This window comes from bacterium (genome assembly GCA_030685015.1).
Lineage (GTDB): Bacteria > CAIWAD01 > CAIWAD01 > CAIWAD01 > CAIWAD01 > CAIWAD01.
The window spans coordinates 1-57671 of record JAUXWS010000100.1 but is presented as its reverse complement, the minus strand read 5'-3'; the positions used below and the strand labels follow the sequence as shown (position 1 = coordinate 57671).

Sequence of the window (57671 nt, the reverse complement as noted above, 5' to 3'; positions counted from 1 at the left end):
CAAGACGCGGGACTTCATCGAGGTCTTTGGCGAGCTGAAGGACAAACTGGGCACGATGACGGAAGAGAAGAAAAACGTGGCGATCACCGATCTCTTCGGCGCCGAAGGGGTCAAGGTCTTCAACATCCTCTTGTCCAGTTCGCGCGAAGAGCTGATGGGCATGCGAAGCGACATCGCGGGCGCGGAGGGGTCGATGGCGGCCTTCGAGAAGCGCATCCTCGACACGCCCGTCGGGCACTGGAATCTCATGAAGAGCGCCGTGGACGGCGTCAGCATGACCATCGGCGGGCACTTGATGCCGCTGGTGATGCGGATGGTGGACGGCATCAAGGGCATTGCGGACGCCATGTTCGAGTGGATGCGCGCCCATCCGCTGCTGACCAAGTTCGTCACCGGCTTTGCACTGGTGGCGGCCGTGGGGCTCATCCTGGGCGGAGCCCTGCTCCTGGTGGGGGGGGGCCTCATGCATATCGGCGCCCTGGCCCTGCAGCTCCCGGCCAAGCTGGGGCAGATCGCCTTCTCGATGGGCGTGACGAATTCGGCGGCCGTCCCGCTGACGGCCAGCCTGAAAGCGCTGGGCCTGGGGGCGCTGAAGATGATTGCCCCATTCGCCCTGGTGGGCCTGGCCCTCTACGCCATCGTGAAGGCCTGGGACACGAATTTCATGGGATTCCGCACTACGGTGGAGGCTGTGTGGACGGCCATCAAGCCCACGGTGATGGGGATCTGGGATATGATGAAGGCCTTTGGCGACGGTGTGGCCACGGTCTTCGACAAGACCATTGGCGCCGCATGGCGCTGGGCAGATGGCTGGCGTCGGGTCTTCATGAGTGGCACCGCCCCAATCCTTCGCTTGGCGGGCGTGGTCGCCTACTGCATGGGGTTCATGGTGGGCACGATCATCAGGGCCTGGGGCTGGATCAAGGATCACCCCATCATCACTGGGCAGGTGTTTGCGGCGCTGGCGGCGCTCTCATGGCCTTTCATCTGGAGTGCGGTGACGGCCGTGTGGGTCTTCGCCACGCAGACCGTGATCGCCGGGGGCGTGGCGGCCTGGGGCTTCCTCGTGGCGCGCGTGGCGGCCATCCGGGCGGGCATCGCCTATGCGTGGACGGCGGGCATGGCCCTGCTCATGGCGGCCGCTACCGGCATCTGGACTGTGGCGCAGTGGGCGCTCAACGTCGCCCTGACGGCAAACCCCATTGGCTTGGTCATCGCCGGGATCGCGGCATTCGGAGCGATCATTGGGATCATCGCCAACAAGGTGGGCGGATTCAGGAACCTGCTGAACATCGTGTGGAGCGGGTTTCTGTGGGGCATCAAGACAGTGGCTAAACTCATCTTCTGGCCCATTACGCTGATCAAGGTCTTGTACGAGAAGTTCCAGCCCGTCCGCGACTTCCTGGACGGAATGTGGGATGGATTCAAGTCCGGGATTAATGGCGTCATTGGCCTGATCAACGCCTTCATCAAGGGCATCAACTTGATCCCGGGCGTCGAGATCCCCCTAATCCCCAAACTCAAGACCGGGACCAGTCTCGGCGCGGATGCCTCTGGGCTGGCGGCGGCCGTGGGCAAGCACATCCCCAAGACGCTGGTCAAGCCAAACGAGAAGCCAGTTATGGTGGCCCAGAAGCCGCCCGCCTTCGCCGCGACGAGTGGCAGCCTGGGGGAATGGAGCGGCTTCGCGGGCGGCATGGAGATAGGGATCATCCCCGCGGCCGCGGTGAAGCCCAAACGCGTAGCCGCAATGCCGGGCAGCCTGGCGGGCATGGATATGCTCATGGCGGCAGCCCAGCCGGCGGATCTGAAGCCTGCCCGCGCCGGCGTGGGTGCCCGGCCTGGAGCATCCATCTCAAATCGAACCTCTACGACCCACGTGGACCGGCGGATTTCCGTGGCCAAGATCGAGGTGACCAGCGGCCCGAACGTGCCGGCCACGGACATGAAGAAGCAGTTGGAGGAAGCCTTCCGGGCGATTGCGGGCCAGGAGGATGGGTTGGAGGGCGTGCGCTATGCCAACTGACCCGAACACCGTGGGACCGCCCACGGCCGAGCAGCAGCTGCTGGACGAGGCGACGGCGGCGGGCTCCCAGCTGCGCAACCTTGCCGAGATTCCCTTCATGCTGGGCGGCCTGACCTTCATCGTGCCGCCCAAGGCCATGACCGTCAAGCAGGCCATCAAGGTCGACGAGATTTCCATCCCCAAGAAGAGCGGCAAGATCCGGCAGGTCACGGGCTACGAGGCCGCCGAGATCACGGTGGAGCTGGAGGTCTGCGATGAGGAAGGCCTCGACGGCGTCCTGGTCCAGCCGGCCATCGAGCGCTTGCGCGTTCTGCAGCGCCTCTTCCGCGATGGGCGCGCCAGCCTGCCCAAGGCCGTCGAGATCGTCTCTCCTCTGACCGACCTGATGGGCATCCGCCAGGTCTACATCCAGGAGCTCACGGCCGACGAGGACGGGACCTTCGACTGGATCCCCGTCCACCTGGTGCTGACCGAATACGAATCCATCAAGACCCAGCTGGAGCATGCCGCCGCGGCAAGCGCGGCTTCCAATGACGCCGCGGCCGAAGGCGCGGAGGCCATCGAGGGCAATGAGGAGCTGAACCGCGAGCTCGGCTATGTCCAGGATCAGTTCAACGCCGGGATGGCGGACGGGGCGGGGACGGAGACGCCTGGCGAGGACCTGGACGATGTGGGCGACGACGAGTGAGGGACGGCATGACGCCATTGTTTGAAATCGACTGGAAGCGCCAGCGCATCGATGTTGCGGTGGCGTCCTTCCAACTCTTCAGCCAGGCGTCGAATGCGGCGGACTCCGGGCATCTCATCCTGCACGACCCGGACGGCGACCTGGCGCTGGCCAAGGGCGACGCCATCAGTATCCGCTGGGGCTACCCGGATGACGCAGCCCTGACGCGCATCTTCCACGGCGCCGTGCGGGAGATCCAGGCCAGCGGCCTGCAGACGATCGTCCACCTGATCGACTGGCAGACCATCCTGCAGGCGCGGGGCCGGGCCATCACGCGGACCTGGGAGCACTCGACGCCGGCGGAGATCGCGGGGGACCTCATCGCCGGCACGGGCCTCACCCTGGCGGCCCAAGCGCCGGCCATCACCATTGACCGCTTCCCCATCCACGGCTTGACGCCCAAGGAAGCCCTGCTGCAGCTGGTGCAGTGGGTGAAGCGCGAAACGGGCGACGAGCTGCGCTTCCATGTCCGGGACGGTGCGCTGGTGCTGGCCAAGGCCGACCACGGCCAGGCAGCCGTCCATGCCATCGAGACCGGCGTCAACCTGATCGACCGGCGTCCAGGCAAGCTGGGCATGAGCGAGGTGGAGACCCTGGTGGCGCCCGTCCTGCACAGCCAGGTGGTGACGCTTGACGGCGCGCGCTGCTTCGTGGAAGAGGCCGAGTACCGCTGGCAGTCCGGCGGGCGTCTCGTGCTGCAGGTGGTGCCATGCGCGCAGAGCTGAAGACCATCGTCGAGCAGGCCAGGCCGGACCTGTCCGCCTACATGCGCTTTCCCGTGCGCGGTGTGGTGACCGAGGTGGACGCCGCGGCCTACACGGTCAGCGTGCAGCCGGATGATCCCGCCCTGGCCATCCTGCCCCGCTGCGAGATCCTGGCCGTCTGGGCGACGAGCGCGGCGCGCCTGGTGGCGCTGCCCACGGCCGGCGATCAGGTCATGGTGTCCTTCGAAGGCGGCCAGCCGGACAAGCCCTTCGTCTCGGGCTTTCTCACAGCATCTGGGCCAGCAGGCAAGCACCTGGTGCTGGAGCAGGGCCAGGCGCGCGTGGTGATCAGCGCGGATGGACTGGTGGAGATCGAATCGGCTGTGAAGGTCCATGTGAAAGCCCCAGCGGTGGAGCTGGGCTCGGCCGCGGCCGAGCAGCTGATCAAGGGGAACACGTTCCAGTCGCTCTTCAACACCCACCAGCACATCGGCAACAAGGGTGCACCGACCTCCACACCCATTTCGCCTTTGACCGGTGCGGAACTTTCAAACACCTCTCGGACGGAGTAGTGTAGAAGCATGGCACTGAATCCTCAAGCATTGGCCGAGCTCATCCTCTTGCGGACGGACCAGCGTCTGTCCGCGATCAATGCAGCCAGCCCTGGCACAGCCGACCAGGTCAAGGTGGCCAGCGCCCTGGCACTAGCAGAGGCCATCGTCGAGCATATCCAGGCGGCGGCCATGGTGATGCCCGGCATCCCGGTGGCGACCGCCGGCAGCCAAAGTGCGCAGACGGGGGCCACGACGGGCCCGGGGATGATCCAATGAGCACGTTCCTGGCCCGCGACATCGCCTTTGCGGCTGACGGAGACCTGCTGGTTGGACCGACCGGCGACTTGCAGATCGCCCACGATGAGGACGTCCTGCGCCAGGACATTCTCGACCGTCTGTCCTGCCTGCCGGGCGAGCTGCCCGCCCACCCCGCGTGGGGCTGCCGGATCCGGAGCCTGCTGGGTGCGCCGGACACGCCCCGGACGCGCATGCTGGCCTTGCGCTACCTGCGCGAGGCGCTGGAGGACGAGCCGCGCGTCGAGGACGCCAGTATCCTCGTGCAGCAGGTGGGCTTCACCTCCGAAGAGAAGGTGTTCCGGGTCCGCTTCAGCCTCGCAGGCAGTGACCGGCTGCAGGAGCTGGTCTGGGGCCTGGGCCTGAACGGGCCCTTCACGATCAGCCAGGGGGAGGTCCAGGCATGAAGTCTTTTGACGAGGTCCTGGCCGACCTGCTGGCCTCTGTCCTGACCAAGACACCCTTCACCAACGTCAACGTGGGCGCGGCCCTGCGTGGCCTGCTGGAGTCCATCGCCAGTGGTGTGGCGGGCTTGTATCAGCTGGTGCGCACCGTCAGCGGCGCCCTCTTCATCCAGACCGCCACGGGCACGTGGCTGGACTTGAAGGCCCGCGAGGTGGGCGTGCGCCGGCTGGTGGCCAAGCAAGCGCAGATCCGCCTGACCTTCGGGCGGGCGACGCCGGCCACGCAGGACACGCTGATTCCCGCCGGCACCATCGTGCGAAGCAAGAAGGACTCCACAGGCAGCAGCACGCGCTTCCTGACGGACAATGACGTCACGCTGCAGACGGGCCAGTCCGCCACGTATGTGACCGCCACGGCCGAGACTGCGGGCGTCGCCGGCAACGTCGGCCCAGCGACGGTCACACTCATCGTCACGCCCATTTCAGGCATCGAGACCGTCACCAACGTGGACCGTGAGGGCATTCCCTATCTGGCCCAAGAGGGCGCGGACGCCGAGAGCGACCGCGCCTTCCGCGAGCGGGCGATTGGCAAGTGGGACACGCTGGGCGTGGGCGGCACGCGCGGGGCCTATCACGCCTGGGCCCTCTCCGTAGCTGGCGTGCAGGCGGCCATGGTGCTGGACGACGCGCCCTACGGGCCCGGCACGGTGGGCGTGGTGGTGCTGGGCACGAATGGCGCGCCCACGCCCGCGCTGCTGGCCGCCGTCAAGGACTTCATCCGGCCGCGCCAGCCCCTGACCGCCCATCTGGTGGTATCCGGCGCCATCATCACGCCGGTTGCCCTTTCGCTGACCGTCTGGCGCTACGCCACGGCCGACCAGGCCACGGTGGACGCGGACGTGCGCCTGGCCCTGCAAGACTACTCGGATGGCTTGCAGCTGGGCGAAGGGCTGATTCGCGCGCGCCTGGTGGCGGCGGTCATGGGCGTGGACGGCGTCTACAACGTGACCGTGGATTCGCCCACGGCGGACGTGCCGGCCACGCCGGCCGAGTACCTGGACGTGGATGCCGCAGTGGCCACGCTGGTGCATCGCGTGAAGGGCCGGGGCTACCAGGACCGGGACCAGGTCCCCGCCGGTGAGCCCGTCACGATCATCGATCCGATCGACAAGAGCGAGTGGGACCTGTAATGGAAAGCCGCCTCGGCTCCTATCTGCTGGCCTTGCTGCCCAACGTGCGCCGGCGCGTGGACAACAGCGTCCTCTCGCGCCTGCTGGACGCGGTTGGCCTGTCCCTGGACGCGGCCAAGGACGCCATCTACGAGCTGCGCCGGCGCGGCTTCCTGTGGACCCTGGGGAATGGGACGCATCCCTACTACGCAGATCCGCAGCGCACCACGGATCTGGAACGGCATGCCCTGGATCGTGGAACGAGACGGCTCTTGGGTGAAACGAATGCCCAGTTGGAGGCACGCCTGGCCATCATGCCCAGCACGCGGCAAGTCGCCGGGAGCGCCATGGGGATGAAGTACCTGGTCGAGGACGTGCTGGGCCACACCCTGTCTGCATTGACCGTCTACGCCGACGACCCCGAGACGCGCATCGTGCGGACAGCGGCGGACCAGGCGGCGCAGGTGGAGGCCGAGCGCAGCCATCTATTCAACGCAGCGGACCAGGCGGCCGCGGTGGGCCTGCGGCAGAACCGGCTTTTCAGCGAATTCGACCTGGACATCCGCTTCACCTTCTGGCTGTCCATCCTGCCGGCCAGCCCCCTGGACGCCGAGGAGCGGACCCGCGTGACCGAGCTGGTGATGGCTGAGAAACCTGCGCACACGGCGTGCGTGCTGACCTTCGTGGAGGCGTGACCCGTGGATAAGTACCTGTTCTTTTCCGGCGACAAGCCCACCCTGGAGGACGAGACCTTCAGCCGGGACGCCCTGATCCAGGCCATCCTGGACCGAGCGAACGACCTGTTCACGGACGGCATCGTCCAGGGCTTTGCGGTCAGCCAGGACGGCAGCGATCTGGTGCTGGCGCCGGGCGTGGCTTACTTAGGCGGTGAGCGCATCGTCAGCTCGGCGGAGGTGCGCCAGGCATGGCCGGCGGGGCAGCAGTACGTCTTTGTCGGCTACACCCTGACGGAAGGCGCGCCCAAGACCCACTACGTGACGGGGCTGACCCATCAAACTCGCCAGGCCCACGGCTTTGCCCTTCGCCTCGCCTCAAGTGCCACGCCGGGTGCGCGGGACCTGCTCGTGGCGCGTGTCCAAGCAAACGGCACCGTGGAGGACTTGCGCTCCTTCGCCCAGGTCGTCAGCGACCCACGCATGCACCCACCGGGCACGGACACGCACACCACGGCCCAGGCTTTTCGGGTGGGCTACCAGGACGCAATGAATCCCGGCAGCGCGGTCTTGACCGTCCTGAACGCCCTGGAGCAGCATCCGGAGCTGGCCCTGCTCTTTCGCAGCGGCATCATCAACCTGCAGGACGGGCATGGCGACCGCGTCATCGAGACGCGCAAGGTCCCGTCCAAGCCCGGCACGCCCGTGCTCGTGGAAGCGAACCTGGCCCTGCAGATCCACGCCGACTCGCCGGACCACATGGCGGCCCTGACGAGCGCCCTGGACGTGTACACGGCCGCGCGCGTCAGCGTCGAGGCCCTATCCACGCAGGTGAGCGAGCTGGACGGCTACCGGGCCCTCATCAACGCCAAGCGCCTCTTGGGCTACACGCTGGGGCAGATTCGCGGCACTGAAAACGTGGGCGGCAGCGCCGACCTGGACGTGTGGCACGCCAAGCAGCAGGCCATTGTCACGGGCACGGCGGGCGTGAGCCGCGAGCCGGGGACCCTTGCCATCACCAGCGGATCCGCGAACGTGACGGGCGCCGGCACGGACTTCAGCTCCAGCCTGGAAGGGGAGGCCCTGCTCCTGCACTCGGACGGGCTCCTGCTGGAGGCGGTCGTCTTGAGCGTGAACGTCGGCCTGCAGACCCTGGTGCTGACAGAGGCGGTGGGCGTCTCCGAGGGCGCGGCCTACTTCTACCTGGCCAAGCCGGTCTCGCTTGGCTATGGCGCGGACGTCGCCACGGCCTCCGAGATGCTGGCGGCCGTCGATGCCGTCAAGGCCTCGCGCGCGGCCACGCGAACGGAGGTCCTGCAGACCAAGGCCGTCCATGCGAACACGGTCCTGGAGCTCTTCACCGAGGAGCATGGCGGGGCCGAGGACTCCTATGCCCTGCGCTTGTCCTGGGACAAGCCGGCCCTGGTGGACCAAGAGGAGATCCGCGGCTACCGCGTGCGCGTCTACGAGCTCAAACACACGCGCACGCGCCTGCCCGTGGGCGTGGCCAAGGACGTGCTCGAAAGCATCCACGTCGATCTGATCCACCGGTCCCACGAGTCCGCCACCATCCCGCGCCAGAAGCGTGAGGCCGTTCAGGCCAGCGACCTCACGGCGTCCGGATCCACCACCACGCTGGTGAAGGTGGCCGGCACGGCCGTGTTCCAGCCGGGCACGCGCGTGGAGGTGGGCGGCGTCTCGCGCATCGTCAAGGCGTACAACAGCAGCAGCCGCACGATCGAGCTCCTGACGGCCCTGGTTTCCGCGCCAGGCGCGGGCGTGGCCCTGACCGGCTACCAGCTCTCCTGGGAGGGCGACGTCTGGACCGAGCGGCTGCAGTGGCCCATTCGCGGCGGCCAGCATCTCGTGCTCTTTGCGCAGGCCGTCACCGAGTACGACGTGGGCGGGGACTGGTCGGCTGGGCTGGAAGTGCTGACGGGCGAGCTTCAGAGCGCGGACGGCCAGACCCTGGCCGAGATCCTGGCCCGTCGGCGCAGCCAGGAGCGGACCCGCTTCGAGGTCGAGCGCGACCGCCTGGCCACGGATCTGGAGGAGCAGGTGTTCACCCTGCAGCGCGCCCTGGCCGAGGCGCCCACGCAGGAGCAGTTCTCCACGGTGGTGAAGACCATCGAAGAGCTGCAGGCGGGTGTCTGATGGCCGTGATGACGCAAAGCGGGCTGCCGGCCGGCGCCGTTTATGTCCTCCAGGACAACCTCTTCGAGGTGGACCGGGGCGGACTGCGGCACGGGCTTCTGGTGCGGACCGGCGTCATCCCCAAGACGGGCGTGCTCAGTCTGACGGGCTTGCGCGATTCGAACTACGCCCTCTTGTTCCGGCCGCTTAAGCTGGTGGCGCAGTCCCGGCTCTCCCTTGACGTGGGGGACCGGGCGGCCTTTCGCCGGCGGCTGGAGCACGTGGTGCCGCCTCCGGTGGTGCTGATGAGCGCCACGGCATCAGGGGTGGTCGTGGACCTGGTGTGGGTGCATCCGGCGGATGGCTTTGCCGGAGAGCGCCTGGTGGCGCAGGCCCGCGCAGAGGCAAGTTCGGTCTGGACGGACGTGGCGGAGACGCGCGATCGACGCGCCCTCTGGCTTACGGTTGCGGATCTCTTGCCCGCGACCCCCTACGCCTTCCGCGTGCGGCAGGAAACGATTGAAGGGCGCTTCAGCGGTTACAGCCGCCCGCGAAGCGCCACGACGGGGGAGGTTGCGGGTGTCGGCGCGACCAACCTGCAGCGCGGTGGGTCTTTTGAGGAAATAGCCTGGTAGGAGGATCAAATGTCGACCCCTGTCACACGGTCTTCGGATTGCTCGGTCTTTGGCGGCTACTCGATGAAGATCACGGCCGAGGGAGGCCCGTGCTCCACGAGCCTGGCCAGCGTCAACTTCATCGACCTGCGCGGCCTGTCGAAGGTCTGCATCTCGACTTACATCCGCATGCACCTGCGGAATGCCGGCACCTTTTACGCCCGGGTGACGCCCTACTACGCCGACGGCATCGCCATGCTCCCCATTGACTGGACCGTCCTGACCCAGTCGGGCGAGACGCAGTTCACGCGCTACTGGCGCAGCTTCGACATGGCTCTGCTGGGCAACGCCGGCGAGCTGCCCCTGGGCACGGTCTTCATCAAGCTGTCCTTTGGCTGGGATGGCGCGACGGCCAGCGGCACGGCCTACGTGGACGCCGTCAAGGCCGAGCAGGGCTCCTACCCCACCCACTGGACGCCCTACGGCCTGAAGGAGCAGGACTCGCTGGACCTGGTCTCCGACGGCACGATCTTCAAGCGCGTCAAGGAAGTAAGCCTGGACGGCACGATCACGCCCGGGTCCATTCAGGACGGGGCCGTGCAGCAGCCCAAGCTGGCTGATGGCGCGGTCGGGACGACGAAGATCGCCGACGGAGCCGTCAACCTGGGCACGAAGGTGACGGGCGAGCTGCCCAACACCAACCTGGCCCGCATCGACCTGGCGTCCCTGATTGGCGACGGCATCCTGCCCGAGACCAAGCTGGACGCGGCCTCCCAGGGCAAGCTGGCGGCGCTGCGATCCGATGGCAAGGTGAAGGGCGACGTCGTCCAGGAGGACGCGGGGGCGCCGGGCGGCATTCGCACGTTGATCAGTGCGGCAAGCGGCCAGGTCACGGCCGAGCTGAGGACCTCGGATGGGGCGGTGCTGGACACGAACGTGCGCAACGCCGCGGCCTTGCACGCCCGGGCCATCGCCGAGCCCTACGAGGACAGCAATGTGCCGGTGGGCAGCATCTATAGCGCCGGCGGCGGCGTCTATACCTACCGTCTGGCCTACCAGGCGGCCGGCGCGGCCGTCAACATCGGCGAGACGGGCGATTCGCTACTCGGCCTGTTCGACCTGCTCAACGCGGCGGGCGGCGACCTGCTGGACACGGGCGGCAACCCGGTCACGGTCACGGCCATGTGCCTCAACCAAAACGGCACATCCATCATCACCCCAGGGGATGCGCAGACCGGGTCGGGCTTGGGCGCGGGCTGGTGGCTGAACGACGGCGGCGCCGTGCCTCTCTCCACGGTCTTCGTCACCCTCTCGGCCCTGCCCGTGGGGACGGTCACCCACTTTGACCTGCTCTACAGCAAGCGCAACACCATCGGTACGCTGGGGCGCAATGCCCTGGTGAAGAAGGCCGTCGTCTCGGGCGAGGCGGATCCGAACATCACGGGCACGATCAAGGATCTGAAGGGCACGGACGACTGGAACACGCCCATCGTGGCAGGCCGCAAGCTCATCGAGCTGACGGACTCGTCTGGCAAGATCGCGCCGTCCAAGGTGGTCCAGGCGTCGATCACGGACGGGGCGGTGTCTTCGTCCAAGATTGCCGCAGCGGCGGTGGGCACGACGCAGATTGCCACGGGCGCCGTGGGCACCACCCAGTTGGGAACGGCCTCGGTCACCGATGCGAAACTGGTGGCCGGCGCGGTGACGGAGACCAAGCTGGACAACGCGGCGGTCACCAACGCCAAGATTGCCAACAGCGCCGTGTCCACGCCCAAGATCGCCGACGCGGCCGTCTCCACGGCCAAGGTCGCCACCAATGCCGTGACCAACACGCTCCTCGCGGCTGACACGGCGTCCCTGGGCAAGATGACGTCCAACGCCCTGCAGCGCCAGGCGGATGGGTCCATTGCCCTGGGCAGCGGCACACCCCTGATCCACTTGGCGGACGGATCCACCGTCGTGACGGCTGGGGGCCTCATCGGCGCCGTCAAGGTGAGCGAGGGTGCCCTGCAGGATGCGGCGGTGACCGGCAACAAGCTGGCCGACGGCGCGGTGACCAGCACCAAGATCGCCGATGGCTCGGTGTACTCGGCCAAGATCGTCGACGGCGCCGTGGGCTCCAGCAAGATCGCCACGGGCGCGGTCACCAGTGGCAAGATCGCCGCCGGGGTCGTGGGCTCCACCGAGCTGGGCGCCAGCGCTGTCACGAACGCCAAGCTGGGGGATGGGGCGGTGACCTCGTCCAAGCTGGGCGCCCTGGCGGTGGGATCGAGCGCCCTGGCCGACGCGTCGGTGGGCACGACCAAGCTGGCGGATGCGGCGGTCACCCAGACCAAGATCGGCAGCGCGGCGGTGGGGCAGTCCCAGCTCATTGATGGCGCGGTGGCGACAGCCAAGATTGCGGCCGGGGCTGTGTCCACCGACAGGCTGGCGGACAGCGCGGTGTCGGGCACGAAGCTCGCCGCCAGCGCGGTCGGCGCCAGCCACGTGGCGGCCAGCGCCATTGGGACCACTCAACTGGCGACAGGAGCGGTGACCGCGGCCAAGCTGGCCACTGGGTCTGTCACGCGCGATAAGGTGGACGCCGGCGTCTTCTCGGAGCTCAGCACGGTCAACCTGGTCGTCAATGGCTCCTTCGAGACGGGGGTCTGGGTCTAATGCCAGTGGGAACCGTCACGCGCACGACTGAGCGCTTCTATCTGGGCACCTACTGCATGCGCATCGAAGCTGTGGGCGCCGACATGTGGAGCGGGGCCTCCAACGCCATCGACGTGGACGGCTTCGTGGGCGGCGTCATGCTGTCGTGTTGGCTCTCTGCCAGCGGCCTGGTGGGTGCCTCCAGCGTGAAGGCCGAGGTGCATTTCCTGGACGCAGCGAAGGTGGATCTGGGTGGGCCCGTGGTCTGGGGGACGCTTGCCCAGGACGAAGCAGGCTTCATCCAGTTCATTCACCAGGTGAAACGCGTGGATATGCCGGTTGGCACGCGCTTCCTGACACTGCGGTTTGGCGTGGTGAATGATATCGAGACTGGAGAGGGCATCGGCTACGTCGACGCCGTGCAGGCGGCCCCAGGGGATGCGCTTCCGGCTTGGACGCCCAGCTCCCTGACCGAGCACAGCACCTTGGACGATGTCCCGAACGGGACCATTTACGGCCGCGTCCTCAACATTGCTCTGTCCGCAGGATACGTTGATCTGTCCAGCGCGGGGATCAAGAACCGGGGCGCCCTGGCCCTGCTGGACATAATTACCAGTGTTCAGCTTGCCAAGAATTGCGTCGTCAGCAATAACATCGCAGCTGGTGCTGTAACCCTCGGAAAGATCAATGCCGGCGCCGTGGACACTGCTGCAATTGCCGACCTGACCATTACGGGCGGCAAGCTGGCGGTGGGGGCTGTTGGCTCCACCCAGCTTGCAGCCTCGGCCGTGGGGGCGACCCAACTGGCCAACAGTGTCAGCAGTCTGACCCGGGTCACGGGCGGCATCCTGACCGCCTCCGGTTCCACGGCCACGCTTCCCACTGGCAAGATCCTCAACGCCTCCGCCGGCAAGGTCAAGCTCAGAACCTTCACGTCCATGCCGACCATGAGCGTCGTGGATGACGGGGAGTGGTTTGCCGTCACGGCGGGGCTTCAGATGGGCATCTATGTCCGAGTGGGCACGACGGCGATGAATGGGTCTGGAGTTACAAGCAACATGAGCTCGTGACAGGAGGGTGGGACACATGGGCGAGAGCGGACTGGCGACCTGGGGCGGCTGGCTGTTCGGTGGCATCACACTCATCGTGACCATCGTCCTGGCCTACATCATCAAGCCGATCAACGACCGGGGCCTGCGCACCGAGCGCCAGTTGACTGCGTTTCGTGAAGACCATGTCAACCGTCTGAGCGAGCTGCGCAAGGAGCAGGAGGGCCGGTTGGAAGTCCTGCGCGACGACCAGCAGCAGCGCCTGGACGATCTGCGCATGAAGCAGGTGGAAACCGAGACAACCCTTCGGATCTACGTCGAGACCCAGACCAAGATTCAACAGAGCCTGGGCCGGATCGAGGGGCATCTCTCCCAGGTCATGGGCTGCCAGGCCTCCCAGGCGGGGTCCCTGTCCCGGCTGGAGAGCGAGGTCGGCGAGATCCGGCGCCTGCACATGAAAGGCGCGTGCGCGTGAACCGGGCCTGGCTGGCGATCTGCCTGGCGCTGGTGGCCCTTCTGGGTTGGCAGGAGCTCCGTGTCCGCCAGGCGGGAAAGGAGGCGTCGGCCGCGCGCCGCGCCGCCATCCAGGAAGCGCGGCCCGTCCAGGTGGACGACTCGACGACGATCGTGCGCGGCCTGGAGGACGTGCTGCTTGTGCGGGATGCCTCCATCCAGCGCCTGAAGCGGGACCTGAAGGCCGCCACGCGGGCGCAACTGGACCTGGCGCTGCGCCTGGACCTGGCGGGCGCGGACTTGGCCGGGATCCGGCTACGGCTGGACCAGGTGCGCAGCGCGCCGGCGGATTCGGGCCTGACGCACTACGAGGTCCCTTTCACCCTGGACGAGGGGGACAGCCTGGACGGCATCCGCCTGGCCGGGCGCGTGGGCCTGAACCAACCCGGGCCGGAGTGGCTGCCCAGCCTGTCCGTTCGGCTGGACCAGCTGCAGGTTCGCGCCGGCCTGGCCATTGACCTGGTGGAGGGCCCGGACGGCTGGCGGGCGATTACCAGGACATCCAGCCCAGCCCTGTCCGCCGGCGTCACCCTGGCCGTCCAGCCGCGCACGCTGACTTGGCGCGATCGCTTTCATCCGCTGGCCGGCTTGGGCGTGCGGGACGGCCATCCGGAGGTGCTGGCGGGCGCCAGGCTCGACCCTTGGGGGGCTGCTGTATCTGCCGGCGCCGGGGCGGTCGGCGTGTTCGTCTTCAAGGCTTTCTAAGGAGGGCACATGGTCCGGCAACCTCGTCACATCACCACCCTCTTTCGGTTTGGCCGCGTGGCCTTTCGCTTCAACGCCAAGGCCGTGCTGGATAAGCACGCCATCACCCACTTCGTGGGCAGCATGGCCCTGTGCGTGGCCTTGACCTATGGGGCTGCCCGACTTGGCATGAACCGGCCCGAGCTGTGGGGCGCGGGAGTGGCCCTGGCCCTCGGCATCCTGTGGGAGATCGGTGACGGTTTCAAGCCCCTCTGGACTGAGAGCCCCTTCGGTGACTGGCGCGACCAGATGCTCCGTGCGGACGGCTTCTCGTGGTCGGACGTGGCGATCGACATCTGGGGCGTGGTCCTGGGCCTCGTCCTGCTGCAGACGTGTTTCGGCTTCTGACAACAACCGTGGAGGATTCCATGTTGGATCAACTGGTACGCGCGGCCTTGGTCAACCTGGTCTACACAGGCATGACCGTCGCCTTGGCCGTCGGGCTCTGGGTGGCCGCCGACCGCTGGCTCTTCCCGGGCATCGACTTCATCCCCGAGATCAAGAAGGGCAACGTGGCCGCGGCCATCCTGGCCGGCGTGCTGCTGCTCTTCTGCGCCCAACTGGTATCAGCGGGCCTGAACTGATGAGATCGGGGCACACGGGCCGCCTGTGGCCCACACGTTGGAGCCTGGTAGCCTTGGTCGCCTGGCTGATGCTGGCCGGGACGGCTGGCGCCTGGACCAATCGCTACGACCCGCACTTTGAGAAGTACAGCAAGCGCTACTTCGGGGCGGACTTTGACTGGCGCTGGTGGAAGGCGCAGGCCATCGCCGAAAGCGCCCTGGACTCGATGGCCAAGAGCTGGTGCGGGGCCCAGGGCGTCATGCAGGTCATGCCGGGGACGTGGAAGGATATCGCGCCCAAGCTGGGGCTGACGAATCCCTGGGAGGTCCGGCAGTCCATCCAGGCCGGCATCTACTACGACGCCCGAATGTGGGCGATCTGGAAAGCGCCCAGGCCCATGGAGGAGCGGATCGCCTTCACCCTGGCTAGCTACAATGCCGGTGCCGGCAACATCATCAAGGCCCAGCGCCTGGTGGTGCTCGGCCAAAGCTCCAACGAATGGCTCCCGGTGGCAGCGAGGCTGCACCTTGTGACGGGCAAGCACGCCGATGAGACGCGCGGCTACGTTGCGCGGATCCAGCGGCTGGTCAAGACGCTGAGTCGTCATCCGCCGTAACGCGCACGATGGCAAAGCAATGAAACAGGCCCGGCGGCGAGATGCTTCCGGGCCTGTTTTCGTTTCCGGGTGCAACCGGGGTGCAACCGGGCTGAAAAGCGGTGGTTGAAATCCCCGCTATCCCTTTGACTGTCAATAGGCCCAGAGGGACTTGAACCCCCGACCATGAGATTATGAGTCTCGTGCTCTAACCAACTGAGCTATGGGCCCTTGGTCCGCCTGGGCGGTCCACGCCAGGAAGGTATGGAATATCCGCATGGACGGGGGGCGGTCGGAAGAAAAGAGAAAGGCGGGCTCCCCAAAAGACCCGCCTTCCTTGCATCAGAATCATATCCAGCCACTATCGGACTCCCCTGATGCGGCCGAAAGAAGCGGTTCGCCCTCCTTGCCCCTGGTGTGCCAAGGCATGGCCCGGGTGTGATCGCGGTCAAGTCCTGGGTCTTCGCATGGGTCTGTTGACAATCCAAGGCGCCATGCCCGCCATTGATGTCGGATTGGCGCGGGCCCGCCCTGCCGCCCGCGGCCGCAGCTTTGCGACACTTGAAAACACATTGAGAGGCAATTGGTTGACCATGCCACGTGACCCGCCGAGGGAATTGCCGCGAAGTTGTCGGTTGCTGAGAAAATGCTTGCATTTGCGGCGGCCATCTGCTACTCTTGCGGCTCATTTTTCAAGCCAAGTCTCACCAACCAGCGAGGTGATGAATGACCTGCAAGTCCTGCGGAAGGGAGATCAAGGATAGCGATGTGAAGTACCGTTCGACGCAGCTTGGTTTGGAAGGCGATTATCACTGGTCATGTTTCATCAAGGTATGCCGCGAAGTCAACCGGATTGGAAGTCAGATCCTGGAAAACAACATCCAGTCGACCGGCAACCTTCACGTCAACACACCAACCGAGATGTTTTAACAAAGGGGGCCACGGCCCCCCTTTTCTTATTCTGATCCATGGACGTATCCTTTCCCCAACCGCTCCATCTGGCCGAGCTGGAGCCTGGTTGCTCATCCCCGGCCATGGCCCGGGCAGAAGTGCGCCGCATCTGCGCGCACTATGAGAACTTCAGCATGGCCTCCATCCTGCTGCCGCCCCGATTGAAGCCTCCCATGCGCAGCATCTACGCCTTCGCCCGCTTTTCCGACGATCTGGCCGACGAGGAGGACGGCCTGGCCGCCCACGTGGCCAGGACCGGACTGAGCCTGGCGGAGCTGAGACGCCAACGTTTGAGACACTGGTCCACTTTGCTGGACGGTCTGCCCGCCACGGCCGGACGCCATCCAATCCTTATGGCGCTGGCCGAGGATGCCGCCCGCCACGCCTTGCCGATTGACGAGTGTCGACAGCTGCTGGACGCTTTTCTGCTGGACCAGGAGCCGCCTGATTTCCCCGACGACGACGCTGTCTTGGCCTACTGCCGGCGCAGCGCGGCTCCCGTCGGGCGCCTCTTGCTGGCGCTCAACGGCCTGAATGAGCAAAGGCCAGACTGGTCGCAGATCGCGGATCTCTCGGACCGGGTTTGCGCCGGGCTGCAGCTGGCCAATTTCTGGCAGGACCTGTCGCGGGATCTTCCCTCCGGCCGACTCTACGTACCACGGCGGCGGCTGGCCGCCCATGGCCTGCCGACAGATCCCCTGGCCTTGCAACAGGCGGGCGTCAAGGCAGCGCCCTTGCTGCAAGACTTGGCGGCCTGGGCCCGCGAGCAGCTGTCCGCCGTGGATCAGCTTGCCCCAAGGCTGCCCTGGCGCTTCTCCCTGGACGTGCGTCTGTACGCCGGCGGCGGGCTCGCCATCGTGGCGCGCACAGAGGCCCTTGGCCCCGCGGTGCTGACCCGCCGGCCCGTGCTGGGGGCGCTGATCAAGTTTCGCGTCGCTCTTGTTGCCCTGCGTCCGTACTGAAGCGCCATCTTGTGGCCGGCCGGGCGGCGGCGATGGCCCAGACCCTGCCCGAAGCAGGAGAGACGCGCCCATGACCAGTGCCCCTGCATCCGAGCTGCCGCCCGCCCGCCTGCGCCAAGCCCATGCCTTCTGCACTCTGTTCGCGAAGGTCAATGCCCGGCACTTCTACTACGCATTCCGGTTCATGCGCAAGGAACAGCGGCGGGCCATCCATGCCGTCTACGCATTCTGTCAGAAGGCGGACCAGTTGATGGACCTCGAGCCGGATGCGGCCGAGAAGCGGCTCCGGCTGGCGGAAAGGCGGGCTGAGCTGGACTGGCTGGAGGGCTTGCTCGCCGGCTCTCGCCGGGATCTCCCCACCGATCCCATTCTCCTCGCCCTGCTGGACAGCCTGCAACGTCGGCCCCTCCCGCTGGACTTGTTCCGATCCTTGCTCGATGGGTTGGAAATGGACCTGGAACGGCGCTCCTATGCCAACATGGACGAGCTGGAGAACTACTGCTGGCATGTCGCCTCCACTGTCGGGCGGATGGTCATCGGCATCCTGGGCAGCCGGGAGCCTCAGGCCAGGCTGTTTGCCGATCGTCTGGGACTGGCCATGCAGTTGACGAACATCGCGCGGGATGTGCGCGAGGACGCCCGCGACGGCCGGGTCTACTTGCCGGAGGATCTTCTCTCCCGCCACGGACTGCGGCGGGAGGATATCCTGGCGGAGCGGGACGGGCAGGCGGTGCGGGACCTCCTGCGCGAATTGTGCGTGGCGGCGGAGGCCCGCTATGAGGAGGCCATGTCTCATCTGCCCCGGAACGAACGGAACTTGCTGAAGCCGGCCCTGGTCATGGCCGGACTCTACCGCCCGATCCTGGGGGAGCTGGCCCGGCGCGCCTACAATCCCTTTCTGGGCAAGGTGGGCTATCCCATCTGGCGAAAGATGGTGATAGCCATCAAGATCATCCTCTCATGACAAGCATTCGGACAGATGTGGCCATTGCCGGCGGCGGGTTGGCCGGCATGAGTCTGGCGCTTGACCTGGCGCGGGCTGGCCGGCGCGTCGCCCTGATGGAGCGGCGGGCCGGGCTGGGTGGGGCCGTCCACACGATGCCCGGAGGTGTTGACAACAGTGTCCACCTCATGTTGGCGGCCTGTTCACGCTGCTTGGCCCGGCTGGAAGAACTTGGCTCCCGCCATCTGCTGGTGGAGTTGGATCCCTGGGCCGTGGTCCAGGATGGACACAGGCGTTTGCGCTTGCCCATGGGGGCTCCCCTGCGCGTCATGCCGGCGGCGGCCCGTTCGCTGGGGATTGGTCGGACACTGGGCCTGCTCGGCAACCTGGCCCTGCTGATGGGACATCAGGCCCGACCTGGCGAGAGAGCGGCACAAGTCCTTGCCCGCAGTGGGGTCCGGGCGGGGGGCGGCGCCGAGCGCTTCTGGCGCGAGTGGGCGCTCAGCATTTTCAATGCGCCGACGGAGCTGGTGGATGGGGCGCTCTTCCTGCGCACGATGCGCCTGCTCTTCGCCAACCCACGCCTTCAACGCCCCTTTGCCGCCGCCCATACGCTGGAGGAGCTTTGGATTGGACCATTCCGCCGTCGGCTGGACGAGCAGGGCGTACGCCTGCTGACGGGCTGTCCGCTGCGTGCCGTGGTGCGGGATGCACATCGCGTCCTCGCCTTTGTTGGACCCGGACACCGGGTGGAGGCTGACCACTTCGTGTGGGCGGGACCGCCCGACGGACTTCGCACAGTGGATGGTCTGGCCGACGTGGCCCCGGCCATGCCTCCGCGCAGCGAAGGGCGCCACATCGTCAACTTCAGGCTGGCGGCGCGGGGACGCTTTGCCTCGGGCGGCCTGATGGGTTGGTTCGGCCGGCCCTTTCAGTGGATCTTCCCTGGTCCCGGAGGAGAGGTGGTGCTGGTGGGCAGTGGTTGGACGGACGAGGATCTCGCCCATCGGGCGAGGATGGAGCAACTCGTGCCGGAGCTTCTAGCCAGTCATGGCTTTGATTCCCTGGGAGGGGGGCGCTGGGTGGTGCAGCGACATGCCACGCCCATGCCCACGCCGGCCTTCGAGGCTGCTCGCCCGGGTCCTCGCAGCTCGTTGGTCAACGTGTGGTGGAGCGGTGCCTGGCTGGACACCGGCCTCCCACAATCCATGGAGTCGGCGCTGGCCGGGGCGGAATTGACTTTCCGAATCCTGCAGGACAAGTGAAACGCCCATCGCCCCATCGTGTCTGTGTCAGGTTTTCGGAGGAAGAATCATGAAACACCTCACCTTCCTGCTGGTTGTCGTTCTTCTCTCCTGCACCAGCCGGGCCGCGGAGCATGCTTTCCTGGGGATCGTCCCTGAGAAGTCCGTGCCAGTCAATGCCCAGGGCTTCAGTGGAGCCGGCCTTCTGATCAAGCAAGTGGTGGCCAAAGGCCCCGCCGCTGAAGTAGGGATCAAAGGCGGCGACATTCTGACGCACTTCAATGGCAAGCCCATCGAGGACGGCGATGACCTTTCCTTCTTCCTGCGCCGTTCGAAGCCGGGGGACAAGGTGAGCCTGGATTGGATCAGGGGTGACAGTCGTCAGAAGGGCGATGTCCGGCTGGGCGCCCGCGACGAACCCGAATTGCGGGCCAAGGCGGTGGCCCAGTTGGGCAAGGCCATGGGCAACACGGCGTATCTCGGCATCGGGAGTCTATCCATCAACAACAACCTCTTGACCTACTTCGGAGTGAAGGAGAACCACGGCATCCTCATCGATGCTGTGGTCAAAGGTTCGCCGGCGGACAAGGCAGGGCTGAAAGTGGGGGACGTCCTGGTCTCGCTGGATGGCCGCGCCGTGGACAGCCCGGGACGACTGCGCCGATTGCTGCAGGATTACCGGCCAGGCGCCAAGGCCCGCCTGGAACTGGTGCGCAACCGCCAGGTCCTGCAGGTTGATCTCGTCATCGGCAGCCGTGAGCAATCCAGTCTCGACCCGTTGGAAAGCCCCCGATTGCCGAAATTGCGCGGCATGCCGGAGATGCCGGACTGGCCGGAACTGCCTTCTGTTGATGTCCTGGGCGACCTGCCCGGCCGGGTGGCGGTCGACTCTACCCTGAACCTGTTGCGGCGCCTGATCGGACCGCCCCTGGCTTTGCTGGAGAGATGACGCTTCATGAACAAGGGCCTATTGACTATCGCGCTGGCCACGGCGATCCTGCTGATCCACCATCCCTTGCCAGCCTCCCCGCCCCTTACGCTGGATCCTGGGCACGCCTACACCTTTGACGAACTGCTGGCCCTGGGCCAGGCCCACAACACCGGTCTGCGCGAGAGCGCCCTGGCGGTGGAAGGGCTGCAGTGGGAGCGGCTGGAGGCCTGGGGCCGCCTCATGCCGACCCTGACGGCAGGGTCTTCCTATGGTCGCTCCGAGCGCAATGTCATCACCTACGAGGACGCCAACGGGGAAGTGAAGGAATTGCCCGACGCCCAGACCTACCGCGCCACGAGCAGTCATCTCAGTTTGAACCTGCGGCAGACCCTCTTCGCCGGATTCGCCAACACGGCCGCCGTGCGCCGCGCACTGTTGGCCCGGCAGGACGTGTTGGGGGAAGATTCGCGCCAGCAGCAGCAGTTCCGCCATGACTTGAGCAAGACCGCCCATGCCGTCTTGGCCTCCCAGTCGCGCCAGGCCACGGAGCAGACCTTGCTCGAGGACCGGCTGCGCCAGCTGGAGCTGGCCCGCATGCGCCTGCAGGTGGGCAAGGGAACAGAGCTGGAAGTCCTTCAGATGGAAATCGACGTGGGCCGCCAGCAAGTGAACGTGGCTGCCGCCGATCAGGATCTGCGCAGCAGTTGGGATGCCTTGTCACTGCTCCTGGGCGCCGAGCCCGGCCCCCCGGGACGGCTGGAGATGGACTTCGAGGTGTTTCAGCCCGCCTGGCGCCAGGAGGCGCTGATCAACGAGGCCCTCGACTCCCGCGAAGAGGTCCAGCGTGGCCGGCGATCCCTGGAGCAGGCCCGCCTCCAGACGGTGGAAGCCCGCGCCGGCTTCATGCCCAGCCTCAACCTGCAGCTGGGCCACTCCCGCAGCGAGCAGCGCTCGGAACCGGAGGCCTGGAAGCCTTTTCCCCGCAATTACGACAACAGCGCCGCTCTTTCACTTCAGCTCCCTCTCTTCCAAGGGTTCGCGACGGTCAACGCCTGGCAGAGCAGCCGCATCAACGAGCGGCGCCTTGCCCTGGCGCACGACCAGCTCGAACGCGAAGTGCGTGCCCAGATCCGCGAGGCCGTGCTGCGCCTGGAGGCCGCCTGGTCGCAGAGTCGGATGACGGAATCGAACCTGGAACTGGCACGCCGCAGCCTGGCCCTGGAACGGGAACGCTACCGGCTGGGCCTCGCCTCGCTGTTGCAGGTGCAGAGCGCCGAGGCCACCTGGCACCAGGCGGAGAACGATCATCTGGCCCAGCGACTGGCTTTCCGCGACCGTCTCGCCGAGTTGGAACTGGCCGTCGGCCGAGACCTGACGCGCTGATTCAGTCCGACTGCCTGCCCGCCACAGAGGCAGATGCGCGATCATTACCTTCGGCGCGAAAGCAGCTGAAAGCGGAAAGCGGTCCCGCCATGCCGGTCTGCCTGGCCATCGACACCTCCACCCGCCAAACCGGACTGGCCCTAGCCGTGGACGGCCTGCTGGAGCTGCGCCGCTTCGCTCCACCGCGCAACGCCGGCCAATGGCTCCTGCCGGCGGTGGCCGACATGCTGGAAGCCTACGGACTGAAGGCGGAGCAACTGGATCTCATCGTGTTGGCCAATGGCCCGGGATCCTTCACCGGGCTGCGCATCGGATTGGCCAGCGCCAAGGGACTGGCCCTCGGCGGCGGCGCGGCCCTGGTCCCCGTCTCCACCCTTGAAGTGCTGGCCTGGCAGGCGCCCACCCGCCAGGGCCATGTTCTTCCCCTGGTGGAGGCACGTCGCGGGGAGGTGTTCACGGCCGCCTGGCGTCGCCGGGGCGAAACACTCGCCCAGACGACGGCGCCCTGCCGCAAGGAGATCGCCACGCTGCTGGCGGAAGCCCCCGACGACACCTTGTTCATCGGTCCGGCCTTGCTGGTCCAACGGGAGGCCTTTCTGGCCACCGGCCGACATCTGGAGCTGGCCCCCGACCCGGACTGCCTCCTCTCGCTTCCCTGGCTGGTGGAACTGGGCTTGCGCCGGTGGGAGCGCCTGGGCGGCGAGGATCCAGTCAGCCTGGAACCGGACTATCTCTTCGAGTTCCAACCCACACCCGGAAAGGCCCGCGCGTGACAGAAGTCTGGAGGATCATCCTGCCCGGCTGGCGGGATCTGCTCGACATCGCCATCGTGGGCGTGCTGTTCTACCAAGTCTGGCGCCTGATGCGCGGCACGCGCGCCGTGCCCATGTTCCTGGGCCTGCTCCTCATCCTTTTCACCTATGTGGTCGTGCAGCTGATGGAGCTGGACCTCATCTCGCTCATCTTCAAGGAGTTCGCCACCGTCTGGGCCATTGCCATTGTCATCCTCTTCCAGCCGGAGCTGCGCCGCTTCCTCATCCATTTCGGCAACTCACCGCTCTTGGCGCGCCTCTTTCCCATTCGCGCCACCGGCTTGGTGGAGGAGATCGCCAAGGCCGCCGCCGACCTGAGTCGCCGGCAGTACGGCGGACTCTTCGTCATCACGCGGGAAGTGGGCCTGCGCGCCGTGCAGGAGACCGGCGTCCGCCTGCAGGCGGAGCTCAGCCGCGAGCTGCTCGTCTCGATCTTCTTCCCTCGCACGCCTCTTCACGATGGTGCCGTCATCATCACAGGCACGCTCATCCAGGCCGCCAAGTGCATCCTGCCCCTCTCCACCAGCCCCACGATCGATGGCCTGGGCACCCGCCACCGGGCCGCGGTGGGCATCAGCGAGGAATCCGACGCCGTGGTGGTGGTGGTCTCGGAGGAGACGGGGCACATCCGGGTGGCGGTGGGTGGGCGCCTGTGGTCCATCCGCGACGAGGCCCATCTTGCCATCACGCTCAAACGGCTCTTCAGCAAGGGGCACCGTCGCGAGAAGTTGGCGGGCGAGTCGTCGCCCGCGCTAGCCGAGGACTGAGCGCGGCCGTGGCTCCAGCATGGTGCCACGGCAGTCAGGGGCGCCGCAGCGGCAGGAGTAGCGGGTCTCGACCTTGCGCGATCGCCGCCCCGGAAGCTGCAGGCGATAGTCGTAGGTCAGCTCCTCGCCTTCCCCGATGGTGCGCAGGGCGCGGATGAAGATGCGCCCCTCATCCTCCACCGCCTCGCAGTTTGGCGCGCAGGAGTGGTTGACGAAGCGCGCATCGCTGCCGCCGGAACCTCCGTCGATCACCGTTTCATCGTCCACGGCGAAGAGCACGACATGGGCCCGGGGGCGCGCGTCGTCATCGTAGCGCCGGACGGCCTCCTCCTGGCTGATGCGCTCCCCCGTGTACTCCAGCACCTTCGTGCCGCGACGGATGGTGCGCAGGGCGAAGACGCCCCGTCCCTGGATGCGGGAGCGACGGACCTGGCAATGGGGCGGGCGGGAAGAGGCGGGGACGGACACGGCTGCTCCTGTCTGGATGGGATGCCTTGGGCTGAACGGCGCTGAAGTTAGCAAGCGCCGGACGGGACGCGCATCCTCAGGTCCGCGCCGATCGTGGCAGCGTGAAGGGGCGGCCATCCGGCGGCCAGGGGCCGCGCACCATCAGCCAGGAAGGGCCATCGTGTTCAAGCAGGCGGGCGACAGGTTTCGCCCTGGGTGCGAATTGGTCAGGCGCAAAGTTGAACTCCACCATGGACACCGGCCAGGGCAAGGCGGCAAGCAAGGCTGGCCAGGAAGGCGGCTTGGGCGCCACCACATCGAAGAGGCGCAGCAGGTCTCCCTCATGTTCCAGGCAGAGCAGGGCATCCAACTCCTCCACGTACCAGAGCGGCCGGCGGCTCTCGTTGAAGAGGAGGATGGCCGCTTGCGGCCCCACTCCGACCACCCGCGAGACGGGCTGGCGCGTCGTCGACAGGCGATGGAGCAGGGCGAGATCCACCGCCTGGGCGGGATCCAGCCGCCGGGAGCGACCGCCTCCGCCGTGTCGGCAGGGCAGGCGGAAAGCGTGTTCCGGCACGTGGCGGAAGCCAAAGGGCGTGAAGTACTCCGGGTGTTCGGTGGTCAGCACCAGGATCTCGTGGCGGGAGGCGGCATGGGCCAGCAGCTCGGTCATGACCCGTCGGAAAAGGCCCTTGCCGCGATGGTCCGGGCGGGTGGCCACGGCGTGCAGGGTGCCGGCCGCCACCGGTTGGCCCATGAGCACCAGGGGCAACTCGATCAGACCGACATGGGAGAGCACGACGCCGTCTGCACAGACCACGAAGGGAGTCGAGACATCCTCCCAGGACGCACCCAGCTGGCGGATCGCCGCCGCGCCGGCCGCCAGTCCGGGGAACACCAGATCCAACAGATTGAAGAGGGCGGGGGCCAGGTCGGGTTGCTGTTGGAAGGAGGCAGGCACGGGATCTCCAGCTTTCAGATGAACAGGGTGAAGGCCAGGCCCACGGCCAGGGCGGCGCTGATGGACAGCAGGGTGCCGATCAGGACGTACTCGGCGAAGGCCCGCTCATCCATGTCGCGGTAGCGGGCGAAGGCTTTGGCCGCAAGCAGCAGGCCCAGCCCGGAGAGGGTGCCGCTCAGGGCCATCAGGCAGACAAGACCGCGTTCCAGCCGGCCGATCATGCGTCCGCGGGCGGGTTCGGGCGAAGGGCCCGCCGCCGTGACGGCGGCCGGCAGCAGGTCGATCCGCTTCAAGAAAAAGGCGACGGGGTGGTTGGCCTCCATCACGGCCAGCCACAGCGCGGCGGCCGTCACCAGCAGGCGGTGGCCGGTATCGGGCGGAAGCGCGGAGAGCAGTGCATTGCTCGCGGCCCAATGGTCCAGCGCCCTGGCCAGGGCGACGCGCGGGTGGCCGACCATGGCGGCCTCGCCCGCCACCAGGGCCAGCAGGAGGAGGGCCAGGGCCAGGGACAGGGTCCGGGCCAGGTGGGGATTGGCCAAGCGCCGCAACAGGAGGATGTGGGCCGCTTGCGCCGCCAGCAGCATGGTCCAGACGGCCACGGGCGCCGGCAGGTCGAGCAGGAGGGCGGCCAGGAGCATCTGGACGAGCACAAGCGCAATCTGGGCGCCCCACCCGCGGAGGCCTGGACGGGGCGCCCAGGCGTGCCGGGTGACCAGCGCGACCAGCAGGAGAAGCAGGAAGGCGTCCGTGCTCATGGCCTCTCTCCATCGTCCGGACAGGCAAGGAATCGCTCGTCCAGATCCTGCGCCGCCTGCTGCAGCAGACGGCGGACTTCCGGCAAGTGCCGCCCCGCCTGGTGCTTGTACACGCCCCGCGTGCTGAGGCCCAGGCCCTGGGCGATCTCATCCACGGACTGGCCGGAGGCGAGACGGCCGAGGATGGCGTGGGTGCCCGGCTTCCAACCCTCCATCATGCCCGCCAGCAGGGAGAGGGCGGCGTTGGCCAGGGCGGGCGCGGGCCGCCCCACCCCCGTTGCCTGGATCACCGTGCGACGCTGGGACTTGAGGCGGGTGAGCAGCTCCCGCGCGGCGATGAAGGCTGGACCGTCCATGGCCAGGGCGGCCTTGGGATTGATGTCGGTGCTGAGGGGGCCCGCCGCCAGGGCGAAGCGGGCCGCCACGGGAGCGATCCGGCTGAGCAGGACGGGCAGCCAGGGCAGGATGCCGTGGAAGGAGCGGAACAGCGCCTGGAACTCGTCCCCCAGGGTGATCGTGCCGGGAGAGAGCAATTCGGAGCCGGCGAGGACGTCCAGCTCCTGCAGGGAACCGGCCAGTCTTCGCTGGAAATCGGCCCGATCCGGGATGACCCGGGAGCGGACCAGATCGGCGATCATCACCACGACGGTCATGTTCGACTGTACCAAAACAGTGCATTAGAAGCAAGATGAACTTAATAGGTGCAGGTAATGTGATTTGAACCGAATAAGTTCATTTCACGCCGCCGCGAAAGAGAGTCATGGCCGTCCCGATGAGAGAGGAGACCTCCGTCATGTTGCCGGGAACGATCATGGTGTTGTTGGTCTTGGCCAGCTGGCCGTATGCGTCCACCGCCTTCTCCGCCACCTTCAACTGCACGGCCTGCTCGCCGCCCGGCTGGCGGATGGCCTCGGCGATCTTGCGGATGGCGTCCGCGGTGGCTTCCGCCACCGTGGTGATGGCGGCGGCCTCGCCCTGGGCCATGTTGATCTCCGCCTGCTTCTCGCCCTCGGAGCGCGCGATGGCCGCCTCCCGCTCACCGGTGGCGATGTTGATCTGCTCCTGGCGCCGGCCCTCGGAGGCGGCGATGAGGGCGCGTTTCTCGCGCTCGGCGGTGATCTGGGCCTGCATGGAGCGCAGGATCTCGGCCGGCGGGGTGAGGTCCTTGATCTCGTAGCGCAGCACCTTGACGCCCCAGTTGAGGGCGGCTTCGTCCAGGGCCTGCACCACGGAGGCATTGATGGCGTCGCGCTCCTCGAAGGTCTTGTCCAGCTCCATGCGCCCGATCACGCTGCGCAGGGTGGTCTGGGCCAGCTGGCTGATCGCCACCACGTAATTGCTGGCGCCGTAGCTGGCGCGCATGGGGTCCGTCACCTGGAAATAGAGGATGCCATCCACGGTGAGCTGCGTGTTGTCCCGCGTGATGCAGACCTGGCTGGGCACGTCCAGCGGGATCTCCTTGAGCAGGTGGCGATAGGCCACCCGGTCGATGAAGGGAAGAAGGAAGCTGAGGCCGGGCGAGAGCACCACGTGGAACTTGCCCAGGCGTTCCACCACGAAAGCGTGCTGCTGAGGCACCACCTTGATGGCGCTCATGATGAAAATGCCGGCGATGACCAGCAGAAGCAGGGCGATGGTCTCCATGACGACTCCGGATTTGGCGGTGGCTATTTCTCAAGCAGCAGGCAACTGCCGTCGATCTTGCGGATGACGTGTTCACCCGGCGCGGGTTCTCCCGGGCCGGCCCAGCGGGCGGCCCAGCTGGCACCGCGGTGCTGGACGCGCGCCGTGCCGTCCTCCTCCCAGCGATCGACCCGGACCCGGGAGCCGATGTCGAGGAGCATGTTGCGATCCTCCTGGACGCCGGGGGCGGGCGGTTGCCGGCGACGATGCAAGTACCAGAGGAAGACGGCGCCACCACCCACGACGGCGGCGGCCAGCATCTGCCCGATGCTGGCCAGGCCCAGGTGGGCGGCCAGGGCGGCCGCCACGGCACCCAGGGCCAGCATGAGCAGGTAGAAGGTGCCGGTGGCCAACTCCACCGCCACCAGCAAGGCGGCGGCGATCCACCAAAAGACGGCTCCACTCTGGATCATGGCGGTTCTCCCTTGCTGATGGTGAGGACCTGGCGGGGGTGCCAGCGCATCCCAGGTGGGAAGGCGCCATCCAGCATACGCCGATTCCGGCCAGGAGTCAAGGAGTTCGTGCTCGGCGGGGCGGGGCGGTGGGGATCCAATCGATCACCGTGCCGCCACCTTCCTCGTAGAAGGGGCTGACCAGCCAGTTGCGGCCGCCGTGGCGCAACACTCGAAAATCCCGGACACGGAACTTCCTGCCTGTGTGGATGTCCTCCCGCCAGGCGCTGAGCCGGGGCACGGGCCGGAACAGGTAGAGCAGCCTCAGCACCTCCTCCCGCCGATCATCGGGGATGATGTACTCCTCGAATCGGACCTGTCCGATGGTGAGCCGTCGGGTGGGAAAGGGCAGGCGTTCGACGTGCGGATCATGGCTCATGGCGTGTGTTCCTCCGGTTGTTGGTGGGGAGAACGCCGGCGGCGGCCCGAGGTGCCGGCCATCCGGTCAAGAACACCACCCCGGCGCGGACCGCGTTCGCAAGGCGGGACAGATGTCCACACAAGCGGCGCGGATCGGCCCGAATGTCATGCCGGTGGATCGTCCAGCCATTGTTCCCCGGCTCTTGCTTCCCGACCTTGGTGCAAATCAACCGACAGGATGCCCTCAACGTGAACCGCGGCGCACGAGCCATTTTCGGCTGGGTGATGTATGACTTCGCCAACAGCGCCTATGCCGTGGTCATCCTGGCGGTCATCTTCAATGCCTACTTCGCACAGGAGGTGGCGGGCGGCGCGGCCGGGACCACCTTCCACCTGCTGGGCCACAGCTTCGCCATTCCCGGTGCCAGCATTTTCAGCTTCGTCAATGCGCTGGCCATGGGCCTGGTGGGCCTCGCCTCCCCCGTGCTGGGCGCCCTGGCCGACTACAGCGGGCGCAAGCGGCGCTACCTGTCCTGGGCCTGGCTGGGCGGCGTGGCCAGCACGGCGGCCCTCGTCTGGGTGGGGCCGGGCGACCTGTGGCTGGCCACCCTGCTCTTCGTGGTCAGCAGCGTGGGATTCAGCGCCGGATCCGTCTTCTACGACGCCTTCCTGCCGGAGCTGGGCGACAGCCGGCTGGCGGGCCGCATCTCGGGGGCGGGCTACGCCGCGGGATACCTGGGCGGGGGCTTGCTCCTCGTCGTCATCCTGCTGCTCAAACAGCAGTGGCCGGGCTTCGACTACCGCCACAGCTTTCCCCTCACCGCCCTCTGGTGGCTGGTCTTCGCCCTGCCCACCATGCTGTGGCTGAAGGACCGGCCCGTGGAGATCCCGGCCGGGCGGCTGGGCGGCTACCTCAAGATCGGCCTGCGGCGCGTGCGCCGCACCCTGGCCCATTTCCGCGAGCTGTCCGTGCTGGAGCGCTTCCTCCTGGCCAACCTCATCTATTCGACGGGCATCGAGAGCGTGATCCGCCTCGCCTCCATCTTCGGCGCCCTGGAACTGGGCATGGCCCAGGGTGAACTCGTGCTCTTCTTCCTGGTCATCCAGGGCACGGCCCTGGTCGGCGCCATGGCCTTCGGCTGGGCGGCGGACCGCTTCACGCGCCGTGGCGCCTTGCTGGCCACGCTGGGCATCTGGGTGCTCACGCTGCTCTGGGCTTGGCAACTGGGCTTGTTCGGGAACGCCCTGCGCGAGTTCTGGCTGGTGGGCGTGCTGGCCGGCCTGGCCATGGGCGGCAGCCAGGGCGTTTCCCGGGCGCTGCAGAGCATCCTGCTGCCGGCCGGCATGGAGAACGAGTTCTTCGGCTTCTTCACACTGAGCGGGCGCCTGGCCAACATCCTGGGCATGGTCAGCTTCGGACTGGTCACCTGGATCACGGGGGACATGCGCCTGGGCATCGTCTCGCTGCTCTTCTTCTTCCTGGCGGGGATGGGCCTGCTTCTGCGCGTCAACGTGACCGAGGGGATCCGGCAGGCGGAGCGCTTCCGCCGGGCGATGGGAGGGTGAGCATGGAGCAGGCCCGGCAGCCGGTTCTGCGCGGAGAGCGCCTCATCCTGCGGGAACTGGTCCCGGCCGACACCCCCGCGCTCTTCCGGCTCATGTCCGATCCGGCTGTGATGCGCTACTGGAGTCGCACGCCCTTCACCGATGTGTGGGAGGCGGCGGAGCTGATCGAGGCCATCCGCCTCGACACGGCGGCCGGCGCGCTGTGGGAATGGGCGCTCGAGTCCAAGGAAGGGGACGGCCTGATCGGAACCTGCACCCTGCACCATCTCAACCCGCGGCACCGCCGCGCCGAGATCGGCTGCGCGCTGACGCCAGGACAATGGGGGCACGGCTTGATGAGGGAGGCGATGGCCTTGGTCATCACCCACACCTTTGCCGACCCGGCCAGCGGGGGCCTTGGCCTGGAGCGCATCGAGGCGGACACCGACCCGCGCAACACCGCCACCCTCTCCCTGCTCAAGCGGCTGGGCTTCCGGGCGGAGGGTCTCCTGCGCCGGCGCTGGTGTGTGGCGGGAGCCTGGTCGGACAGCGCCATTTTCGGGCTGCTGCGCGCGGAGTGGACGGAGGCGGGCGCCAGGGACCTCCATCCCGGTCTTCCCCCGGGCAAGGGGCGGGAGTAGGAATGGCACAGAACACCTGGACCCGCCGCCGCCGCGAGAAGCGCAAGCGCGAGGAGCAGGACCGGCACGAGGAGCGCCGCGAGCAGCGCCGCGCCAGCCTGATGGAGCAGGGCCACGTCCTGGGCCTGGAGGAGGCCGAGGAGCAGAGCGACCAGGCCCTCCATCGCACCGTGCGCAGCGGCTCCCGCCGCGGTGTCGAGGGCGGGGAGGGCGCGGCCGGCCTAGTCGAGGCGTTGGTCGTCCACTACCGGCGCAACCACTACGAGCTGCGCCTGGCAGATGGCCGCACCGTGGCGGGCGCCAGCCGCTCCACGACGCGCACGCCCCACCATGACGCCACCCTCATCGCCGTGGGCGACCGCGTGCTGGTGAACGTGGCGGAGGGGGTCATCGCGGAGGTGCTGGCCCGCCGCAACCGCATCAGCCGCGCCTCGAAGATCCACCGCGAGGTGGAACAGGTGCTGGTGGCCAACGTGGACCAGATCCTGGTGGTGGCCTCGGTGCAGGACCCCTATCTCAAGCCCGGGCTCATCGACCGCTACCTGCTGTCCGCCGAGCGCTTCGGCATCCAGGCCCTGGTCTGCCTCAACAAGATCGACCTGGCACCGCCCGAAGCGTGGGAGGACGTGGCCGTCGCCTATCGCGAGGCGGGGCTGCGCGTGCTCGCCTGCTCGGCCACCGACGGCCGGGGGTTGGATGATCTGCGCGAGGCCCTGCGCGGCCGGGTGAGCGTGCTCTCGGGCCAGTCCGGCGTGGGCAAAAGCTCCCTGCTCAATGCCCTGGATCCAGACCTGCGCCTCCCCGTGGGCGAGGTGATGCGCCAGGCGCGCAAGGGCCGCCACACCACCACCCACTCGCGCCTGATCCCCTTCCGCTTCGGCGGCTACGTGGCCGACACGCCGGGCATCAAGGAATTCACCCTGTGGCGCATGACGCCGCAGGAGGTGGCGGCCCTCTACCCGGAGCTGCGGGAATGGGCGGCGAAATGCCGATTCAACGACTGCACACACACCCACGAGCCGGATTGCGCGGTGCTGGAGGCGGTGGACGCGGGCAGGGTCAACCCGCTGCGCTTCCGCACCTACCTGCAGATCGTGGAGAGCCTGCTAGAGGAGGGCGGATGAGCTACCATGTCTTCATCGTCGACGACGACCGGGAGACCCGGCGCCTGCTGGGCGAATTCGTCGGCGGGCTGGGCCATGAGGTCCACACCTTCGCCAACGGCCGCGAGGCGCTGGAGGGCGCCGCGGTCTGCACGCCGGACCTTGTGCTGCTGGACGTCAACCTGCCAGACATCTCCGGCATCGCCGTGCTGGAGAAGCTGCGCGCCATGCACGCCGCCCTTCATTGCGTCATGATCACGGGGGAGTTCAGCAGCAAGAACGTGGTGGAGTCCATGCGCCACGGCGCCTCCGACTTCCTCATCAAGCCCATCAACCTGGAACAGCTGCGCCTGGTGGTGGACAAGGTGCGGCGCGAGATCCGCGACCGCATGCAGATGGAGCTCCTGCAGAAACAGCAGGGGGACGGCCGCTTCTCCACCATCATCAGCACGTCCCACGCCATGAAGCGCGCCCTGGATGCCACCGCCAAGGTGGCCGCCTCCACGGCCAACACCGTGCTCATCCGGGGCGAGACGGGCACGGGCAAGGAGCTCTTCGCCCGCGCCCTCCATTTCAACTCGCCGCGCGCCACCGAGCCCTTCATCGAGGTGAACTGCTCGGCCATCCCGCCCCAACTGCTGGAGAGCGAGCTCTTCGGCCACGAGAAGGGCTCCTTCACCGACGCCAAGGAGCGCAAGATCGGCCTCCTCGAGCGCGCCCACGGCGGCACCTTCTTCCTTGACGAGATCGGTGACATGGACTTCAACCTGCAGGCCAAGATCCTGCGGGTGCTGGAGGAGCGGGCCGTGCGGCGGGTGGGCGGCGACCGCCTCATCCCCGTGGACATCCGCTTCGTGGCAGCCACCCACAAGAATCTGGACGACATGATCCAGCAGCACGTCTTCCGCGAGGACCTCTATTTTCGCCTGAGCGTGATCGTGCTGGACCTGCCGCCGCTGCGGGAGCGGGAGGAGGACGTGGCCGTGCTGGCCGAGTACTTCCTCAAGCGCTTCTGTCGGGAGCACGCCCGGACAATCAAGGGCTTCACGCCGCAGGCGTTGCAGGCCATGCGCTCCTATCCGTGGCCGGGCAATGTGCGGGAGCTGCGCAACGCGGTGGAGCGCGCCGTCCTCATCGAGGCCGACGACTGGGTCGACACGGAACACCTGCGGCTCTATCGGCGGCGCGCCACCCGCGAGGGCGGCAACGGTGACGGGGCGCCCCGCCAGCGCATCGGCTACGATTTCGAGATCCCGGAGAGCGGTTTCTCCCTGGACGAGTTCGAGCGGATCCTGCTGGCGCGGGCCATGAAGCAGACCCGCTACAATGTCTCGAAGGCGGCGCGCCTGCTTGGCCTCAGCCGCGAAACGATGCGCTACCGCATCAAGAAGCACGAGCTGTCCCTTGATTGAGCTGATCCGGCTTGCCGGCAAGCCGGCGGAGCGCTGATGCGGTCCCTTCTTCTCAGACTGCTGCTGCTGGTGGTGGATCTGCTCATCCTGGCGACCGCCCTGCTGGCCGGAATGACGCTGGCGCGGCCGGAGCTGGTGGCGGTGGCGGACGGCGCCGCCTGGGCCGCCGCCCTGCGCATCTTCCTGTTTCAATGTGTGTTGTGGATGATCCTTGCCTGGCAGGAGGGCCTCTTCCGACTGGATGTGCGGGATCCCTGGGACAGCTACTTCGCCGCCCTGCGCGCCCTGGCCCGTAGCGCCCTGCTCTTGGCGCTGCCCCTCTTCCTCTTCCGCCTGGCCCTGCCCGTCAACGGCCTCATCCTGGGCCTGCTGATCGCCCTGGCGCTGGTGCCCCTGGGCCGCGCCCTGCTCCAGTCCGCCCTCATCGGGCGTCTCTCGGCCCTGCGGCGGGCGCTCATCGCGGGCAACCCCCAGGGCCTGGGCCTCTTCTTCAGCCTTCCCAAGTGGGAACGCACCTGCCGGGCCCTGGGCGTGGTGGGCGTGCTGGAGCTGCCGGGCCAAGCGCCCGCGGCGGCGGCCTACCCGCTGCCGGTGATGGGTGGCCTGGACTCCCTGGCCGCGGTGGTGGCGCGGGATCACGTGCGGCAGCTGCTCATCTGCGCGCCGCGCCTGTCCCGTGACGAGCTGGGCGAGCTTCTGCGCCAGTCGGTGGGGCGCGTGCCCCAGCTCTACATCCTGCCAGACGTCGCCGTGCTGGACATCGCCGAGGTGGAGATCGGCCGGGTGGGCGGCCAGCCGGTCCTGCTCTTCAACCAGGGATTGCGCAGCCCTTTCAATGCGGGCCTCAAGCGCGCCGTGGACATTGTGGGCGCCCTGGTCGGCCTGGTGGTGCTGGGCCCCTTGATGGCGGCCATCTGGCTGGCCGTCAAACTGAGCAGCCCCGGCCCCGCCATCTACCGCCATCGCCGCTTCGGGGTGGGGATGAAGTACATTTTCCTCAACAAGTTCCGCACCATGGTGACCAACGCCGACGAGGTGCTGGAACGCCTCCTGGCCGCCGACCCGGCCGCCCGCGCCGAGTGGGAGGCCCAGTGCAAGTTGCGCCACGACCCGCGCATCACGCCGGTGGGGCGCGTGCTGCGCAAGTTCTCCCTGGACGAGCTGCCCCAGATCGTCAACGTGCTGCTGGGCGACATGTCACTGGTGGGGCCGCGGCCCATCAGCGAGGTGGAATTCGACAAGTACACGGTCTGGCAACAGAACCGCATGAGCGTGCGGCCGGGCCTGACCGGCCTGTGGCAGGTGAGCGGACGCGGCGACCTGGATTTCGACGACCGCGTCAAGCTGGACATGTACTACATCCGCAACTGGTCCATCTGGCTGGACTTTCGCATCATCCTCAAGACCCTGACCGTGCTGGTGTCCAAGGAGGGAGCCTATTAAGCACTGGCTGCCTGCTCGCTCGCCCGGCCTGCTGGATCCATCGGACACTTCTCGCCTTCTCTTCTGGTAAGCCCCGCTTTCCAGCATCCACTCAGCCCCAATTGGCGTTGGCAAGGCAGAGCTTGATCGCCATAAAAAATTATGGCGGAATTGCTGGTTTTGCCTTATGATGAGGCCGACGCTGTGCGCTTCGATTGGGATGACAACAAGGATGAGGCGAACCACGCCAAGCACGGGGTGTCCTTTGCGGAGGCCCAAATGGCCTTCCTGGATCCGCGGCGCGTGATTGCCCGGGACCTTGGCCACAGCCGGGATGAGGACCGCTTGTATTGCATCGGGCAAACCAAGCGGGGCATTCTCACGGTGAGATTCACGATACGTGATGAAGTGATCCGCATTATCGGCGCCGGGTTCTGGAGGAAGGGGAAGGCACTGTATGACTTCGAGAACCGTTTCCGGAGAGGAGCCGCGCGGGCGGCTTCAGGCCATCAGGGACTTTCTGCCACCGCCGGACGAGTTGGCCTTTCGCGAGGAGAGCGTCAAAGTCACCCTGGTGCTCAGCCGCGCCAGCGTCGACTTCTTCAAAGCCGAGGCCAGGAAGCACCACACCCAGTACCAGCGAATGATCCGGCGATTGCTGGACGCGTATCAGGCAGCCCATGCCGATGGCTCGTCCACGCAGGAGGAAGCGCCGCTTCAGGCTGGGGGGGAAGCCCGCAGTACACGCGAGGGGAGAGTGGCCACGGCCCGGTAGGCCTCGTGGATCTCCCCGGTGAAGCTCAACTCGCCCCCCTCGCGCAGGACGACCAGGTCGCCGCCCGCCATGCGCACCGTCACCGGCCAGCGCAGCGCCTCCTCCTCCTCGAGCAGCAGGCAACTGGCCACGGCCCCTGTGCCGCAGCCCCAGGTCTCGCCCTCGACCCCTTTCTCCCAGGCCCGCAGGTGGACCAGGTCGTCGCCCAGGCGGCGGGCGAACATGACGTTGACGCCCTCCGGCGCGTAGGCGGGATGGAAACGAAGCAGGGGGCCGACCTCGGCGATGGGGAATGCCTCCAGGTCGCCGGACACCGCGCAGACCAGATGGGGCACGCCCACCCGGATGAAGCCCAGCAAGAGGGCGCCACGCAGGAGGGGTGGCAGGCTGGCGTCGGCGGCGAGGGCTTTCTCGCCCAGGCCGCGCGCCTCGGGCGGACTCAGCCACAGGCGGCTGCGGTTGCCGGACTCCAGCCGGGCGCGCTGCAAACCGGCGCGGGTGCTGAAGGACAGCTCTTCACCGCGGCCCAGGCCCAGGCCGGCGGCGAAGCGGGCACAGGCGCGGGCCCCGTTGCCGCACATGCGGGCCTCGCTGCCGTCGGGGTTGAAAATGCGCATGCGGAAGTCGGCGGCGGGATCCTCCTCCACCAGCAGAAGGCCGTCGGCCCCGGCCCCCAGCCGCCGCTCGCAGAGCCAGCGGGCCAGCGGCGCCTCGCGCCCGTCGAAGCGCCGGTCGCGGTGGTCCACGGCGACGAAGTCGTTGCCGCAGGCGCTGAGCTTGGTGAAGAGAAGTTCCATGATTCCCCAAACGCTATCGCCATCGGGATCACTATCGTTCTCGGGATCGGGATCGGGATCGCTATCGCAATCGGGATCGACCTCCCGAATCCTCCCGACCGTGGTCCCTGAAGACGTCAACAGGTCGGATCATCTGCCCAGGATCCTCGTCAGCTCGCCGTGCAGCTTGTAGAGGTCCCCCGCGCCCACCGTGGCCACGATCTCGTCATCGGCCAGGCGGTCTTCCAGCTCCGCGACCAGCTCCGCCGCCGAATCGACCGCCAGGCTGCGCGGAGCCATCAGCCAGGGCAGGATGCTGCGGTGGCTGATGCCGTCCGCCGGCAATTCGCGGGCGGCGAAGACCGGCCAGAGGATGGCGCGGTCGGCGGCGCCCAGCGCCTCGCCCGTGGCCTGGGCAAAGGCCCGCACCCGGCTGAAGGTGTGTGGCTGGTGGATCACCGTCACCGGCCCGGAGCCGATTTCCCGCAGCCCCTGGATGAAGGCGGCGATCTCGCTGGGGTGATGGGCGTAGTCGTCGTAGAGGCGTCGCCGCCCGCTGACCGCCACCAACTGGAAGCGCCGGTGCAGGCCGGAGAAACCCTCCAGGGCCGCCGCCGCCCGGGCGGGATTGATCGTACGGCCCCACTCGCCGAACAGGAGCCAGCCCAGCGCCGTGGCCGCATTGAGCCGGTTATGGGCGCCGGGCAGCCCCAGCCGGACGGAGAGGCGCAGCGGCGCTTGGCCTTCCAGCCGGCCGAGCAGATCGAAGGCGTTGCCCGCCCCGCCGCGGGGCACCACGCGCAGGTCCGCCGTCCGTTCCTCGCCCACCGTCAGGCGCCGCCGCCGCCCCTGGCGCACGCAGGCCGGCAGATAGGGTCGCCCGCCCAGGGCGCCCGCGCCCAGCTGCTGGATGATGGGCGCCCCGCCACGGATCTGCTCCGCCAGCTGGTCGAAGGCCTCCTCCATCAGCTTGCGGGTGGGGTAGATGTCGGCATGGTCCCAGTCCACGGCCCCCAGCACCAGATGCGTGGGGTGCAACTCGAGAAAGCTGCGATCGAACTCGTCCGCCTCGCAAACGCGGACCTGCCCCTCCCCCAGCCTGGCCGGCGGCAGCCGGTCATGGGTGCCGCCGATGAACCAGCCGGCATCCGGGGCGCAGTCCTGGAGCAGGCGGGCCATCATCGCCGTGATCGTCGTCTTGCCGTGGGTGCCCGCCACCGCCACCGCCACCGGCGTCTCGCAGAGCCGGGCGAGCAGCTCGGCCCGGCGCAGGACGGGCAGACCACGGGCCAGGGCCGCGGCCAACTCGGGATGAGCCAGGGTCATGGCGGCGGTGCGCACGACCAGGTCCGTCTCCTCGGGCAGGTCGTTTTGCTGGAGGCGGACGGGAATGCCGGCGGCCAGCAGTTCCTCCACCACCGGCGTGCGCTCGCGGTCGCTGCCGCTCACCTGGTGCCCCGCCTCGTGGAGGACCCGGGCCAGGCCGTTCATGCCGGCGCCGCCGATGCCGGCGAAATGGATGCGCATGGGAAGACCGTGAAGAGTCACGCCTGCTCCTGTCCTGCCGGATGGACATGCGCCGCCCGCGCCGGGCGGCGACGGCGAAGATAGGGCTTCAGCGCGGTCCGCCCCGCGCCGGATGGTCCGCCGTTCTGGACAACGCCTCCGTCTGGATCAAAATCCACCGTCCGGGCGGAAACCTGCGGCCCGCCGCCGGGGTGTTGTCCCGCCCGAAGAGCGTGGAGCTGGCATGAAGAGTGGATTCGACTGGCTGAACGGAGGCGCCCCCCTGCTGACCGCCTGGCTGTTGGAGCGCCACGGGGCGGAGCTGCACCGCCGCGGCTTTTTGCCTCTCCTGGAGGCCCTGAGCCAGGGAAGGCGGACCGCCCCGGAGGCGACCGCACCCTTGCTCGCGCACGTCCTCGGCGCGCTCTGGGATGGACGGGCGGACCCCTTCCTGGACTATGTCGACGGCATGGCGGCGGATGGCGCCGAGGTGCCGTCGGCCCTGGCGGACGATCTTCGCCGGTGGCGGGAATGGTCCACCCTTCCCTTCGCCGAGGCCTGTCGCCGGCTGGAGAGGACTTTGCCGTCCCCGTGCGGGAACAGCGCCCTTGTGGCCTGCTGCCAGGGATGGCGCCTGCTGGCGGAGGGGCGGCCCCGGGAGGCGGCCCCCCTCTTCGGGGAGGCGCGGCGCCAGGCGCGGGATGGGCATTGGGCGGCCCTGGCCCACCTGGCGGATGAGGGCCTGAGCCAGGTGGCGGGACTCGGAGTCTGGCGCGGCTCAGGCGTGGCTGAGGCGAGACCCGGATCCGGACCCGGGCACAACCGGGAGCAGGAGCGCCTGCGCCGGCGCGAAGCCTGTTTCCTGGCCTGCCACCGCCACGGACGGATGGTGGGCGCTTCCGCCCCCTTCCTGGAGTTGCTCCGGCGCTTGCGCCAAGCCGCCGCCGACCGCCTGCCCCTTCTCCTTGTGGGCGAGACGGGCACCGGCAAGGAGCTGGCGGTGGCCTACCTGCATCAGTTGGCCTATCCGGAGGGTCGCCCCCTGGTGGCCGTCAATTGCGCCGGACTGGGCGAGGCGCTGGCCGAGGCCGAACTCTTCGGCTCCGTGCGCGGCGCTTTCACCGGGGCAGTGGAGCGGGAGGGCCTGGTCGCCCAGGCGGAGGGCGGCCTCCTGTTCCTGGACGAGTTTGGCGCCCTGCCCCCCTCCGTCCAGGCCCGTCTCCTGCGTTTCCTTGAAGATGGCGTCTACCGACGGGTGGGCGAGGCGCGGGAGCGCCGGGTGGAGCTTCGCGTGGCGGCGGCCACCTGCGAGGCGGAAAAACTGGGAGTCGGCTTCCGGCAGGATCTCCTGCACCGCGTGGCCGGTCGGGTGATCGAGGTGCCGCCCCTGGCGCGCCGCCTGGACGACCTGCCCCTCCTGGCCCGGGCCTTCCTTCATGAGGCGGGCGTGGCGGACCCTCTGCGTCATGCGGCCTGCTCGCCGGCGACCTTGGTCACGCTGGCACGGGCGGCCTGGCCTGGCAATCTGCGGCAGCTGCGCCACTTGATGCACCGCCTGGCTCCGCTGGCGTCGGATGAGATCCTGTCCGAGCTGCGCGCCCTGCCGCCGGCCGGGGCGGATGCGGCGGGCAAGACGGAGTCGGGGAAGGACCTGCGGGTGGAGTTGGGCGACTTGCCCCTGCGCGAGGCGCTGGCCCGCTTTGAATGGCGTCACATCCAGGCGGCCCTAGCGCTCACCGGCCAGAACAAGCGGCTGGCCGCCGCGCGGTTGGGGATCAGCCTGCCCACCCTGTATGCACGACTCAAGGGCGCCACCGGGCGGGGACTTTGAGCGCCGCCGGCCTCCGCCTTGCCGCTCTTGGAGGTCAATTCTACCTTCTGATTGAGGGGCAAGCGCATGCCTCCCAAGCTCAAATCAAGGGGTCAACCTCCCATCGTGCAGAATCCAACCCCATCCACCACGCCCGTCCTGCGCTTCCTGCTGCTCTTGGCGGCGCACAAGTCCCTCGTGCTCTGGATCGTCCTGCTCAGTTGCGGCATCACGGCCGTGTACAGTCTGGTCATGACGAAGACCTTCGAGTCGCGCGCCGTCATCGCGCCGCCCTCGGGCAGCACCAGCCTGATTTCCGGCATCCTTGGCGACCTGCCCATGGGCGACCTGCTCGGCGGCCTGGCCGGAGGCATGGGCGGCGATGCGCACGGTGGCTATTTCGTGGTGCTGCTCAACAGCCGGCAGGTTCATGAGGAGCTGATCCGCCAGTTCGGCCTACGCGAGCACTACAAGATGAAATCGGCCAAGATCGAGGACCTGCTCAAGGCGGTCGGCAAGCGCGTCAGCGCGGAGATGGATTTCGAGAGCGGCATGATCGTGCTTGGCGTGCGCGATCGCGATCCGGAGCTGGCCCATCGCATGGCGGTGTGGCTGGTGGAGCGCCTGGAGGCCCTCAACCACGACCTCAAGACAAAACGGGCCCGCAACAACCGCCAGTTCGCCGAGCGCGAGGTGGGCATGATCCGCCAGGAGCTTGATTCGCTGGAGCACGCGATGACGGCGTTCCAGCAGTCCAGCCGCCTGCTGGAGCCGGTGGAGCAGGGCCGGGCCCTGCTCGGCGAGTACAGCGAGATCAAGACGCGGGAGGCGATCAAGGAGCTGGAACTGCGGGTGGCCCGCACGAACTTCGGCGAGGATCATCCCTTGGTGAGGACGACGGAGGGGGAATTGGCGGCCTTGCGTGCCCAGCTACGCAAATCATGGGAGAGCGGAGGCGGGGAGCTGTCCCTCGCCCTCAGCCAGCTGCCCGCCGCCACGATGGACCATCTGCGCCTGAAGCGTGAGCTGGAGATCGCCAACAAGAAACTGCTCTTCATGCTGCCCCAGCTGGAGCAGGCCAAGCTGGACGAAGTGAACGACATCCCCGTCCTCGAGGTGCTGGATCCGCCCGTGGTGGCGGAGAAGCGCATCAAGCCGAAACGGACGATCATGGTGCTCACCGCCGGCTTGCTCTCCATGCTGGTGGCCAGCGTCGTCGTCCTCTTCCTGGATCGGCTCGAACAGGATCCCGCCTTTGCCGGGGCCTGCCGTGACCTGGGCTCACGACTGTGGACCCGGCGGCGCGCGTCATGAGGGCAGCCCTTTCCCTGGCGATTCTCCTCCTGCTCACGGCCGCTTGCCGGCGGGAGGCCGATCCGGCCCTGATCGAGCGGCACTTCCTGCCCGGCACGGAATACACCATCACGGCGCACATGAGGAGCGAGCGGTCCCTCCACGTGGAAGGGCCGGGTGGCGAGCTGCGCCCCATGGGACGGGAGCAGCGGCAGGAGATGACCACGCGCTCACTCCTGCGGGTGGATCCGGCCACGGACGGGATCTGTCCGGTGGAGCTGGAGGTGCCCCTCTATCGCGTCTCCCTGCCCGACGAGCGGGTCCGCGTGAACCTGACGGGCTGCCTGGGCCTGGGCCGCTACGAAACGGCCACCCGCCGGCTGGACTGGGAAGGGATCAAGGACAGCCTGTGGTCGGCCCCGGCGATGGTGGACAGCGGCTGGACCGTGCAGGTCCTGCCCCTGCCGGAGGCCGCCGCCTATCTGCACTCCACCATGCTGCTCCTGGGTTCGTCCCTCAGCGACAGCACCAGGCGCCTGATGCCGGGACAGGGTTGGCGGGAGGAAAGCCGCCAGGAGACGATGATCGGCCAGTGGCCGGTGGCTTGGCGCGAATTGCGCACGGTCACGCTACGGACGGTGGTGGACGACCTGGCCATCTTCGACGTGAAGGTTGAGCTGGAGATCGACCCGCCCAACGCTGGGGCGACCTTGTCCCTGGAGGGTGAAGGCAGCGGCCGCATCGACTTCGACCTGCGCCGACGATTCACGGCCGCCAACCTCCTGGAGACCCGGATGACGATCGAGGTGGTGGACAGCAGCGCCACGTGGATCGCCCGCTCCGCGACCAGCCTGGATATCCGGACCGCATCCCGTCTCATGCCCTGACGTTGGTAAAGACCGTGGCCGGCAAGCCGATAGAGTCATGTCCGCCGATCATGTCTATGGGAGTCCGATGGACTGGCAGATGATCCAGCAAAGTTTCCGCGGTTCTTTCGAGGGGGCCGTGTGGCTGCTCATCCTGCTGGTCATGGCCGCCCTGCTCCTGCCCGTGCTTTGGCATGTGGCGACCCGCCAGTTGGGTGAACGGCGCCGCCTGGGCCGGATCCGCCGCCGGCTGCAGGCCCAGGGCCTGTCGAGCGATGACTGGCGGCTGGTGGAGAGCGCCATCGCCGCCACCTGCCCCGGGCAGCCCCACCGCCTTCTGGAGAACGTCAGCCTCTTCCACGCCTGGCTGGACAGCCTGCCGGAACTGGATCAGTCCCCCCAATTGCAGGCCAGGCTGGGACGGATCAAGGAACTGGCCTACCCCGACACTCCTCATGTCTTCATTCCCCACAGCACCAGGGACCTGGTGGCCGGCACCAGCCTCAACCTCGTGCTGCACCAGACGGGACAGGAGGCGACACCCTGCCTCGTGACGGAGGCGGGCATGCAGGGCCTGCGTCTGGCCCGGCGGGGAACCGCCCCTTTCCGGGGCAAGCCCGGGGACCGGGCCAGCCTGTTCTATCCGAGGCCCGAGGCCATGTACCATGCCATCGTGGAGCTGCGCGAGGTGGGCGAGGGCCACCTCCTCACCAGCCATTGCGCCCCCGGGAACTTCAAGGTCCGCCAACTGCGCGAGTTCTGGCGCGTTGATCTGGACATGGAACTGGCCTACCACGTCCTGGCCGAAGCCGGCGCCACCCATGAAGCGGGATTGCGCTCGGCGCCGGAGGCCCGCCAGGGCCGGCTGATCAACCTGTCGGGCAATGGCACCGCCATCGTCACCACCTCCCCCCCGCCTCGGGGCTCCATCATCGTCTTCACCTTGCACCTGCCTTCGCGGACTCTCCATGAGGTCCAGGGGGAGGTGTTGCATGTCACCACCAACCGCGAGTTCTCCCGCCTGCATGTCGTCTTCCGAAACCTGGATCCGGGCGACCAGGAGCTGATCATCCGCAACCTGTTCCTGCTCTACCGGGAACAGGCCGGCATGGAACCCTTGGTCGATTCCGGACCGGTGGTCGTGCAGAACCGCACCTAAGGATGGGCGGCCGTTTCGCCTCCCCCGCATGGCCGAGTGGCCGACCGACCAGTTCTTCTTACACCTGTCAAGCGCGCCCAAGGGCACCTTTGCGGCCGATCCCACGCCAGACATGGGACGGAATTGGCCCTGTTGGATGAGACCAGCGTTCTGTGAATGATGTTTATAATCCATAAATAATGATGCGTGGACTGGATGCTGGCACGATTTTCGCGGACAGTCCAGACCAGAGAGGATTGAGGGCTAAACGATTGTGATTCAATCGCTTAGCCACGCCCTGCCGCTTGGCTACATGGTTGCTTTCAGATGGGCCATTTGGTAGGTTGGGTGCTGCTTGTCACGCTTCTCACAATCAAAGACAGCTGGAGTGCAGAATGAAGGGTTGGTCCCACATTCGTCTCCGCCCGCCCAAATGGCTGGCCATCATGCTGATCGCCCTTCTCGCCGTCGGGACGGGCCACGCCGCGGACACAGGTAAGATCAGGGGAAAGGTTGTCGACTCCGAGACGGGGGAGGCCATGGTGGGCGCCAACGTCATCGTGCTGGAGTCGCAGCCGAAGAAGGGTGCCGCCACCGATCTGGACGGCGCCTTCCTCATCTCCCACGTCGCCATTGGCAGTTACGACGTGGAGATCTCCTACGCCGGCTACCACACCATCACCGTGACGGGCGTGGTGGTCACGCGCGACCTCACCACCGATCTCAAGGTGATCAAGCTCACGGGCAGCAGCATCAAGCTGGAAGACGTGACCGTGGTGGCCGAGAAGAAGGCCATCAAGCTGGACCAGGCGGGCCAGACGCTCACCGTGAGCGCGGAGGACATCGGCCGCTCCGCCGTCACGGAAGCCGCCGACATCATCAAAAAGATGCCCGGCTTCAAGGTGGACGACGAGGGCAAGCTGCACGCCCGCGGTGGTCGCGACACGGAGACGAAGTTCGTCATCAACGGCATTGACGCCCGCGACCCGCTGGTGGGCGGGCAGAACTTCGTCAACCTGGACGTGGCCAATATTGAAAATCTGGATGTCCTGTCGGGCGGCTTCGGGCCGGAGTACGGCCAGGCACAGGCGGCGGTCATCAAGGTGAGCACCAAGGAAGGCGACAACGACGCCTACCACGGCAAGGGCGAATGGCTGACGGACCAGCCCTTCGACAAGTTCTCCTTCAACACCGACCAGATGTCCTTCAATTATGGTGGTCCCCTGCCCTTCCAGCAGGGCGTGGAGAAGTACCGGCGCGCCACCTTCTTTTTCAGTGGAAGGGCCGCCCTCACCGACACCTACCTGCCCTACGACATCGACCGGGGCAGCTCGGACTACTTGAACCTGGGTCTCGACCTGCCCGAGCGGCAGAAGAACGAGTATCAGGCCAGTGTCAACCTGGCCTTCCCGCTCACCAGCGCCTCGAAGCTGAAGATCTTCGGCGAGCGCTACTACCGCAAGTGGGATCTCTATCCGGAGGGCGAAGGCGCGGCCAGCGGCAACTACGGCTACCCCTACCTCTACAATGTGCGCAACCGGCCGCGGGCGGAGGTGAACCGCAACGCCCTCTCGCTGACCTACACGACGGCCATCCCGCAGAACTCCTTCCTCGCCGTTGGACAGAGTTCCTCCTTCGAGGCGGTGCTGTACCGGAGTGAACAGAGGACCCTGATCACGCCCGCCAACCGCCAGCCGGGCGATTTCATGCTGGAGTTCTCGGCCCAGCAGCGGGCGCAGGAGGATGACAAGACCGCCTTCCTGGGCTACCAGGACCTGGACGGCAATGGCTATTTCGACGGCTACGTGGACGCCAACAACAACGGCGCTTATGACGGCTTCTACTACGACGGCAACGGCAACCCCATTTTCTCCGAGGGCTACGAGGACCTCAACCGCAACGGCCGCTGGGACCGGGGCGAGGATTGGATCGATCTCAACGGCAACGGCATCTACGATGCCGCGGAGCCCTACACCAACATCCCCAATCCGGCCACGGGCGTGAACAATCCCGGGTACGATCCCTGGGACCCCTTTGTGGACCTCAACGGCAATGGCCGCTGGGATGACGCCGAGCCCCAGACGCCGGAGCAGGACACCAACCACAACGGCCGCTGGGACGGCGAGCGTTTCCAGGATGTCAACGGCGATGGACGCTGGAACGGCTGGCATGAGCCCTTCACCGACCTGAACGGCAACGGCAGCTGGGATGAGGGCGAGCCTTTCGAGGACCTCAACGGCAATGGCGTGATGGATTGGGCCGAGGGTTACGACGACATCAACCGCGACGGCCGCATCAACTTCAAGGATGTGCGGGACGACAACGAGGATCTGGGTGAGCCCTTTGTCGACGGCGATCTGTTCTGGGACACGGGCGAACCCTTCATCGACCAGCCGGATGCCGTCACCGGACAATACAACGGCTTGTGGGATCCGGGGGAGATCTTCTTCGACCTGCCCTCCACGGAAGGCCGCTATGCCAACTGGCTGGCCAACGGGGGGCGGGGCAACCCGCCGGAACCCACCCTCAATGGCCGCTACGATGGTCCCAACTGGATCTTCGACGAGTACGAGCTATTCACGCGGCATGCGGATTTCATCAATGATCCCTATTCGCAGTACCACCAGTTCTACGGCGCCATCCGCAACATCGCCACGACGCCGGATGACCTGATCGAGAACGCCCATTTCCACGGCAGCGTGGTGGATGTCAGCCGTCCCGTGGTTTACGAGCACTACAATTTGAACATGAACGGGTCGGACTGGCCACGCGGCAAGGACCTGTACCGGCAGGGAACGGCGGGCGCGACCTGGCGGGAACGCAGTTCGGATCCCGACCTGATGGCGGTCATGGGCGGCCGCTACATGGATCCGCCCAACCGCAAGTGGGACGTGTGGGAGCCCTTCACGGATTACAACGCCAACGGCGTGCAGGACGGCGGGATCACCAACTCCACCCGTTACCTGTCCGAATGGGGCTTCCAGTACAACCAGCCGGGCTACTACGATTTCTTCCTGAATCCCGAGACCTTCGACACCCAGGCCCTGTGGCAGGAGCGCAGCTCCATCACCTGGTCCCTCAAGACCGAGTACCAGGTGCAGCTCAACAAGCACCACGACGCCCTCATGGGCTTCGAACTGCTTTATCGCGACATGGAGATGCAATCCATCGAGGAGCCGCAGATCCCCTATGACGGCCTCATCAAGCTGCCCGCCGACGCGCCTTATCCGGATCGCGGCAACTTCCGCGACTTCTACGAGCGCAAGCCCTGGGAAGGCGCCCTGTACCTGCGCGACAAGATGGAGTTCGAGGGACTCAACGTGCTGGTCGGCCTCCGCTACGACTTCCTCATCCACGACGACTCCTATGTGAGCAAGACGCGGGAGGATGCCAACGCCGGCAACCCGGGCGCCGTGGAAGCCGATCCTTCAACCAGCCGGTTCAGTCCGCGCCTGGGCATCAGCCACCCCATCACGGACCAGGCCAAGCTCTACTTCAATTATGGGCACTTCTACCAGGCGCCCAGCTACCAGTACTACTACCGCGAGGCGACGGGCGCCCGCGCCAACAACATCATCGTGGGCAACCCGAACCTCAGCTACGAGAAGACGGTGGAGTACCAGTTCGGCGTGGAGGCCCGCCTGCCCGACCTGGGCACCACGATCAACGTCCAGGGCTACTACCGCGACATTTTCGACCAGGTGACCTCCACCAGCGTGGAAGTGGCGCCGGGCTACACCATCGACATGTTCACCAACGGCGACTACGGCCGCAGCCGCGGCGTCAACCTGAGCGTGGAGCGGGGCGCGGCCCACAGCAGCGTCAGCTTCAACTACGAGTTGAGCTTCGCCTACGGCAAGGCCAGCGCGGCCCGCGAGGCGGCGGAGGCGCGGGTGGCGGGCGTGCCCGTCAACCGCGAGGAGCACCCGCTCGATTGGGACCAGACCCACGCCATCAACGCCTACTGGTCGCTCTTCTACGATGACGGCGACTACCCCGAGCTCTTCGGCCTCCGCCTGCCGGACGACTGGATGCTCTCCCTCAGCAGCTCCTACGGCTCGGGCGGTCCCTACACCCCCAGCCGCTACACCAAGGGCATCGACAACGACGCCAAGATCGACATCAACAGCGAGCGCATGCCCTGGACGGAGAACACGGACTTCAGATTCGAGAAGTACTACCGGGTGGGTAAGAGCAAGCGTCACCAGTTCGTGACGGGCATGGAGATCCGCAACCTCTTCAACAAGCGGAACTGGCGCAACATCTACTCCGCCACGGGCACGACCTATTTGGCCATGCACCCGGCGAATCCGGACTACCCCATCTATTATCCGAACAAGGCTGTCTACGATGCCAATCCGCGCATGTACAGCGCGGGTCGGAACGTACTGCTGCGTCTCGGTTACAAGTTCTAGGTGACTCGAACATGAAGAAACACCTGCCCTGGCTGCTGGCGGCGATGACCTGCCTGATGCTTGCCTGCAGCAGCGACGACAGCACGGGAACGAAGGCAGAGCAGCGCCTCACGCGCGTCTACACCACCGAAATCCCCACCGGGACGGTGAGCGGCACCTGGACTAGAGCCGGTTCGCCTTACTATATCTCGGGGGACGTCACGATCCCCGCCGGCCAGACCCTCACCATCCAACCGGGGGTGGATGTCTGGATGCATGACCGCACCAGTCTATATGTCGAGGGGACATTGTCGGCGGAGGGCGTGTTGGGCCAGCCCATCCGCTTCCTGGGCTACCAGGACGACGAGGAATACGGTCTCTGGCAGGGCATCGTCTTCCGGCCCGGCAGCGACGCCTCCATCCTGCGCTACGCCATCGTCGCCTTCGGCTCCAGGTTCAACAACGCCGACCCGGAGAAGACGGCAGGCGTGGTCTGCCGCGACGCCAGCCCCACCATCGAGCACTGCCTGGTCTGGCGCAACCAGTACAACGGCATCAGCCTGCAAGGTTCGGCCCTGCCGAAGCTGCGTTCCAACATCATCTATGAGAACGACGGCAGCGGCATCGTCTTCGACACCAGCCACACGGGCAACCACACGAAATTCGAGAACTGGGTGAGCGACAGTCTGGTGGCCCGCAACAACGTGTCCGCCAACAGCTCGCTCACCATCCGCTACTCCTCGATCTTCGCGGAAACACAGTGGGGCACGGCCTTCGGCGATTCGACCATCATCGACTACACCCAGGCCCTGGCCGTGGACCTCCTCTCCTCGGACGGCAACGGCAACGACGTGTACCGCGTCAACGAGAACAACGACCGTGTCGACCGCTTCGGCAACTCCATGCAGAACGCCATGTTCGACGACCTGAGCGCCGACTTCCAGTCCTTCAACTCGTGCAGTCCCTGCATCCAGGCGGCCCACGACTGGGACAACGGGGACCGGGCCGACATGGGCTGCGTCGTGTACATCCAGGCCCAGAACGAGATCCGCAAGCGCATCAAGAATCCGGTCCTGACGGGAACCACCTACACCGTCACCTGCGACGCCTTCAGCCACGAGCCGGTCAGCATGACGGGTTCCCGCGTGCAGTTCGCCGGTTACTTCGGTCTGGAGTTCGACGGCGGCCTCAGCATCAGCGGCGCCACCTTCGAGCCGACGGCCGACCGCATGATCAATTCCGCCTGGAAGAGCCTGTTCATCAAGAACAACGCCGGCGGAACGATCCACATCGAGAACAGCACCTTCCGCTATGGCACGGAAAGCAGCTTCAGCGGGCAGGACTGGATCAACGCCGGCGGCATGGTGGAGCTGCGCGGGGGCGCGGTGGCGGAACTGCGCGGCTGCACCTTCCAGAACGGCACCAACTACGGCGTCTCCGCCCACGGGGCCGGCAGCATGGCCTGGGTGGATGACTGCACCTTCCGGAGCAACGGCCTGTCCGCCGTCTACTTCGCCTACGGGGCGCGGGGCAAGGTTTCCCGCAGTGACATCCGCGGCTGCGGATCTTACGGCATCTTTCTCTACAACACGGGCTATTCCAGCCAGATCGAGAACAACCTGATCGCCCAGGGCCACCTCTACGGCATCAAGCTGCACGCCGCGCCGGCGGTGGAGATCCTGCAGAACACGATCGTGGACAACGCCTACGGCGGCATCAAGCTGGACGCCAATAGCGATCCCTCCATCCGCTACAACTTGATCGCCGGCAACGATTTCGCCGGCACCCCCATTGCCACGGGCATCGTGGGGACGCAGATCGGCCTGCGGCAGGACACCAACAACCCCAATGTCAACGTCAATTGGTTCTCCGGCAACGGCGGCACCAACGTCTGGCGCTACTTCAACGACGGCGCCGACTCGACTCTGATGTACGCTGACTCGCTCGCATTGCCCGACAATTGGAACATCGGCGCCTGCAACCAGTGGACCACCGTCAGCCTGCCCTCCGACTGGAGCTTCAGCCAGACCATCGCCGACTGCGAGGCGGGCGGCGTGGCGCGCAACATCGGCCGCAGCGCGGGGCAGTTGAGCAATCCGGGACCCGTGCTGGGCAGCATCGGCAACCGCCAGATCCTGGAAGACGGCACTCTGGAGCTGTGGCTGGGCGCCATCAGCTTCACGGGGGATGACAACTTCATCTTCTCCGTCACCAGCAGCGAGCCCAACGTGGGGGTGGAGCTGACGGGTCATCACCTCATCCTGCGCCCCGCCGCCGACTGGCACGGCACGGCGCAGATCACCACCACCGTGACCAACAGCGAGGGCAGCGACACGGAAGTCACCACCCTGACCGTGGTCTCCGTCAACGATCCACCGGTGCTGACCCCCATTCCCGACCAGACGATGGCCATGGGTGGCCCCGACCTGGTGTTGACCCTGCACGCCACGGACGTGGAGGGAGATCCCCTCACCTTCTCGGGCGAGCTGGTGGTGATCAACGTGGTCACCGGCATTGATTCCGGCCATTCGCTCACCGTCACGGGGACGACCCTGACCCTGAATCCCGCCAACTCTTTCTCCGGCGAGTTCCAGGTCAACGTGCGGGTGGTGGACGGCAATGAACAGCGGGCGGACCGCCGCGAGGATCGCGGCACCTTCCGGGTCGTGGTCCAGTAGCGCGACGGATTCGGGCCCGCCACACACGAGCGGGCTTCATGGGAGGCCTCACGATGATGAAACGAGCGATGCTGCCGGGCTTGCTGATCGCGGCGTCCGCCAGCACCATCCTGCTGGCTAAGACGATGGATCCCCAACCCCAGGCCACCCCGAAGGACGAGGGGATGCGCGGGGCGGACATCTGCCTGCCGCTGCTGGACAACCGTGTCCACCGCTTCGGCAAGATGTGGATCAACCTGACCAACGAGGGCTGGTTCGGCAATGACGACCAGTCCCGCAGCGCCGCCCTGGACGACCCCTGCCTGCCCGGCGTGTGGGCGCCCCAGACGGAGTATCCCGCCGGCTCCGGCCAACAATACCTCTACCAGGGTTCGGTCTGGATCGGCGCGCTGATCGTGGACGACAACGGCGTGGAGACGGCCCGCGTCTCCTTCGGGTCGGAGGGCTGGGAGCCCGACGTCAACGAGTTGTATCCCACCTGCGGCAATGACGCCCGCATCCGGGAGATCTCGACGCGGAAGAACGGCCTCAACTGCGTCACCCTCGCCAGCATCTACGACAGCCTGTCGGTCTCCGAGCAGGACTTCATCGCCTACTACGCCGACACCCTGGAGAACTACCCCTCCGTCGTCACGCGGCGCAGCTACGACGGGGAGGACCGCAACCACATCAGCCTGGGTATCGAAGTGGAGCAGATCAGCCATAGCTGGTCCTACTCCTACGCCCAGGATTTCATCATCGTGGACTTCAAGATCACCAACGTGGGACGCAAGTTCCTGAAGAACCTCTATGTCGGCCTCTACATGGACGCCGACATCGGCCACAAGGACGAGAGCCTTCACCACACCGACGACTTCTGCGGCTTCCGCCAGTTCGCCTACGACACGGTCTCCGGCCAGAACGTGCAGATCAACGCCGCCTTCATCGCCGACAACGACGGCCGCGAGCACGACGAGACGGTGGGCACCAACTTCACCTGCCCCCACGTGGTGGGCACGCGCGTTCTGCGGGCGCCCAATCCCATGCTGCAGACCACTTTCAACTGGTGGAACAGCAACAGCGCCGCCGACCAGGACTACGGCCCCACCTGGTCCTATTGGGGCGAGCACCCGGAATGCCTCATCGCCGGCCAGAACATGACCTGGACCCGCACCTACGGCACGCCGCTGGCGGACATCCACAAGTATCAGCTGATGGCCAACGGCGAGTTCGATCCGGACATGTACCTGATCAACCCCAGCAACCCGCCGGACCCGCAGCCCAACCCCGGCAACCATCCCTGCGTCACCCCGGACGAGCTGGCCTGGCTCATGCCGGGGCCGGCGGAGCGTGTCCGGGTGGACGGCGACGACACCCGCTACCTGCTGTCCTGGGGGCCGCTGGGCGTTTTCGACTACACGGACGGCAACGGGATCAACGTCTACCGCCTCAACCCGGGCGAGAGCTTCATCATGACCGTGGCTTTCGTGGCCGGGGAGAACCTGCACAACCGCAGCAACCCCCAGACAGGCGTGGTGGGCGACGGCACAGGCTTCATCGATCCAAGCAAATTCGACTGGACCGACTTCGACTTCAACGCCATCTGGGCCCAGCGCGTCTACGACAACGAGATGTATGACACGCCCATCTACGACACGGACGGCGACGGCCTCCTGGACAAGGGGGACGGCTGGGGTGGCGAGGACGTGGGGCTGGACGGCCTCTGGGCGCCGGCCATCGGCGACACGGTGCGCTACTTCGGCCGCACGCTGATCCATCCCGTGAGCGGCATGCCCATCATCTACGAAGGGCCGGACGAGGACGGGACGGAGAACAACGGCCTCATCGATACGACCAACAACCAACCCATCTGGGGCGGCTATTTCAGCGAGGACACTTTCCTCTGGGACTTCCTCACCAAGGTGGGCGTCAATGAGATGCGGGAGGATTCCTTCCTCATCTACGCCGGACCCAAGTTCTCCACCCACGGCTTCGACGTGGACGACTGGTACATCGGACACTTCAACAACAACGGCTTCCTGGACCTGGGGGACGGCATCCCCGACTTCCAGGGTCCGCCCCCGCCCCCCTGCCCCGACATGCGCATCGAGACGGGCGACGATTTCGTCGACTTGATCTGGACCCGGGAGTCCATGGCCGACGACTACGTGGATCCCTTCAGCCGCGTGCAGGACTTCGAGGGCTACCGCATCTGGGTGAGCAACACCAGCATGGACAATGAGTATTCCCTGCTGGACGAGTTCGACAACGTCAACTTCGCCTACTTCGACCAGGAGAACGCCCTGCGCACCCTGCCCGACTACGGGCCCCTGGGCAGCCTGCCCATGCGGGAGGGCAACCGGGGCTGGGAGCGCCAGCAAGTGGGCAACAACTCCGGCTTCCGCGATATCGCCGTGCCCATCGGCGAGCTGCAGGAGGGCATCCTCCTCGACATCAACGAAGATCTGTGGGTGTCGGCCGGCACCGGTTACAACGACGTGACGGGAGCGCACAACGGCGCCGTGGCCGTGCGGATCGAGGGCGGCGGCCATCGCTATTTCCTGGTGGGCGGCACGGAAGTCTTCCATCAGGATGGCCCCGCGGCCGACCCGCGCACCGGCCGCCTCTACTCGCAGTCCGGCGGAATGGGATATCCCGTGTTGGGCGAGCGCTTCGAGGACCGGCCCGACAACGCCGGCGCGTACAACAACGTTTGGGATCGCGGCAACTACGATGTGGAGTTCCGCTATCGCGTGACCCAGGTGCACAGCCTCTTCCCGCGCTATTACAGCGTGTCGGCCTACGACTTCGGCGACTACCAGACCGGCACGGAGCCGCTGGAGACCGCCCAGAGCTGCAACAGCCTGCGCCAGGCGCCCAGCGGCGTGCCCGGACGCGCCGTCAAGGTGGTGCCCAACCCCTATCGCGTGGACGTGGACTACACCCAGCCCTACAGTCTGGGCAATAGTCCCCAGGGCCTGCAGTGGGAGAACCAGGACGACGGCACGCGGGACTGGTACCCCCAGAGCGACCGCCGCATCGAATTCATGAATTTGCCGGAGATGTGCGTCATCCGCATCTACACGGTGGCGGGCGATCTTGTGCAGATGCTGCCCCACAACGTGGAGGGCGACCGGTCCCGCTGGAACTCCCTCTACAGCGAGCACTGGGACCTGAACTCGCGCAATTTCCAGCAGGTGTCGAGCGGGCTCTACTACTTCAGCGTGGAAGACAAGACGCCGGGTTCGAGCGGCGACATCTCCACGGGCAAGTTCGTGATCATCAAGTAGCGCACTGAGGAGACCAACCATGAGATCCTGGCAAGCGGTCCTATACGTGGTCATGACCTTGGCGCTGCTGCAGACCGCCGAGGCCCAGAACAAGGCCGGCACGGCGGGCGCCCAGTTCCTCAAGCTGAGCGCCACCGCCCGCGGCCTGGGCATGGCCGACGCCCTGCTGCCCCTGGCGGAGGACGTCAGCGCCCTCTACTACAACCCGGGCGGCCTTACCCAGCTGGACGGCTGGCATGCGGCTATGACCCATTACGCCCTGCCCGTGGGCGTCACCCAGAACTGGCTGGGCGTGGTCTATGGCGTGGCCGAGCAGGGCACGAGCTACGGCCTCTCCCTCACCTTCCTCAACAGCGGCTGGATGGACGAGACCACGCCCCTGCGCCCGGAAGGCACGGGCCGGCAGTTCAACTACCTGGACTTCGCTCTGGGCGCCACCGTGGCCAAACGCCTGACGGACAAGTTCTCCACCGGCCTGACGCTGAAGTTCATCAATGAGAGCACGATGGAGTTCGACGCCTCGGGCTGGGCGGCGGACGTGGGGACCTATTACGACACCCATTGGCGCAGTATGAAGCTGGCGATGATCATCTCCAACTTCGGGCCGGACCTCGCCTTCATCGAGAAGGAGTACCCGCTGCCCATCCTCTTCAAGTTCGGCGTCTCGATGGATTTGATGGGCACGCGGGGGGATGAGCATTTCCTGCAGGGCGCCTTCGAATTCGGCCACCCCAGCGACAACGTTGAACAGATCAATCTGGGCTTCGAGTACGCATTCAAGGATCAGTTCTTCCTGCGTCTGGGCAAGAGGGTCAACGCCGTTGACGAGAAGGACTTCGAGGACTTCGACCCGGGGGACGGCTACGAGTATCCGCTCTTGTCCAGCGATGGCCTGAGCCTGGGCGCCGGCTTCAAGTGGACCCATGAGGCCTGGGGCACCATGGGTCTCGACTACGCCTATGCGCCTTCCCGCTTCTTGGAAAGCCGCAACATGATCACCCTCACCTGGTCCCGTTAGGAGAACGAGAGATGAAGCACATCCGCCTCTTCTGCCTCCCGCTGCTGGCCCTGCTGCTGGCCCTGGCCGCAGGTTGCAGCAAGATCGACGGGACGGTCTCCGCCAACCAGGCCCCCAGCGTGTCCTTCGTGAACAACCAGCAGGACGCCGACGAGGCCCGCCAGACCTATTCCATCCCCAATTACACCTTCATCTTCCCCGATTCGACCACGGGCTTCGCCGAGGCGGTGGGGCGTCAGTTGCCCTATGCCTTGAACGCGGAGGCCAAGTTCGAACTGATCCGCTACCAGTTCTTTTTCATCCTGGCGATTGGTTCAATCGTGGAGGTTGATCCCATCACCGGCGCCCAGAGCCCGGTCCCCGCGGCGAACTTCCGCCTGGATCCGGACATCCCGCGCTACCTGTGGATCCAGCACACGGCCGGTTTCCAGTGGAAGCTGGGCTACAACTACATCATCGACGGCACCTTCGAGTACCGGCCCGTTTATTCCTACGCGCCCATGGTCTTCTGGAAGGGCAGCGATGCGGACGGTTTCGTGGAATCCTTCCGCTACCTCGACTACGCCTATGAAAGCGAGGCCGGGCTGGCGGCCGTGCTGGCGCGCGTCAGCGCCAACGACCCGACCCTGCAGGACAGCACCGAGGATCTGCACTGGAACCAGACGGTCAACACCAGCGCCGTGATCAACCTGACCACGGCCCTGGGCCGCATCCAGAAGCACGTGGTCATCCTCCAGGCCATCGACAATGACGGCGCAGTCTCGCCACCGGCCCTGCGCGTCTTCAACCGCAGCAACAGGGCGCCCAACACGCCGAGGATGGCCTATTACAAGGACGGCTACACCCGGGTCAGCCAGCCCAGCGAATACACGCGGCACGTGATCGGCTGGGAGGACATCGAGACCGACCCCACCACCGTCTCGCAGCTGCGCGCCCAGGTCAGCCCCTACTATGAGATCCCCATCTCCAGCGTGCCGCTGGAGAACTGGCGCGGCCTGCGCTTCCTGGTCGCGGGCAACGACCCCGACGATCAGGCCCTCGTCACCATTCCGCTCCAGTTCCAGTTCCTGCTCAATAGGATTCCGGACATGCTGGTGGCGGAGAAGATGGCGGCCAGCCAGGTGGCCATCGACGACGGCATCTCCCTCCTCACCGACTCCACGCGCGTTGCGCTGGGCGAGGAGAACGTGCTGGATGTGGATATCCACAAATTCGACGAAGACGGGTTCAGCCGTCACAACCAGATCGAGCTCTTCAACCTGCCCACGGGCTATTACCAGTTGGCCGTGTACAGTCGCGACGACGGCTTTGAGTTGTGCGACAAGCCGGCCTGGATGCGCTTCAAGGTCCAGCAGCTGAACATGACCAAGGACGTGCTGGTGGTGGACTACACGCCCGTGAACTCCGGTCCCGGGGCGATCGGCCTGGCCAACGACAACGCCTACATGGCCTACTACCGCTCCCTGGTGGAGGAAGTGATGCCCGACGTGAAGCGTTATGCCCCGGCGGCGCATGAGCGGGAGCAGAACTACACGGTCACCTGGCATCACGACATCGGCGAGTCGGCCAATTGCCGCTATTGGAAGATGGGCTATGACAATGGCGACTTCCCGCTGCAGCTGCCCTTCTCCATCATCAGCCAATACCGGGTGGTCATCTGCCTGGATGACAAATGGGCCTCGGGGGCGGGCGGCGGCAATCCCAACGGGGCGTGGATCCGCAATCCCGCCAAGGGCTTCTGGATGGATTACCTGGACATGGGCGGCGCCCTTCTCTGGAGCGGCTGGTCCAGCATGGTGGGAACCTTCAACTACGATCCGGTCGCCAACGTGACCACGGATGCGCTGGCCCTGAACGAGCGGGGCGGCGATTTCCTGGCCCAATACATGGGCATCCTGGCGGCCTACAACGATATCAACACGACCTTCTTCAACGGCCGCATCGATGCCATGCGGCGCGGCCTGCCCGAATTCATCGGCCAGTACCCCCTGTTGCCACGGACGGAGCTGCTGGACAGCATGCGCATTGCGGACGGCGCCTTCCGCAACTTCTATACCTACAACGCTGCCAATCCCTACCGACCGGTGGCCCCCGACTCCTGCCTCATCTTCATCGAGGCCAACGCCATCAACGAGAACCTGGGCACGATCGCAGCCTTCACCTATGATTCCTACACCGCCGGGCTGGCCGAGCGCGACACCCTGGAGTTCTTCCGCGTGGCGCGGCAGGAGGACCTGCCGGAGAACTTCTACACTGTCATCGACGGGCAGCGGCCACGCTTCGATAACTACTCCACCAATCCGGATGCCACCGGTTGCTGGCTGTACATCCCGAACGCGGCGCGCAACTATTGGGGCATGCAGATCACCACGGCGGTCGACTGTTGGAATGTCTCCCGCCCGGATAGCATGTGGGCCAATCCCTTCTCGGTGACAAGTGGCGTGATCAGCGGCACCAGCCGGGTTTTCATCCGCGTCAACCATCAGCGGATCGACAATCCTGACAATTGGTGGGTGCCGGGCCAGCAGGTGAACGTGGACGCCATCTGGCGACCCATTTTGACGAAGCATCGCAAGCCCCTGGTCCTCTATACGGAGAGCGTGGCCTATCAGGGCAGCTTTGGCGGCCTCAACTTCAATCCCTATTTCACCAACTTCCGCACGGCCTGGAACAACTTCCCTCTGCAGATGATGTATCGCGGCACCCTGCCCGATTATCAGTTGTACGACGCGGGAGACGGGGCGCGCGGCATCGTGGGCGGCATCCTTTTCCAGTTCTACACACCGAAGATCCAGGACGTGGTCGACTGACCTTGTTCTCTTGGACTGCCAGGCGCCCCCGCGTGGCCATCAGGTCACGTGGGGGCGTTTTTTGCCGCCCTGGTGTCGCCCTGGTGTCGCCCTGGTGTCGCCCTGGTGTCGCCCTGGTGTTGCCCTGGTGTTGCCCTGGTGTTGCCCTGGTGTTGCCCTGGTGTCGCCCTGGTGCCGCCCTGGTGTCGCCCTGGTGCCGCCCTGGTGTTGCCCTGGTGTTGCCCTGGTGTTGCCCTGGTGCCGCCCTGGTGTCTAAGCAACATCTGACAACTTCAGGGAACAGGTCTTTGACATGACCAGGCAAGAACGGGTCGATTGTCGTAGTTCTGGACACTTGCCAGAACCTTGCGTCGTGATGGCCAAAGCACGGAAACATTATGGGTCCCCTCGGCTTTCGCTGGAATCCAAGGAGGAACCATGGCACGCATACGCAGACCCCTTTCCGCCAACCTGACCCACCATGTCACGGCAAAAGCCATTCCCCCACAGATTTGCTTCGTAGACAATGACAGCCGGGGGACTTTCCGGCAATTGCTCGCATCACTGGCAAACCAGGTGCGCGTCGAGATCCACGCATATGCCATGATGGATAACCATTTGCACCTGATGTTGACTGCCCGGGAACAGAATGCACTTGCAGTGGCCATGCGGATTTTACTTGGACGCCATACGATGCTCTTGAATAGAGCAAAAGGTCGGCAGGGACCACTTTGGCATGACCGCTATGCCACGGTCCCAGTGGAATCGGACGACCACGCCATCAACACACACTTGTACATAGATGCCAATCCTTGGCGTGCGCGAGTGGTTGAACATCCTCGCGAGTCAGACTGGACAAGCTATCTAGCACTGGCGGAAGGACTTGGCAGCGCATTTCTGACACCACATCCAGTTATTGCGCAACTGGGCAAGGACTCGTCCGAACGACAGGCGGTTTACCGTCGCATCATGGAGCGGTACATCAAGGAGTCCCCCCGCTTCAAGATGAACGGAAATGGTCGTCAAGCTGCAGATCCGTTGGCGGGTTTGCGCTTAAGCCAGTACACGGAGGCATGAAGAGCTGATATGTTTGCCCTGGTGTTGCCCTGGTGTTGCCCTGGTGTCGCCCTGGTGTCGCCCTGGTGTCGCCCTGGTGTTGCCCTGGTGTTGCCCTGGTGTTGCCC

At 66.5% G+C, this 57671-nt stretch carries 50 protein-coding genes, 1 tRNA gene and 1 pseudogene (1 of these 52 running past the window's edge); 42 read left to right on the top strand and 10 right to left on the bottom strand.

Translation table 11 applies throughout. The annotated features are described in order from the left end of the window. The 17 genes in view from Q8O14_14515 to Q8O14_14435 are tightly spaced (at most 53 nt apart) and all read left to right on the top strand, a layout consistent with a single transcriptional unit that may run on beyond the window. A protein-coding gene (locus tag Q8O14_14515) for a phage tail tape measure protein (protein MDP2361939.1) crosses the window boundary here: on the top strand, positions 1 to 2026 show its 3' portion. 779 nt of this gene lie to the left of the window's left edge; only the last 2026 of its 2805 coding nucleotides appear in the window; its start codon lies off the left edge, out of view; the stop codon is at positions 2024 to 2026. Next, entirely contained in the window at positions 2016 to 2714 is a 699-nt protein-coding gene (locus tag Q8O14_14510; protein ID MDP2361938.1) for a hypothetical protein, read from the top strand. Before Q8O14_14515 ends, Q8O14_14510 begins: the two co-directional genes overlap by 11 nt. An 8-nt stretch (positions 2715 to 2722) precedes the next feature. Then, positions 2723 to 3478, top strand: a complete 756-nt coding sequence (locus tag Q8O14_14505) for a hypothetical protein (protein MDP2361937.1) — start codon at positions 2723 to 2725, stop codon at positions 3476 to 3478. Beyond that, positions 3463 to 4029, top strand: a complete 567-nt coding sequence (locus Q8O14_14500; GenBank protein MDP2361936.1) for a phage baseplate assembly protein V — start codon at positions 3463 to 3465, stop codon at positions 4027 to 4029. Before Q8O14_14505 ends, Q8O14_14500 begins: the two co-directional genes overlap by 16 nt. 9 nt (positions 4030 to 4038) lie before the next feature. Continuing rightward, positions 4039 to 4287, top strand: a complete 249-nt coding sequence (locus tag Q8O14_14495; protein ID MDP2361935.1) for a hypothetical protein — start codon at positions 4039 to 4041, stop codon at positions 4285 to 4287. Then, a complete protein-coding gene (locus Q8O14_14490) occupies positions 4284 to 4712 on the top strand; it encodes a GPW/gp25 family protein (GenBank protein ID MDP2361934.1) in 429 nt (142 codons plus the stop codon). Before Q8O14_14495 ends, Q8O14_14490 begins: the two co-directional genes overlap by 4 nt. Further along, a complete protein-coding gene (locus tag Q8O14_14485; GenBank protein MDP2361933.1) occupies positions 4709 to 5899 on the top strand; it encodes a baseplate J/gp47 family protein in 1191 nt (396 codons plus the stop codon). Before Q8O14_14490 ends, Q8O14_14485 begins: the two co-directional genes overlap by 4 nt. Then, positions 5899 to 6573, top strand: a complete 675-nt coding sequence (locus Q8O14_14480; protein MDP2361932.1) for a hypothetical protein — start codon at positions 5899 to 5901, stop codon at positions 6571 to 6573. Before Q8O14_14485 ends, Q8O14_14480 begins: the two co-directional genes overlap by 1 nt. Positions 6574 to 6576: 3 nt before the next feature. After that, positions 6577 to 8706: a hypothetical protein gene (locus tag Q8O14_14475; GenBank protein MDP2361931.1), complete on the top strand. Its 2130-nt coding sequence runs from the start codon at positions 6577 to 6579 to the stop codon at positions 8704 to 8706. Beyond that, positions 8706 to 9320: a fibronectin type III domain-containing protein gene (locus tag Q8O14_14470; protein MDP2361930.1), complete on the top strand. Its 615-nt coding sequence runs from the start codon at positions 8706 to 8708 to the stop codon at positions 9318 to 9320. Before Q8O14_14475 ends, Q8O14_14470 begins: the two co-directional genes overlap by 1 nt. A gap of 9 nt (positions 9321 to 9329) precedes the next feature. After that, the gene (locus tag Q8O14_14465; protein ID MDP2361929.1) at positions 9330 to 11957 is read left to right on the top strand and encodes a hypothetical protein; all 2628 of its coding nucleotides are present in this window, start codon (positions 9330 to 9332) and stop codon (positions 11955 to 11957) included. A gap of 5 nt (positions 11958 to 11962) precedes the next feature. Next, positions 11963 to 13006: a hypothetical protein gene (locus tag Q8O14_14460; GenBank protein ID MDP2361928.1), complete on the top strand. Its 1044-nt coding sequence runs from the start codon at positions 11963 to 11965 to the stop codon at positions 13004 to 13006. A 16-nt stretch (positions 13007 to 13022) separates the two neighbouring features. Then, positions 13023 to 13460 (top strand): hypothetical protein, encoded by a 438-nt coding sequence (locus Q8O14_14455; protein MDP2361927.1) that lies wholly within the window; start codon positions 13023 to 13025, stop codon positions 13458 to 13460. Then, positions 13451 to 14203: a hypothetical protein gene (locus Q8O14_14450; protein MDP2361926.1), complete on the top strand. Its 753-nt coding sequence runs from the start codon at positions 13451 to 13453 to the stop codon at positions 14201 to 14203. Before Q8O14_14455 ends, Q8O14_14450 begins: the two co-directional genes overlap by 10 nt. A gap of 9 nt (positions 14204 to 14212) precedes the next feature. Next, positions 14213 to 14590: a hypothetical protein gene (locus Q8O14_14445; GenBank protein MDP2361925.1), complete on the top strand. Its 378-nt coding sequence runs from the start codon at positions 14213 to 14215 to the stop codon at positions 14588 to 14590. 20 nt (positions 14591 to 14610) lie between these two features. Continuing rightward, complete coding sequence (locus tag Q8O14_14440; protein ID MDP2361924.1) at positions 14611 to 14826, top strand: DUF350 domain-containing protein; 216 nt, start codon at positions 14611 to 14613, stop codon at positions 14824 to 14826. Positions 14827 to 14879: 53 nt separating this feature from the next. Beyond that, positions 14880 to 15422: a transglycosylase SLT domain-containing protein gene (locus Q8O14_14435; protein ID MDP2361923.1), complete on the top strand. Its 543-nt coding sequence runs from the start codon at positions 14880 to 14882 to the stop codon at positions 15420 to 15422. Between the two features lie 136 nt (positions 15423 to 15558). Here Q8O14_14435 and Q8O14_14430 read toward each other — a convergent pair. Then, positions 15559 to 15632: transfer RNA gene (locus Q8O14_14430), tRNA-Ile, on the bottom strand. Positions 15633 to 16127: 495 nt separating this feature from the next. Here Q8O14_14430 and Q8O14_14425 point away from each other — a divergent pair. The 8 genes from Q8O14_14425 to cdaA all read left to right on the top strand — a co-directional run bounded on the left by Q8O14_14425 (position 16128) and on the right by cdaA (position 23394). Further along, entirely contained in the window at positions 16128 to 16331 is a 204-nt protein-coding gene (locus Q8O14_14425) for a hypothetical protein (protein ID MDP2361922.1), read from the top strand. Between the two features lie 38 nt (positions 16332 to 16369). Then, positions 16370 to 17314, top strand: coding sequence for a squalene/phytoene synthase family protein (locus Q8O14_14420; protein MDP2361921.1), 945 nt, complete (start codon positions 16370 to 16372; stop codon positions 17312 to 17314). 70 nt (positions 17315 to 17384) lie between these two features. Continuing rightward, the gene (locus Q8O14_14415) at positions 17385 to 18278 is read left to right on the top strand and encodes a squalene/phytoene synthase family protein (GenBank protein ID MDP2361920.1); all 894 of its coding nucleotides are present in this window, start codon (positions 17385 to 17387) and stop codon (positions 18276 to 18278) included. Continuing rightward, positions 18275 to 19522, top strand: a complete 1248-nt coding sequence (locus tag Q8O14_14410; protein ID MDP2361919.1) for an FAD-dependent oxidoreductase — start codon at positions 18275 to 18277, stop codon at positions 19520 to 19522. Before Q8O14_14415 ends, Q8O14_14410 begins: the two co-directional genes overlap by 4 nt. A gap of 49 nt (positions 19523 to 19571) precedes the next feature. Beyond that, positions 19572 to 20450, top strand: a complete 879-nt coding sequence (locus Q8O14_14405; protein MDP2361918.1) for a PDZ domain-containing protein — start codon at positions 19572 to 19574, stop codon at positions 20448 to 20450. Between the two features lie 6 nt (positions 20451 to 20456). Next, positions 20457 to 21815: a TolC family protein gene (locus Q8O14_14400; GenBank protein ID MDP2361917.1), complete on the top strand. Its 1359-nt coding sequence runs from the start codon at positions 20457 to 20459 to the stop codon at positions 21813 to 21815. A gap of 89 nt (positions 21816 to 21904) precedes the next feature. Continuing rightward, positions 21905 to 22588: a tRNA (adenosine(37)-N6)-threonylcarbamoyltransferase complex dimerization subunit type 1 TsaB gene (gene tsaB / locus Q8O14_14395; GenBank protein MDP2361916.1), complete on the top strand. Its 684-nt coding sequence runs from the start codon at positions 21905 to 21907 to the stop codon at positions 22586 to 22588. Then, positions 22585 to 23394, top strand: coding sequence for a diadenylate cyclase CdaA (cdaA, locus tag Q8O14_14390; GenBank protein ID MDP2361915.1), 810 nt, complete (start codon positions 22585 to 22587; stop codon positions 23392 to 23394). Before tsaB ends, cdaA begins: the two co-directional genes overlap by 4 nt. Here the strand turns inward: cdaA and Q8O14_14385 are convergent. From Q8O14_14385 to Q8O14_14355, 7 genes are all read right to left on the bottom strand, one after another. Next, positions 23380 to 23862 carry an SET domain-containing protein-lysine N-methyltransferase gene (locus Q8O14_14385; protein MDP2361914.1) on the bottom strand — a complete coding sequence of 161 codons (483 nt, stop codon included), beginning with the start codon at positions 23860 to 23862 and terminating at the stop codon, positions 23380 to 23382. The two genes, cdaA and Q8O14_14385, sit on opposite strands and share 15 nt — an antisense overlap. Before the next feature lie 76 nt (positions 23863 to 23938). Next, positions 23939 to 24802 (bottom strand): GNAT family N-acetyltransferase, encoded by an 864-nt coding sequence (locus tag Q8O14_14380; protein MDP2361913.1) that lies wholly within the window; start codon positions 24800 to 24802, stop codon positions 23939 to 23941. A gap of 14 nt (positions 24803 to 24816) precedes the next feature. After that, a complete protein-coding gene (locus tag Q8O14_14375; GenBank protein ID MDP2361912.1) occupies positions 24817 to 25557 on the bottom strand; it encodes a hypothetical protein in 741 nt (246 codons plus the stop codon). Further along, positions 25554 to 26210, bottom strand: a complete 657-nt coding sequence (locus tag Q8O14_14370) for a SatD family protein (protein MDP2361911.1) — start codon at positions 26208 to 26210, stop codon at positions 25554 to 25556. The genes Q8O14_14375 and Q8O14_14370 overlap by 4 nt, the downstream gene beginning before the upstream one ends. Positions 26211 to 26289: 79 nt before the next feature. Continuing rightward, a complete protein-coding gene (locus Q8O14_14365; GenBank protein MDP2361910.1) occupies positions 26290 to 27201 on the bottom strand; it encodes an SPFH domain-containing protein in 912 nt (303 codons plus the stop codon). Between the two features lie 23 nt (positions 27202 to 27224). Next, positions 27225 to 27653: an NfeD family protein gene (locus Q8O14_14360; protein ID MDP2361909.1), complete on the bottom strand. Its 429-nt coding sequence runs from the start codon at positions 27651 to 27653 to the stop codon at positions 27225 to 27227. Between the two features lie 97 nt (positions 27654 to 27750). Next, the gene (locus tag Q8O14_14355; protein ID MDP2361908.1) at positions 27751 to 28071 is read right to left on the bottom strand and encodes a hypothetical protein; all 321 of its coding nucleotides are present in this window, start codon (positions 28069 to 28071) and stop codon (positions 27751 to 27753) included. Between the two features lie 230 nt (positions 28072 to 28301). Between Q8O14_14355 and Q8O14_14350 the strand changes: the two genes are divergently transcribed. The 7 genes and pseudogenes from Q8O14_14350 to Q8O14_14320 all read left to right on the top strand — a co-directional run bounded on the left by Q8O14_14350 (position 28302) and on the right by Q8O14_14320 (position 34950). Continuing rightward, a complete protein-coding gene (locus Q8O14_14350; protein ID MDP2361907.1) occupies positions 28302 to 29618 on the top strand; it encodes an MFS transporter in 1317 nt (438 codons plus the stop codon). Between the two features lie 2 nt (positions 29619 to 29620). Then, positions 29621 to 30238 (top strand): GNAT family N-acetyltransferase, encoded by a 618-nt coding sequence (locus Q8O14_14345; GenBank protein MDP2361906.1) that lies wholly within the window; start codon positions 29621 to 29623, stop codon positions 30236 to 30238. A 2-nt stretch (positions 30239 to 30240) separates the two neighbouring features. After that, complete coding sequence (gene rsgA / locus Q8O14_14340) at positions 30241 to 31362, top strand: ribosome small subunit-dependent GTPase A (GenBank protein ID MDP2361905.1); 1122 nt, start codon at positions 30241 to 30243, stop codon at positions 31360 to 31362. Beyond that, the gene (locus tag Q8O14_14335; protein MDP2361904.1) at positions 31359 to 32753 is read left to right on the top strand and encodes a sigma-54 dependent transcriptional regulator; all 1395 of its coding nucleotides are present in this window, start codon (positions 31359 to 31361) and stop codon (positions 32751 to 32753) included. The genes rsgA and Q8O14_14335 overlap by 4 nt, the downstream gene beginning before the upstream one ends. Before the next feature lie 36 nt (positions 32754 to 32789). Continuing rightward, positions 32790 to 34196 carry an exopolysaccharide biosynthesis polyprenyl glycosylphosphotransferase gene (locus tag Q8O14_14330; GenBank protein ID MDP2361903.1) on the top strand — a complete coding sequence of 469 codons (1407 nt, stop codon included), beginning with the start codon at positions 32790 to 32792 and terminating at the stop codon, positions 34194 to 34196. 141 nt (positions 34197 to 34337) lie between these two features. Further along, a pseudogene (locus Q8O14_14325) lies at positions 34338 to 34649 on the top strand (BrnT family toxin). Further along, entirely contained in the window at positions 34633 to 34950 is a 318-nt protein-coding gene (locus Q8O14_14320; protein MDP2361902.1) for a CopG family transcriptional regulator, read from the top strand. Before Q8O14_14325 ends, Q8O14_14320 begins: the two are co-directional and overlap by 17 nt. Here Q8O14_14320 and dapF read toward each other — a convergent pair. Together dapF and Q8O14_14310 are read right to left on the bottom strand one after the other, a co-directional pair. Continuing rightward, positions 34893 to 35747 (bottom strand): diaminopimelate epimerase, encoded by an 855-nt coding sequence (gene dapF, locus Q8O14_14315; GenBank protein MDP2361901.1) that lies wholly within the window; start codon positions 35745 to 35747, stop codon positions 34893 to 34895. The genes Q8O14_14320 and dapF overlap by 58 nt on opposite strands. A 129-nt stretch (positions 35748 to 35876) precedes the next feature. Beyond that, on the bottom strand, positions 35877 to 37274 hold the full coding sequence (locus Q8O14_14310) for a Mur ligase domain-containing protein (GenBank protein MDP2361900.1): 1398 nt from the start codon (positions 37272 to 37274) through the stop codon (positions 35877 to 35879). Between the two features lie 202 nt (positions 37275 to 37476). Here Q8O14_14310 and Q8O14_14305 point away from each other — a divergent pair, with 202 nt between their 5' ends. The 10 genes from Q8O14_14305 to Q8O14_14260 all read left to right on the top strand — a co-directional run bounded on the left by Q8O14_14305 (position 37477) and on the right by Q8O14_14260 (position 57564). After that, positions 37477 to 39063: a sigma 54-interacting transcriptional regulator gene (locus Q8O14_14305; GenBank protein ID MDP2361899.1), complete on the top strand. Its 1587-nt coding sequence runs from the start codon at positions 37477 to 37479 to the stop codon at positions 39061 to 39063. A 105-nt stretch (positions 39064 to 39168) separates the two neighbouring features. After that, positions 39169 to 40356 carry a hypothetical protein gene (locus Q8O14_14300; protein ID MDP2361898.1) on the top strand — a complete coding sequence of 396 codons (1188 nt, stop codon included), beginning with the start codon at positions 39169 to 39171 and terminating at the stop codon, positions 40354 to 40356. Beyond that, positions 40353 to 41222: a hypothetical protein gene (locus tag Q8O14_14295; protein ID MDP2361897.1), complete on the top strand. Its 870-nt coding sequence runs from the start codon at positions 40353 to 40355 to the stop codon at positions 41220 to 41222. The genes Q8O14_14300 and Q8O14_14295 overlap by 4 nt, the downstream gene beginning before the upstream one ends. Positions 41223 to 41289: 67 nt before the next feature. After that, positions 41290 to 42360: a PilZ domain-containing protein gene (locus tag Q8O14_14290; protein ID MDP2361896.1), complete on the top strand. Its 1071-nt coding sequence runs from the start codon at positions 41290 to 41292 to the stop codon at positions 42358 to 42360. Between the two features lie 374 nt (positions 42361 to 42734). Then, positions 42735 to 46754 (top strand): TonB-dependent receptor, encoded by a 4020-nt coding sequence (locus tag Q8O14_14285; protein MDP2361895.1) that lies wholly within the window; start codon positions 42735 to 42737, stop codon positions 46752 to 46754. A gap of 11 nt (positions 46755 to 46765) precedes the next feature. Then, complete coding sequence (locus Q8O14_14280; GenBank protein ID MDP2361894.1) at positions 46766 to 49411, top strand: right-handed parallel beta-helix repeat-containing protein; 2646 nt, start codon at positions 46766 to 46768, stop codon at positions 49409 to 49411. Positions 49412 to 49464: 53 nt separating this feature from the next. Continuing rightward, entirely contained in the window at positions 49465 to 52680 is a 3216-nt protein-coding gene (locus Q8O14_14275) for a hypothetical protein (GenBank protein MDP2361893.1), read from the top strand. A gap of 19 nt (positions 52681 to 52699) precedes the next feature. After that, positions 52700 to 53698, top strand: coding sequence for a PorV/PorQ family protein (locus Q8O14_14270; GenBank protein MDP2361892.1), 999 nt, complete (start codon positions 52700 to 52702; stop codon positions 53696 to 53698). An 11-nt stretch (positions 53699 to 53709) separates the two neighbouring features. Continuing rightward, positions 53710 to 56508 carry a hypothetical protein gene (locus Q8O14_14265; GenBank protein MDP2361891.1) on the top strand — a complete coding sequence of 933 codons (2799 nt, stop codon included), beginning with the start codon at positions 53710 to 53712 and terminating at the stop codon, positions 56506 to 56508. A 417-nt stretch (positions 56509 to 56925) separates the two neighbouring features. Next, positions 56926 to 57564 carry a transposase gene (locus Q8O14_14260; protein ID MDP2361890.1) on the top strand — a complete coding sequence of 213 codons (639 nt, stop codon included), beginning with the start codon at positions 56926 to 56928 and terminating at the stop codon, positions 57562 to 57564. Positions 57565 to 57671 lie beyond the last annotated feature (107 nt).

Coding starts and splice junctions, on each gene's coding strand:
- Q8O14_14510 (MDP2361938.1), top strand. CDS start 2,016: ATGCCAACTGACCCGAACACCGTGGGACCGCCCACGGCCGAGCAGCAG.
- Q8O14_14505 (MDP2361937.1), top strand. CDS start 2,723: ATGACGCCATTGTTTGAAATCGACTGGAAGCGCCAGCGCATCGATGTT.
- Q8O14_14500 (MDP2361936.1), top strand. CDS start 3,463: ATGCGCGCAGAGCTGAAGACCATCGTCGAGCAGGCCAGGCCGGACCTG.
- Q8O14_14495 (MDP2361935.1), top strand. CDS start 4,039: ATGGCACTGAATCCTCAAGCATTGGCCGAGCTCATCCTCTTGCGGACG.
- Q8O14_14490 (MDP2361934.1), top strand. CDS start 4,284: ATGAGCACGTTCCTGGCCCGCGACATCGCCTTTGCGGCTGACGGAGAC.
- Q8O14_14485 (MDP2361933.1), top strand. CDS start 4,709: ATGAAGTCTTTTGACGAGGTCCTGGCCGACCTGCTGGCCTCTGTCCTG.
- Q8O14_14480 (MDP2361932.1), top strand. CDS start 5,899: ATGGAAAGCCGCCTCGGCTCCTATCTGCTGGCCTTGCTGCCCAACGTG.
- Q8O14_14470 (MDP2361930.1), top strand. CDS start 8,706: ATGGCCGTGATGACGCAAAGCGGGCTGCCGGCCGGCGCCGTTTATGTC.
- Q8O14_14465 (MDP2361929.1), top strand. CDS start 9,330: ATGTCGACCCCTGTCACACGGTCTTCGGATTGCTCGGTCTTTGGCGGC.
- Q8O14_14455 (MDP2361927.1), top strand. CDS start 13,023: ATGGGCGAGAGCGGACTGGCGACCTGGGGCGGCTGGCTGTTCGGTGGC.
- Q8O14_14445 (MDP2361925.1), top strand. CDS start 14,213: ATGGTCCGGCAACCTCGTCACATCACCACCCTCTTTCGGTTTGGCCGC.
- Q8O14_14440 (MDP2361924.1), top strand. CDS start 14,611: ATGTTGGATCAACTGGTACGCGCGGCCTTGGTCAACCTGGTCTACACA.
- Q8O14_14425 (MDP2361922.1), top strand. CDS start 16,128: ATGACCTGCAAGTCCTGCGGAAGGGAGATCAAGGATAGCGATGTGAAG.
- Q8O14_14420 (MDP2361921.1), top strand. CDS start 16,370: ATGGACGTATCCTTTCCCCAACCGCTCCATCTGGCCGAGCTGGAGCCT.
- Q8O14_14415 (MDP2361920.1), top strand. CDS start 17,385: ATGACCAGTGCCCCTGCATCCGAGCTGCCGCCCGCCCGCCTGCGCCAA.
- Q8O14_14410 (MDP2361919.1), top strand. CDS start 18,275: ATGACAAGCATTCGGACAGATGTGGCCATTGCCGGCGGCGGGTTGGCC.
- Q8O14_14405 (MDP2361918.1), top strand. CDS start 19,572: ATGAAACACCTCACCTTCCTGCTGGTTGTCGTTCTTCTCTCCTGCACC.
- Q8O14_14400 (MDP2361917.1), top strand. CDS start 20,457: ATGAACAAGGGCCTATTGACTATCGCGCTGGCCACGGCGATCCTGCTG.
- tsaB (MDP2361916.1), top strand. CDS start 21,905: ATGCCGGTCTGCCTGGCCATCGACACCTCCACCCGCCAAACCGGACTG.
- Q8O14_14375 (MDP2361912.1), bottom strand. CDS start 25,557: ATGAGCACGGACGCCTTCCTGCTTCTCCTGCTGGTCGCGCTGGTCACC.
- Q8O14_14370 (MDP2361911.1), bottom strand. CDS start 26,210: ATGACCGTCGTGGTGATGATCGCCGATCTGGTCCGCTCCCGGGTCATC.
- Q8O14_14365 (MDP2361910.1), bottom strand. CDS start 27,201: ATGGAGACCATCGCCCTGCTTCTGCTGGTCATCGCCGGCATTTTCATC.
- Q8O14_14360 (MDP2361909.1), bottom strand. CDS start 27,653: ATGATCCAGAGTGGAGCCGTCTTTTGGTGGATCGCCGCCGCCTTGCTG.
- Q8O14_14355 (MDP2361908.1), bottom strand. CDS start 28,071: ATGAGCCATGATCCGCACGTCGAACGCCTGCCCTTTCCCACCCGACGG.
- Q8O14_14345 (MDP2361906.1), top strand. CDS start 29,621: ATGGAGCAGGCCCGGCAGCCGGTTCTGCGCGGAGAGCGCCTCATCCTG.
- rsgA (MDP2361905.1), top strand. CDS start 30,241: ATGGCACAGAACACCTGGACCCGCCGCCGCCGCGAGAAGCGCAAGCGC.
- Q8O14_14335 (MDP2361904.1), top strand. CDS start 31,359: ATGAGCTACCATGTCTTCATCGTCGACGACGACCGGGAGACCCGGCGC.
- Q8O14_14330 (MDP2361903.1), top strand. CDS start 32,790: ATGCGGTCCCTTCTTCTCAGACTGCTGCTGCTGGTGGTGGATCTGCTC.
- Q8O14_14320 (MDP2361902.1), top strand. CDS start 34,633: ATGACTTCGAGAACCGTTTCCGGAGAGGAGCCGCGCGGGCGGCTTCAG.
- dapF (MDP2361901.1), bottom strand. CDS start 35,747: ATGGAACTTCTCTTCACCAAGCTCAGCGCCTGCGGCAACGACTTCGTC.
- Q8O14_14305 (MDP2361899.1), top strand. CDS start 37,477: ATGAAGAGTGGATTCGACTGGCTGAACGGAGGCGCCCCCCTGCTGACC.
- Q8O14_14295 (MDP2361897.1), top strand. CDS start 40,353: ATGAGGGCAGCCCTTTCCCTGGCGATTCTCCTCCTGCTCACGGCCGCT.
- Q8O14_14290 (MDP2361896.1), top strand. CDS start 41,290: ATGGACTGGCAGATGATCCAGCAAAGTTTCCGCGGTTCTTTCGAGGGG.
- Q8O14_14285 (MDP2361895.1), top strand. CDS start 42,735: ATGAAGGGTTGGTCCCACATTCGTCTCCGCCCGCCCAAATGGCTGGCC.
- Q8O14_14280 (MDP2361894.1), top strand. CDS start 46,766: ATGAAGAAACACCTGCCCTGGCTGCTGGCGGCGATGACCTGCCTGATG.
- Q8O14_14275 (MDP2361893.1), top strand. CDS start 49,465: ATGATGAAACGAGCGATGCTGCCGGGCTTGCTGATCGCGGCGTCCGCC.
- Q8O14_14270 (MDP2361892.1), top strand. CDS start 52,700: ATGAGATCCTGGCAAGCGGTCCTATACGTGGTCATGACCTTGGCGCTG.
- Q8O14_14265 (MDP2361891.1), top strand. CDS start 53,710: ATGAAGCACATCCGCCTCTTCTGCCTCCCGCTGCTGGCCCTGCTGCTG.
- Q8O14_14260 (MDP2361890.1), top strand. CDS start 56,926: ATGGCACGCATACGCAGACCCCTTTCCGCCAACCTGACCCACCATGTC.